This window comes from Collinsella sp. OF02-10 (assembly GCF_003463445.1).
In the GTDB taxonomy this organism is placed as follows: domain Bacteria; phylum Actinomycetota; class Coriobacteriia; order Coriobacteriales; family Coriobacteriaceae; genus Collinsella.
Genome location: NZ_QSCW01000013.1, coordinates 1 through 55309, shown reverse-complemented (window position 1 = coordinate 55309; position 55309 = coordinate 1). Strand labels below are relative to the sequence as shown.

General features: G+C 61.9%; 42 protein-coding genes and 1 tRNA gene. 30 read left to right on the top strand and 13 right to left on the bottom strand.

The annotated features are described in order from the left end of the window. Positions 1–177 precede the first annotated feature (177 nt). The 3 genes from DXA43_RS07375 (at position 178) to DXA43_RS07365 (ending at position 11335) form a co-directional block, all read left to right on the top strand. The gene (locus tag DXA43_RS07375) at positions 178–1779 is read left to right on the top strand and encodes an LPXTG cell wall anchor domain-containing protein (RefSeq protein WP_117806716.1); all 1602 of its coding nucleotides are present in this window, start codon (positions 178–180) and stop codon (positions 1777–1779) included. Between the two features lie 205 nt (positions 1780–1984). After that, a complete protein-coding gene (locus DXA43_RS07370; protein WP_117806715.1) occupies positions 1985–4378 on the top strand; it encodes a hypothetical protein in 2394 nt (797 codons plus the stop codon). 336 nt (positions 4379–4714) lie between these two features. Continuing rightward, positions 4715–11335 carry a leucine-rich repeat protein gene (locus DXA43_RS07365; RefSeq protein WP_117806714.1) on the top strand — a complete coding sequence of 2207 codons (6621 nt, stop codon included), beginning with the start codon at positions 4715–4717 and terminating at the stop codon, positions 11333–11335. A gap of 406 nt (positions 11336–11741) precedes the next feature. Here DXA43_RS07365 and gltA read toward each other — a convergent pair whose 3' ends face one another. The 5 genes from gltA to glmU all read right to left on the bottom strand — a co-directional run bounded on the left by gltA (position 11742) and on the right by glmU (position 17816). Continuing rightward, complete coding sequence (gene gltA / locus DXA43_RS07360) at positions 11742–13151, bottom strand: NADPH-dependent glutamate synthase (protein ID WP_006235794.1); 1410 nt, start codon at positions 13149–13151, stop codon at positions 11742–11744. Further along, on the bottom strand, positions 13142–13981 hold the full coding sequence (locus DXA43_RS07355) for a sulfide/dihydroorotate dehydrogenase-like FAD/NAD-binding protein (RefSeq protein WP_117806713.1): 840 nt from the start codon (positions 13979–13981) through the stop codon (positions 13142–13144). Before DXA43_RS07355 ends, gltA begins: the two co-directional genes overlap by 10 nt. A gap of 374 nt (positions 13982–14355) precedes the next feature. Further along, positions 14356–14985 (bottom strand): aminoacyl-tRNA hydrolase, encoded by a 630-nt coding sequence (pth, locus tag DXA43_RS07350; protein WP_187364989.1) that lies wholly within the window; start codon positions 14983–14985, stop codon positions 14356–14358. 239 nt (positions 14986–15224) lie between these two features. Next, complete coding sequence (locus DXA43_RS07345) at positions 15225–16211, bottom strand: ribose-phosphate pyrophosphokinase (RefSeq protein WP_022094252.1); 987 nt, start codon at positions 16209–16211, stop codon at positions 15225–15227. A 192-nt stretch (positions 16212–16403) separates the two neighbouring features. Continuing rightward, a complete protein-coding gene (gene glmU, locus DXA43_RS07340) occupies positions 16404–17816 on the bottom strand; it encodes a bifunctional UDP-N-acetylglucosamine diphosphorylase/glucosamine-1-phosphate N-acetyltransferase GlmU (protein WP_117806712.1) in 1413 nt (470 codons plus the stop codon). A gap of 199 nt (positions 17817–18015) precedes the next feature. Between glmU and DXA43_RS07335 the strand changes: the two genes are divergently transcribed. Genes DXA43_RS07335 through DXA43_RS10465 form a run of 4 tightly spaced genes read left to right on the top strand, consistent with a single transcriptional unit; the run spans position 18016 to position 21263 of the window. Then, complete coding sequence (locus DXA43_RS07335; RefSeq protein ID WP_233540040.1) at positions 18016–18903, top strand: energy-coupling factor transporter transmembrane component T; 888 nt, start codon at positions 18016–18018, stop codon at positions 18901–18903. Then, positions 18903–20546 (top strand): ABC transporter ATP-binding protein, encoded by a 1644-nt coding sequence (locus DXA43_RS07330; protein ID WP_117806711.1) that lies wholly within the window; start codon positions 18903–18905, stop codon positions 20544–20546. The genes DXA43_RS07335 and DXA43_RS07330 overlap by 1 nt, the downstream gene beginning before the upstream one ends. A 4-nt stretch (positions 20547–20550) precedes the next feature. Then, positions 20551–21042: a DUF6580 family putative transport protein gene (locus DXA43_RS07325; protein WP_233540039.1), complete on the top strand. Its 492-nt coding sequence runs from the start codon at positions 20551–20553 to the stop codon at positions 21040–21042. Continuing rightward, a complete protein-coding gene (locus tag DXA43_RS10465; protein ID WP_233540038.1) occupies positions 21027–21263 on the top strand; it encodes a hypothetical protein in 237 nt (78 codons plus the stop codon). Before DXA43_RS07325 ends, DXA43_RS10465 begins: the two co-directional genes overlap by 16 nt. 535 nt (positions 21264–21798) lie before the next feature. Here DXA43_RS10465 and DXA43_RS07320 read toward each other — a convergent pair. Then, on the bottom strand, positions 21799–22617 hold the full coding sequence (locus DXA43_RS07320; RefSeq protein ID WP_117806710.1) for an exodeoxyribonuclease III: 819 nt from the start codon (positions 22615–22617) through the stop codon (positions 21799–21801). A gap of 114 nt (positions 22618–22731) precedes the next feature. Between DXA43_RS07320 and DXA43_RS07315 the strand changes: the two genes are divergently transcribed. From DXA43_RS07315 to DXA43_RS07300, 4 genes are all read left to right on the top strand, one after another. Further along, positions 22732–23484 (top strand): NAD-dependent protein deacylase, encoded by a 753-nt coding sequence (locus tag DXA43_RS07315; protein WP_117806709.1) that lies wholly within the window; start codon positions 22732–22734, stop codon positions 23482–23484. Between the two features lie 95 nt (positions 23485–23579). Beyond that, positions 23580–25301, top strand: a complete 1722-nt coding sequence (folP, locus tag DXA43_RS07310; protein WP_117806708.1) for a dihydropteroate synthase — start codon at positions 23580–23582, stop codon at positions 25299–25301. Continuing rightward, positions 25302–26003, top strand: coding sequence for a hypothetical protein (locus tag DXA43_RS07305; RefSeq protein WP_117806707.1), 702 nt, complete (start codon positions 25302–25304; stop codon positions 26001–26003). Positions 26004–26253: 250 nt separating this feature from the next. Further along, positions 26254–27450, top strand: a complete 1197-nt coding sequence (locus DXA43_RS07300; RefSeq protein ID WP_117806706.1) for an ATP-binding protein — start codon at positions 26254–26256, stop codon at positions 27448–27450. Between the two features lie 84 nt (positions 27451–27534). Here the strand turns inward: DXA43_RS07300 and DXA43_RS07295 are convergent, their stop codons facing one another. Beyond that, positions 27535–28308 (bottom strand): type III pantothenate kinase, encoded by a 774-nt coding sequence (locus DXA43_RS07295; RefSeq protein ID WP_117806705.1) that lies wholly within the window; start codon positions 28306–28308, stop codon positions 27535–27537. Positions 28309–28576: 268 nt separating this feature from the next. On the opposite strand from DXA43_RS07295, the gene DXA43_RS07290 reads away from it, so the two are divergent. The 17 genes from DXA43_RS07290 to DXA43_RS07210 all read left to right on the top strand — a co-directional run bounded on the left by DXA43_RS07290 (position 28577) and on the right by DXA43_RS07210 (position 46799). After that, a tRNA-Met gene (locus tag DXA43_RS07290) sits at positions 28577–28653 on the top strand. A 474-nt stretch (positions 28654–29127) separates the two neighbouring features. After that, positions 29128–29445: a helix-turn-helix domain-containing protein gene (locus DXA43_RS07285; RefSeq protein ID WP_103265163.1), complete on the top strand. Its 318-nt coding sequence runs from the start codon at positions 29128–29130 to the stop codon at positions 29443–29445. A 134-nt stretch (positions 29446–29579) separates the two neighbouring features. Then, on the top strand, positions 29580–29870 hold the full coding sequence (locus tag DXA43_RS07280; protein WP_158564958.1) for a helix-turn-helix domain-containing protein: 291 nt from the start codon (positions 29580–29582) through the stop codon (positions 29868–29870). A 14-nt stretch (positions 29871–29884) separates the two neighbouring features. Beyond that, positions 29885–30361 (top strand): helix-turn-helix domain-containing protein, encoded by a 477-nt coding sequence (locus tag DXA43_RS07275; RefSeq protein ID WP_103265161.1) that lies wholly within the window; start codon positions 29885–29887, stop codon positions 30359–30361. Beyond that, positions 30336–31169 (top strand): ATP-binding protein, encoded by an 834-nt coding sequence (locus DXA43_RS07270; protein WP_117806703.1) that lies wholly within the window; start codon positions 30336–30338, stop codon positions 31167–31169. The genes DXA43_RS07275 and DXA43_RS07270 overlap by 26 nt, the downstream gene beginning before the upstream one ends. Before the next feature lie 120 nt (positions 31170–31289). Further along, the gene (locus DXA43_RS07265) at positions 31290–32138 is read left to right on the top strand and encodes a hypothetical protein (RefSeq protein WP_117806702.1); all 849 of its coding nucleotides are present in this window, start codon (positions 31290–31292) and stop codon (positions 32136–32138) included. Between the two features lie 84 nt (positions 32139–32222). Further along, positions 32223–32771, top strand: coding sequence for a hypothetical protein (locus tag DXA43_RS07260; protein WP_117806701.1), 549 nt, complete (start codon positions 32223–32225; stop codon positions 32769–32771). Continuing rightward, positions 32768–34603 carry a VirD4-like conjugal transfer protein, CD1115 family gene (locus DXA43_RS07255; RefSeq protein ID WP_117806700.1) on the top strand — a complete coding sequence of 612 codons (1836 nt, stop codon included), beginning with the start codon at positions 32768–32770 and terminating at the stop codon, positions 34601–34603. The genes DXA43_RS07260 and DXA43_RS07255 overlap by 4 nt, the downstream gene beginning before the upstream one ends. A gap of 146 nt (positions 34604–34749) precedes the next feature. Further along, positions 34750–34965 carry a hypothetical protein gene (locus DXA43_RS07250; RefSeq protein WP_103265156.1) on the top strand — a complete coding sequence of 72 codons (216 nt, stop codon included), beginning with the start codon at positions 34750–34752 and terminating at the stop codon, positions 34963–34965. A 9-nt stretch (positions 34966–34974) separates the two neighbouring features. Further along, complete coding sequence (locus DXA43_RS07245) at positions 34975–35391, top strand: PrgI family protein (RefSeq protein ID WP_117806699.1); 417 nt, start codon at positions 34975–34977, stop codon at positions 35389–35391. Positions 35392–35422: 31 nt separating this feature from the next. Further along, entirely contained in the window at positions 35423–37891 is a 2469-nt protein-coding gene (locus tag DXA43_RS07240; protein ID WP_233540037.1) for a VirB4-like conjugal transfer ATPase, CD1110 family, read from the top strand. Further along, the gene (locus DXA43_RS07235; RefSeq protein WP_199580547.1) at positions 37888–39552 is read left to right on the top strand and encodes an NlpC/P60 family protein; all 1665 of its coding nucleotides are present in this window, start codon (positions 37888–37890) and stop codon (positions 39550–39552) included. Before DXA43_RS07240 ends, DXA43_RS07235 begins: the two co-directional genes overlap by 4 nt. A gap of 12 nt (positions 39553–39564) precedes the next feature. Continuing rightward, a complete protein-coding gene (locus DXA43_RS07230; RefSeq protein ID WP_117806697.1) occupies positions 39565–40314 on the top strand; it encodes a hypothetical protein in 750 nt (249 codons plus the stop codon). After that, the gene (locus tag DXA43_RS07225) at positions 40311–41321 is read left to right on the top strand and encodes a conjugal transfer protein TrbL (RefSeq protein WP_233540036.1); all 1011 of its coding nucleotides are present in this window, start codon (positions 40311–40313) and stop codon (positions 41319–41321) included. The genes DXA43_RS07230 and DXA43_RS07225 overlap by 4 nt, the downstream gene beginning before the upstream one ends. 127 nt (positions 41322–41448) lie before the next feature. Then, positions 41449–41940 carry a DNA gyrase gene (locus DXA43_RS07220; RefSeq protein ID WP_117806696.1) on the top strand — a complete coding sequence of 164 codons (492 nt, stop codon included), beginning with the start codon at positions 41449–41451 and terminating at the stop codon, positions 41938–41940. A gap of 10 nt (positions 41941–41950) precedes the next feature. After that, on the top strand, positions 41951–46042 hold the full coding sequence (locus tag DXA43_RS07215) for a VaFE repeat-containing surface-anchored protein (protein ID WP_117806695.1): 4092 nt from the start codon (positions 41951–41953) through the stop codon (positions 46040–46042). After that, the gene (locus DXA43_RS07210; RefSeq protein WP_117806694.1) at positions 46020–46799 is read left to right on the top strand and encodes a class B sortase; all 780 of its coding nucleotides are present in this window, start codon (positions 46020–46022) and stop codon (positions 46797–46799) included. Before DXA43_RS07215 ends, DXA43_RS07210 begins: the two co-directional genes overlap by 23 nt. Positions 46800–46925: 126 nt before the next feature. On the opposite strand, the gene DXA43_RS07205 is transcribed toward DXA43_RS07210, so the two are convergent. Beyond that, the gene (locus DXA43_RS07205; protein WP_117806693.1) at positions 46926–48737 is read right to left on the bottom strand and encodes a P-loop NTPase fold protein; all 1812 of its coding nucleotides are present in this window, start codon (positions 48735–48737) and stop codon (positions 46926–46928) included. Positions 48738–49120: 383 nt separating this feature from the next. Between DXA43_RS07205 and DXA43_RS07200 the strand changes: the two genes are divergently transcribed. Further along, positions 49121–50008 carry a hypothetical protein gene (locus DXA43_RS07200; RefSeq protein ID WP_117806692.1) on the top strand — a complete coding sequence of 296 codons (888 nt, stop codon included), beginning with the start codon at positions 49121–49123 and terminating at the stop codon, positions 50006–50008. After that, the gene (locus DXA43_RS07195) at positions 50008–51165 is read left to right on the top strand and encodes an AAA family ATPase (protein WP_117806691.1); all 1158 of its coding nucleotides are present in this window, start codon (positions 50008–50010) and stop codon (positions 51163–51165) included. The genes DXA43_RS07200 and DXA43_RS07195 overlap by 1 nt, the downstream gene beginning before the upstream one ends. A gap of 42 nt (positions 51166–51207) precedes the next feature. On the opposite strand, the gene DXA43_RS07190 is transcribed toward DXA43_RS07195, so the two are convergent. The 5 genes from DXA43_RS07190 to DXA43_RS07175 all read right to left on the bottom strand — a co-directional run bounded on the left by DXA43_RS07190 (position 51208) and on the right by DXA43_RS07175 (position 55239). Further along, positions 51208–51918, bottom strand: a complete 711-nt coding sequence (locus DXA43_RS07190) for a hypothetical protein (RefSeq protein WP_117806690.1) — start codon at positions 51916–51918, stop codon at positions 51208–51210. A gap of 66 nt (positions 51919–51984) precedes the next feature. Further along, entirely contained in the window at positions 51985–52614 is a 630-nt protein-coding gene (locus tag DXA43_RS07185) for a hypothetical protein (RefSeq protein WP_114568149.1), read from the bottom strand. Further along, on the bottom strand, positions 52611–53903 hold the full coding sequence (locus DXA43_RS07180) for a relaxase/mobilization nuclease domain-containing protein (RefSeq protein WP_158564957.1): 1293 nt from the start codon (positions 53901–53903) through the stop codon (positions 52611–52613). Before DXA43_RS07180 ends, DXA43_RS07185 begins: the two co-directional genes overlap by 4 nt. Positions 53904–53905: 2 nt before the next feature. Continuing rightward, complete coding sequence (locus tag DXA43_RS10275) at positions 53906–54322, bottom strand: hypothetical protein (protein ID WP_158564956.1); 417 nt, start codon at positions 54320–54322, stop codon at positions 53906–53908. Between the two features lie 269 nt (positions 54323–54591). Then, complete coding sequence (locus tag DXA43_RS07175) at positions 54592–55239, bottom strand: chromosome partitioning protein ParB (protein ID WP_147344737.1); 648 nt, start codon at positions 55237–55239, stop codon at positions 54592–54594. Positions 55240–55309: the final 70 nt, after the last annotated feature.

The window sequence follows — 55309 nt, the reverse complement described above, 5'->3', positions numbered from 1 at the left end:
CTCGCCATCGAAATTTATCGATGGCCTATTTCAGACTGTAATGGGCGCGCTTGGCAATAGCGTGCTCGTTGCCTTTTGCGCTGGCAGGTGCGCCACATGAGAATTTGTGCCCCAGGATCCGGATATCTTCCCGTAACATGGTGTTATAGAAGCACCCCTTACGACAAGGAGGCTCACATGCGAACGCAAATCCATGACAACCCAATCGACCACGGCCGCGCGTGCTCGCTCTCCCACGGAACATGGCGCCGCGTGGGCGCAAAACTCGCCTGCGCGGGGGCCTGCGCGCTCATGGCCGGCCAGCTGCTGCTGCCGAGCGTGGCGCTCGCCGCCGACTGGGTCAACGTGGGCGGCACGCAGTACGACGCGGGCACCGCTGCCGGCGACGAGGCAGGAACCTGGTCCTGGGACGGCGCCGACGACATGAAGCTTAACGGCTACGACGGCGGCTCCATCGGCGCCAAGGGCAACCTCACCATCGGCGTGACGGGCACCAACACCGTCACGGCCGACGCCGGGCAGAGCGCCATCGCTGTTAAGAACGGTAACCTTGCCATTACCGGCGACGGCACCCTGAATGCGACGGCCCAGAACGATGTGATTACGGCGATAGGCGACGGCAGGACCGGCGGCGATGTGACCATCAGCGGCGTCAGCGTCAACGCGACGGCTTCGGGTGCAGCGGAAAATGTGGCGGGCATTCGCGCGACGGCCGGCAGCGTGACAATCGATAAGGGCGCTGATGTCAAAATCGAGGCGAAATCGGCTGAAGGATCTTGGCGTCCAATGGAGGTCATCTGCGGTATCCATGCTGATAACATTCCAAACAGACACGCTGCCCAGGAAGGCGAGCAGGAAGAGTCGGATTCCGCTTATGAGCACGGCGGCGATGTCACCGTCGATGGCGCCAGTCTGTCGATTAAGACTGGCGATGCCTCGTGGGCTTCCATGTGCATCAATACGTTTGGTATCAAGAAGAATACCCTCATGAAAATCGTCAACGGAGCCGATGTCACGCTTTCGGCTGGTAGTGCGGCTTCGCTCTCGGCTGGTATCAGCGCGCGCTCGCAAGACGGTGCGGTGTGGATGCTTGTCGAGAAGTCGAACCTCACGTCTCGAAGCCTGTCTGCCGCAAGCGGCATCGACGCCGATCGCAATCAAAGTTTTGGAATCATGGCAGAGGCAAATACCAGGTTTGAAACGCCTCGTATCCAGATTTTCAAATCGAAGATTGAGGCTTCGGGCGCGACTGCGGGGATTTATGCGATCAACCGCAACGTCGTGAATACGACCATGTACCATGCCGCGATGATCGATTTACGAGGGAACGCGACGATTACGATTCCGATGGACGGCGCCGTGCGCGATGTGAAAAAGGATGTCGATACGGGGCAATGGCCTAGTTCCCAGAGCGGGCAGGTCATCGGTGTTGCCGGTTCGTCTACGATTTCGGATATCGTCGGTTCTGCCGAGGTCGCCCATGATGTGGTGATTGATTTTGGAGACGGGCAGGAGCCGGACCCAACGCCGGACCCCGAGCCGGCTCCGGAGCCCGATCCCATGCCCAATCCCGAGCAGAAGCCTGACCTCAAGCCCGTAGACAAGGATGCAAAGACCACCAAGACCGTTACGACCAAAACTGCAGCTGGGGCCAAAAACGCTTCCGGCGCCCTGGCCGCCACGGGCGATAGCGCCGCGATGGCGGCGGCAGCCCTCGGCATCGCCGGTGCGTCCGTCATCGGCGCCGGTTTCGTTGCGTCCAAGCGCCGCAACCGCTAGCGTAATCTTTCATAGCCATTTTCAGCCGCCGCGCGGGCATAAATGCTCTTGCGGCGGCTCTTTGTATTTCCGCAGGTAGATGCCTAGGTTCGCATCTACGAACCTAGGCGTACGGAGTCATTTGACACATCTTGGTTGTACAGGACCACCACAAAGGGGACAGGCACCTTTGTGGTGGTATGCCCCTACGACCAAGGAGGCCGTTATGTGCGGAAGCCACTTTGGAAAGCAAACCCAGCGCGAGCGTACCTGCTCGCTGGTTCACGGTACCTGGCGTTGTGTGGGTGCCAAAATAGCTTGCGCCGGCGCGTGCGCGCTTATGGTCGGTCAGCTGCTGCTGCCGAGCGTGGCGCTGGCGACGGAATGCGCCGATCCCGCCGCTGGGACGGATGAGGTTGCCGCAGCTCCGGTGACGCCGACGGTTGCGGGGGATACGGCTGCAACGACCGCACCAGCTGCTTCGACCGCGCCTGCAACCGATGCTGCTCCGGCGGCGCAAGCCACCGTTGAGCCTCAGCAGACGGCCCCGACTGGCGCCACCGATGAATCCAACGATGCGGCACCCGCTGAACAAAATACTCCCAGCGACAACGCCGCCACGCCGGCGAATGACGCCATCATGCCCTGCGGTGTGACCGATGTTGTTGGCGGCAGCGGCGTTAGGGTCAATATTACGGTGCGGAACAATTACACCGACATCAAGAAAGAAGAAACGATTGAGTATGTGGAGGGGATTGCCCTTGTAGATGGAGACCAGTCTGCTCTCGATGGTAGCGCTTTGACTTTTATCGGCCTGGGGGACTTGATCGTCCATGCGGCGTATGACAGTGCGAGCAATAAAACAACGCTTACCCTGGATATCAGCAAGATTCAGAGACAGAAGGAGGAGCAGAAGTACTTTACGGAGTACAAGGAGAATAAGTCCAAGATGACGACCACCTATGATGGATCCAAGCTTACGTATACGGGTACAGAGCCCGGGAATATCATCATCGGTGATCCGGACGACGCCTTTAAAGGAGACACCGAGGCGACCGGGAAACCCACTATTAACGAGATTCGGGATGACTACTACACCCGCACCCATGTCTACGAGAGGGCGTGCCTTGTTATCCCGGCAGCGGAATCAGAATCGGAATCCATCTCCTTTGCCAATGTTCAGAATACGAACTTCAATTGGCAGCTGGATACTGGTCCGCAGGCGACGGCAGGTGTCCCTAACTACGATGCAGATAAATACGAAATCGCTTATGAATGCTGGCAGGAATTTGAAAACAACGAACCCGTTGCTGCCTGGTATTCCGATAACGGCTCACATGGTTCCCTGCCGACTATTACAAAGTTTAAAAGCGGGAAAGAGTACGTGTATTCTCTTATGCTGAAGCCAAAAGACGGATATTCCTTCAGCGATGAAACCGTTGTTACCGTAAACGGGGAAACCGTAAAGTCGAGTCTAAGCGGAGAATTCCTGTATGTCCCTGCTATTAAAACAGTTACGACGCCTGCTTCGTCGGAAAACGAAGCTCTTGAGAATCTAAACGTCAACGATGTGAAAATCGACTACGCGCCCGGCGAGGCGCCGCGTGCGACCGCGACGATTCCTGCCGCCGATGCCGATAAGTATGAGATCGCCTATGAGTGCTGGGAAGAGATGGATGGCAGCGACCCTGCGGAGCTCAAGCCCGTTGCCTTCTGGTATTCCGACCCCGCAAAGTACACGCCGGGCATGAAGAAGATTGACCACTTCGAGGAGGGCAAGTTCTACATGTACTCCGTTGAGCTGAGGCTCAAGGGCGACAATACCGTGGGCAATGACTGCATGATGTACGTCAACGGCCATTGGGCGCACCACATCAAGACCGTCGACGGCGTCTTCGCACCAAACGCCGACAATATGCTGTGCGAGCAGCCGATCGACGAATGGCGGGCCATCGACGTTGTCGAGATCAACGGCGCCACGACCACCTTCAAGGCAGGCGATAAGCCGATCTTTACGGCGAATGTTCCGACGGGTTCCAACTCCCTTCCTCAGTGTGAGTTCTGGACGGGCAGCGATGGCAGCGAAGTGAACTCTCAGAAGTTCTGGGATCAGAACATCACGAATCACATCGACGTCTTTAAGCCCGGCGTGACCTATCGCTACGGTATCTACCTCAAGTCCGCGCGCGGCTTCTACTTCACGTCCGACACCAAGCTGGTGATCAACGGCCAGGAGTGCGGCTACCAGGTCGCGGATAGCGTATCCGATGAGGACAGCAGTTGGATCTACACCCTGTGGCTCAACACCGATTTGACCTTTACGCCCGAGGCCACGCCGACTCCCGATCCGCAGCCTACGCCGGATCCCAAGCCAACGCCGCAGCCTGGGGTGAAGCCTGAGACCGAGCCCGAGGTGAAGCCCGAGACCAAGCCCGCGGCCAAGCCGGCCACGACAACCGCCACGACCAAGACGGTTGAGAAAACCACGCACGCCAAGAAGGGCGATGCTGTCCTGGCTACCACGGGGGATACCACCGCGATGACGGTCGCCGCCCTAGGCATCGCCGGCGCAACCGTAGCCGCCGCCGGCCTCGCCGCGACCAAGTGCCGCAAGCGTTAGAGCTGGGTGACGGCTCTCGTTCTCGGCCTCAGCAAAATCTCAATCTGTAACACCAAACTGCCCAAAACGGCTCTAGATGTTACAGATTGAGATGAACTGCTCGGCTGCCAACCTAACGTCTCGATCTGTAACACGTAGCGAGGAATTTGGCCTCTAGCTGTTACAGATTGAGACTAACTGGCCGGCCAAGTCCAGAACCGCCACAAAGGTGCCTGTCCCCTTTGTGGCGGTTTGCGCAGGTAGAACGGTAGGTTCGTATATATGAACCTACCGTTCGCTTTGTTTTTGGACAACGATTACGCTGGATGACTTTTGGTTTGCAGGAAAGGAACGACCATGAGGTGGACTACTGTTCGAGCGCTTTGCCGCCGCCTGACCATTGCCGCGGTGACCCTCACCATGGTGACGGGCTCGTTGCCCGCGGGCGCGTTTGCCGAGACCCTCACCACCGACGGCACTTTTGTGCAGACGGATAACGGCCAAGCAGCCAACGCTGCTCCCGCCGATTCGGCTGACGCCCAAATGTCAGACTCTGCTTCCGCCGACCCCGCGCCCGATGCCGGCGCTGCCGACCCCACAGCGCTCGATGCCGGTGACGCCCCTGCGCCCCCGGACTCCGAGATTGCATCGGCGGCGGGCCTGACGGGCGCCGGACAGACCGAGAGCACACCTGCGGGTACGCTTGCCACCGATCTTGTCGAGGGCAAGGAGCTCGCCGAGCAGCAAAAGCAAGAGGAGGCTTCCGGCACCGAGGCGACCTGGAACGAGGAACTTGAACTCTGGGCAACCTCGAAGGGCGCCACGGGCGTAAAGGACGAATACGACGATGGCTACGTGGCCGACGAGCAGACCCCCGCGCAGTACTACTTCTCGATTGATAGCCTCACCAACGAAATTTCTATCGAGTATGGCGACGCGGGCATTACCACGTTGGAGGTGCCCTCGACCATCGACGACAAAAATGTCGTAAGCCTTACGGGTATGGGAAGCGCTGCGCTCACATCGATCACCTTCGCCCCTAATTCGCATGTCCGCTCGGTTGGAGGCTTGGGCGGCAGCAGCATCAAAGAAATCGCACTGCCCGATTCGGTCGAGGAGCTCAAGAGCTATGCATTCTACAAAAGCAAGACGCTCCAAACGGTAACCTGGCCCAACAACGCGGCCTTTACCACGATTCCCGAGCAGGCCTTTAAGGAATGTGAACAACTTGACGACAATGTGGTGGCAACGCTGCCGCCTTCGGTCAAAACTATCGACTATCTTGCATTCGCCTATTGCGGCGTGCCACAGTTCTATGTCTCGGACACAACGGTACTCACCTTTACGCAGATCGATGTGCCGGGCACGGTGGAGCGGATTGAGCAACTTGCCTTTGACGGGTGCTCCTTTGTGTCGTCGGTGACGATTGGCGATGGTGTCAAATCTATCGGGGCGCTCGCGTTCGCCTCTCTTGATCCTGCGATTGCCGGCAAAGAGATTGTGCTACCCAAAAGCGTGGAAATGATAGAGTGGGGAGCTTTTGAGAACACGAGATACGGAAACGAGACGAACCATAATGCCGTTGTCCTGCGCGTGATGAACCCCGATCTTCAGTTTGGTGAGGCGGGATATCCGGGCGACTATAATGAGCGCGTGACAATCGATGGCGTAACGTATGCGATTCCCTTTAGTGAAGGCCAGATCATCTATGCCTATGCGACCGATTCGGCTGGCAACCCCTCGATGGTCAAAAAGCTTGCCGATGCCGTGGCCGATCGCAAGGACTCCGTCGATTCCTCGAAGCCTGCTTACACGTTTGAGTGGATGGGCGAGGCGGCCCAGGTGACGGGCAAACTTCCCCAGAGCGCGACGGCTACACTCGTGCAGGCGGGGCAGTCCACGCCGCTGGCGGTTGGCGATGACGGCAGCTTTGCAGCGGACGCTCTCTCCAAGACAGCAGTCACCCTGCGCATTTCGCTCAGCGGTTACTATGACATGGTGCTGGCGCGCCCGGGCGACCAGATGACGGGCACGTGGAATATCGGAGAGATTAAGGCGGAGGACTTTACCAAGATTCCGACTTCGCGCGCGATTGAACTCAATGTGGCCTATCTCGAACCGGTCGCAGGCCAGGATAAGACCGAACGCATTGAGCTCGATAGTCTCGATAACATCGATCTGACGGTGAAGAGCGGCGGCAAGACGCTCAAACCTGCCAAGGGCGACAAGGAAAACGACTACCGTATCCAGGGTACAGCGCTCGTGGTGTCGCAGGCCATTGCCGACGCGGACCAGGATCTGGAGATAACGCTCGTGCCCAAAGACAGCCTCAAGCTGGGTGGGGCGACGGCGACGGTGAAGCCTTCGGCCGGCAAGGTCGATATCGACTTGAAGCCTTGGGGTACGGCGACGGTCACGACCAAGGGCGACTACCAGGGAGCCAACCGCGTGCTGGTGTTTCGTACGTCCGACGGCAAGTTAGTCGCCGACGGCGTCACCTATCTGATGGGTTACGAAGACGATGGCACCACGCCTATCATGAAGGCCGAGACGCCGCGCCTTAAGGCCGGTTCGTACACCATCGTCGCCTTTAACAAGACGAGCTACGACATTCAAGCGACGAGCTATTCCACGTTTAGCCGGCTAGGGCTGACCGTGGGTAAGCATATCGCGCAAAAGCAGGTGAAGATTGAGGACGGCAAACAGCTCGACGTGACGCTCGACGTGCCGACGTTTGACGTGGAGGCCTATCGTGCCGAGCGCGGGCTGACGGCGGGCTCGGTTATTGCTGATTCGTCCGCGGTCGTTGGCGTGGAGACCGAGCTGCGCATTCATTACGAGCTCAAGGACAGCCAGGCTGCCAAGATTGAGATTCCGCTGGCCAAGGATGCCGTCGAGGATGTGTCCGCAGGCTCTCGCGATCCTGGTGATAGCTCCCGTACATGGTGGACTGACGCGACGTGGGAGGGCGACAACCTCGTTCTCGATATGAAGAAGGGCATGGGCGCCGATGTGTTTGTGCGCTTTAAGCCTAAGGCCGCGGGCATCTATGCCGTTTCGCCGCTTATTACGCTGGGCGAGGTGACATTGCCGCTGGGAAGCACCACGCTCGAGGTTAGCGGATCGCGCATCGAGGTCGACAACACCGACGTTCACAGCCTGCTGGGCAATGTGGCCTACGTTTATGCGGCGCCCGGCAAAAGCGTGCAGCTTACCGTGGGCGCGGGCGCCTCGGCCGCAAAGTACACTGGCAAGACCAATAAACTCGGCCGTGCCAAGATTGAATACGACCTGCCGCAGGATACGCTTGCCGCCGAGCGCGTGACGCTCGAGGCGCGCGTGGGCTCGACCGATGTTGCCGCCGCTGCCGCAGAGGTGACGGCTCGCAATTATGTGCGCTATGTTCCGGGCGCTTCGGTCTGGAACTTTGATGTGACGTATCGTGGCGGTACGCAAAGCCTGGTCAAGGACGGCAAGGACACCGGCAAGAGTCTGTGGACCTTCCATCATCTGCCGCAAAAGAAGAACGCCTACTGGACGTTCGATATCACGCTCGAGGTGGGAAACGAAGAGGCCGCCGACACGCTCGACCTGTACGTGGACTGCGTGGATGGCAAGACGGTGACGATTCCTCTGACTCAAAAGTCGCGCGAGGGCACCCATGTGCGCTATGTAGCGGAGTATGTGGACGAGGGTTACCTTAAGCTGCTCGACGAGTTTAACAAGGCGAATGACTCGACCTATGTGAACTGCGGCAACTTTGAGCAGATCTTTATGCCGCAGACCTACCGCATCTCCAATGCTCAGCTTATGACCATGCTGAGTTTTGACGCCAACGCTTCGGCCAAAAAGCATTCCGCCGCGGCCGAGGAGCGCCAGCAGGAGTTCTCGAATGCCGTGCAGCAGTGGCACGAGTATATGATGGATAACTCGTTTAATGATGTCGACCAGGCGTTTAACGACGCGATTGATCAGATGGTCGCCGATGCGTTTGCCGAGGAAGAGAAGGGCGGTAAAGAGGACGAAGCCCAAGGTGGAGCTGCCCGCAAGGCTCGTCGCGCCCCCGCCGTCAGCGACGGCGAGGGTGATGATGCTGGCAACGACGAGGCCGCGCAGTTTGCCGCCGAGCTTAAGGCTGCGGTTGGGGGCTCGTCGGCGCTGCTGACCAAGCAGGGCGACAGCTATGGCGTCAACGTGGACAAGATGATCTTTGAGGACGCGTATGGCACCGGCGAGGATTGGTACCAGGAGCTCGCGTCGGCTCAGGGTGCAAATGCGGCGGACGCGGCGGCCATCAAGGAACTTGTCGACCATGCGTCGCGAGCGGAGTTTATTGCCCAGCAGGCCGAGGATCTGGTGGGTCAGTCGATGGGTATCGGTCGGCTCAACCAATACGGAAGCTGGAATGACGCAAGCGCTGCGGCGCTCAACAAGTGTGCGGGCATTAAGGCCAGCGAGTACAACGGCCAGTCGACGAGCGGGTTTAACGATTTGGGCCAGGCGCTCGGCAGCTCGCTGAGCTACAAGGCGGCTGACGACGATACCGTCAAGGGCTTTAAGGTCGCCGCGCCCGATGGCGAGCAGACGGCCTATATAGAGTCGGAGTTTATCGAGAGCTCCAATAACAACAAGAACCAGGCGCTTCTGTTTAACTCGATCGCCATGCAGTGCGACATTCTGGACAACCTGTACGACAACTGGAATGTGGTCCATAGCCTCAATAACTCTACGATTCGTGGCTGGCTTATGGCTTGGAAGCGCAACGGCGACGTGAGCGCCCATATGAAGCTCATCCGCACGATCCGTTCGCTCAAGAGCTATAAGATCGAGTGCGAGATGTTCGGCCAGGTCTTTAAGACCGATGCGTGGAAGGCAGCCGGACAGGCGTTTCCCGCGGCAGCTCAGGGTATCGGCATCTTTACCGGCATTTACGGCGTGAACGATGCCAGCAAGAACTGGGAGAACGTGAACGTCCGCATGCAGAAGGTGAAGGGCGAGCGCGAGGGCTATGAGCTTCAGCATACGCGCTTGCTTGCCAAGCCCGAGAAGACCGAGGATGACTGGAAGTGCATTTACGCGCTGCGCGACGCCATGGAGAAGGCGCGTGCGTTTGAGGATCTGCTGTATCGCCAGCTCTGCCACGACAGCACCGATGTGGCAGTGGGCTCCATTATGACAATCGCCGGCGTGCTGACGGCCGGTTCGGCGGGTACCGTGGTGGGCGCTGCCTATGACGCGGCTTCGACCAGCGTAGGTTCGGAGCGCGCGATTAAGCTGACCAATGCCGAATGCGCCTACGATGTTGCTTGCGAGCAGGTGGAGCGCGCATGCCAGAATCGTATTACGGTCAACTGGGGCGAGCTGACCGATGCCGAGGTCTATAACGCCAACAAGGACGGCTTGATCTCGGACGAGAAGATGCAGTCGATCTTCGAGGCACGTTATCGCAATGTGGCCGCCAAGGCCGCACCCGATCCTGCGGGCGTGGTGTACGAGGGCCTGCTGTCCAATACGGTCGAGGGCGCAACGGTCGAGCTGTGGAGCGCCGACGATGCGGCCGGTACAAATGCCGTGCGTTGGGATGCCGAGGAGTATGAGCAGGACAATCCGCTTGCGACGGGTGCGGACGGTGCTTACAACTGGAATACGCCGACCGGCTGGTATCAGGTGCGCGTGACCAAGGACGGGTATGAGGAGGCGCACTCCGCCTGGCTGCGCGTGCCGCCGATTCAGACTGAGGTGAACATTGGCTTGGTGTCGACGGCGGTGCCCGAGGTGGCTTCGGCCCATGCCTATACCGATTGCATCGAGGTTGAGTTTGCGCAGTATATGGATGCGAGCGACGATGCCCTGGTCGCATTGTGCGCGCAGGGCTTGGGCGACGTGACGTATACGTGGCTCGACAAGCAGGACGATCCCAATGGCAAGCCGCTGTCGCGCGTGCTGCGTATTCGCTATGCCGATGCGCGTGAGGCGGGCTCGACGGTGGCGTTTGAGCTCGACGGTGCTCGCAACTACGCCGGCACGGCCATGGCGCGCTGGGCAAGTGGTGAGCTTGTCGTGGGCGTTCGTGCCGACAAGCTCAAGCTCAACGTGGAGCAGGCCGTGACCATGCTTGAGGGCAGTGACTTTGAGCTGGTGGCGCATGTGACCGATAAGGCGGGCAAGCCGTTTGCGGGCGCCAAGGTTAGTGTTGGGCTGGAGTCCTCGGCTATCTGCTCTGTCGATGCCACCCAGGCCGTGACGGGCGAGGACGGCGCGGCGACGTTTGTGCTGCATGGTGCTTTGCCCGGTTTGACGACGTTGACGGCGACGGTGGACGGCACGGCGCTGTCCAAGCAGGTCGACGTTCGCGTGTCTGCCGAGGCAGTGCGACCGGCGCGACCGGTGGCGACGATTGGTGCGACGACGTTTGGTGCATGGTCGCCCAAGGAGAATTACATTACGGTGCCCAAGGGTACGAAGCTGGAGCTTTCGGCCGAGGATGGCGCGACGATTTGGTACACCACCAACGACACCTGCCCCTGCCGCGACGAAGGCCGCGTAAAGTACACCGAGCCTATTGCGCTCGATAGCAATATGTACGTGCGCATTGCGGCACAGCGCCCTGGCATGTCGTACAGCGAGTATTCCGAGCGTCTGAACATTACGATTACGGTGACCGATGAGGCGGTGCCTGAGCCCAAGCCGGAGCCCGGGCCGGAGCCGGAACCCAAGCCGACGCCTGGCGGCGGCGAGCAGGGTGGCGGTGCGGATGGCTCTGGTGGCGCCGGGGCTCCTGCGGGTGGTTCGACTTCGACGACGACCACAGTGACGACGGACAAGTCCAAGGGTAAGGGCGAGAACGGCAAGAAGTCCGGCGGCACGGAGCTCGCCAGCACGGGTGACTCCGCCGCGATGACGGTCGCTGCCCTGGGCATCGCCGGCGCAACCGTCGCCGCGGCCGGTGTCGCCGCAACCAAGCGTCGCAAGCGCTAGGTCTTGGTGGCGGCTCTCGTTCTCGGCTTTTACAAAATCTCAATCTGTAACACCAAGCCAGATATTTGGACCTAGGTGTTACAGATTGAGATGAACTGTTCGGTCGCCAACCTAACGTCTCGATCTGTAACACGTAGCGAGGAATTTGGCCTCTAGCTGTTACAGATCGAGACAAAGCGGGGGCGGCTGGCGCAATATCTCGATCTGTAACAACTACGAGGCTCAACAGGGTCTGGCTGTTACAGATTGAGACAAACGTCGGAATTGGTTCGCCGGCCAAGTCCCCGACCACCACAAAGGTGCCTGTCCCCTTTGTGGTGGTTGAGGCGGCCGGCATAGAAAAAAGTCCCCGCCGGGCGTGTGCTCGACGGGGACTTTGCCGTTTGATGGCTAGCGCTGCGGGTGATTACTCGCCCAGCAGGCTCTTGGTGATGGAAGCGGCGGCCTTCTTGCCGGCGCCCATCGCCAGAATGACCGTAGCGGCACCGGTGACGATGTCGCCGCCAGCCCAGATGCGGGGATCGGTGGTCTGGCCGGTCTCCTCGTCGGCAACGATGTAGCCCCACTTGTTGAGCTCCATCTTGCCGCCGATCTTCTTTGCGAAGGGGTTGGCGTTGGTGCCGATAGCCGAGATCGCGACGTCGCAGGGGATCTCCTCGATGGCGCCCTCGATGGGCACCGGGCGGCGACGGCCGGACTCGTCAGGCTCGCCGAGCTCCATCTTCTGGACCTTGACGGCGCACACGGAGCCGTCCTCGCCAGCGACAAACTCGAGCGGGGAAACGAGCGGCAGAACCTCGACGCCCTCGGCCTTAGCATGGTGCAGCTCGGCGCGACGGCAGGGCATCTCGTCCTCGGTACGACGGTAGGCGATGATGGCGTGCTCGGCGCCCAGACGCTTGGCGGTACGGACGGCGTCCATAGCCACGTTGCCGCCACCAAAGACAACGACGTTCTTGCCGTGCTTGGTGGGGGTGTCGTACTCGGGGAACTTGTTGGCCTTCATCAGGTTCACGCGGGTGAGGTACTCGTTGGCGAAGAAGACGTTGGGCAGGTTCTCGCCGGGAACGTTGAGGAACTTGGGCAGGCCAGCGCCGGTCGCCACGTAGATGGCGTCGAAGCCCTGCTCGAACAGCTCCTCGGCCGTGGCCATATTGCCCACGACGGAGTTGTACTCAAACTTGACGCCCATGTCCTCCAGGCCGTCAATCTCGCGCTTGACGACTGCCTTGGGCAGACGGAACTCGGGGATGCCGTAGACCAGCACGCCGCCGCCGGTGAAGAATGCCTCGAAGACGGTAACGTCAAAGCCGTTGCGGGCGAGCTCGCCGGCGCAGGTGATGCCGGACGGGCCGGAGCCGACGACAGCGACCTTCTTGCCGTTCTTGGGGGCCATCTTGGGCGTGGAGGCGAGCTCGGGGCGATCACCCAGGAAGCGCTCGAGCTGGCCGATGGCCACGGGCTCGGACTTCTTACCACGGATGCACTTGCCCTCGCACTGGTTCTCCTGCGGGCAGACGCGGCCGCAGATGGCGGGAAGCATAGAGTCCTCGCGGATGGTATCGAGGGCGCCGCCGAAGTCCTTCTCGCGGATCTGCTCGATAAAGCGGGGAATGTTGATGTTGACGGGGCAGCCCTCAACACAGAACGGCTTCTTGCAGTTGAGGCAGCGCTCGGCCTCGGCCAGCGCCATCTCTTCGGTGAAGCCCTTGTCGACGGGGCGGAAGTCGCAGGCGCGCTCGGCAGCCGGCTCCTCGTTATCGGGGGTGCGGGGCGACTTCATATCGGCAACGAAACGACCGTTAACTAGTGGCATGCGCAGCTCTTTTCCTCATAGGCCTTGAGGGACTCGCCCTCTTCGGAACGGTAAGCGGCCTGGCGGGCACGAAGGTCATCCCAGTCGACCAGGGTGGCATCGAAGTCGGGGCCGTCGACGCAAGCGAACTTGGTCACGCCGCCCACCTCGACGCGGCAGCAGCCGCACATGCCGGTGCCGTCAACCATGATGGGGTTGAGGGACGCGGTGATGGGGGTGTCGTACTTCTGGGCGGTGAGGGTCGAGAACTTCATCATCGGAACGGGGCCGACGCAGAAGACCTGGCTCACGGCCTTGTCCTGCAGCAGGCGCTCCAGCGGAGCGGTGACAACGCCCTGCTCGCCGTAGGAACCGTCATCGGTGGTGATGTGGATGTGGTCCTCGTCGAGGAGCTCGCGGAACTGGTCCTCCATGAGCAGGAGGTCCTTGGTGCGGGCGCCCATGATGGCGTGCACCTCGTGACCGGTCTCGACCAGGTGCTTGGCGACCGGGAAGGCAATTGCCAGGCCGACGCCGCCGCCAATGACGGCGCAGGGGCCCTCGGCCATCTCGGTGGGAACGCCCAGCGGGCCCACGACGTCGCGCAGCGACTCGCCGGCCTCGTAGGTGGACAGCATCTCGGTGGTCTTGCCGATCACCATGAAGATGAACTCGACCCAGCCCTCGTCACCGTTCCAGCCGGCCAGGGTAAACGGGACGCGCTCGCCCGTCTCGTTGGCGCGAACCATGAGGAACTGTCCAGCGTGCGCATGCTTGGAGATAGCGGGCGCCTCGATGCGGAACTTGAACACCTTCTCAGAGAACTGCGTCTTCTCCAGGATCTTATACATAGAACCCCTCTCTTGTTAGGGCGACCGAACCGTGCCTCCACGGAAATAGACGGCAGCCCGATTAGAACCGTACGCGCACAGGCGATGTGCAGACATACGGTGCAAATTATACCCTCATGGGCATGCTGTTTACGTGTGTCTTCGGCGGTTGGGAAAAGGGTTTATCCACTTCGACCTACCAAATAGGGATAGGTTTATTTTGGTCGGTTTTATCAGGCAAAACGGCAAAGGGGGCCGGCCTCGGGTTGTGATGAGGCCGGCCCCCTTTGGGGTGTTATGCGTGTATGGCGGCGCGGGGTTTATTGCGATGCGGCCACCGGGGCGTTTCTGTAGATAGAACCTGCCAAAATAAACCTGTCCCTAAACGGTAGGTTTTAGTGCTTGCCGTTGGCGGAGGCGGCGCCGTTGACGTGGTCGCGGGCATAGATCACGCCGTGCACGATGGCGAGACCCGCGGCGTCGGCGGCGCGGGCGCAGGTGTCCTGGAAGTCATCGGCCTCGCGGGCGCGCAGCTGTTTGAGCACATAGTCTGCCACGGCCATCTTGCCGGGAGGGTTGCCGATGCCGGTGCGGATACGGCTAAAGTCGCGGCTGCCCATCTTGTCGATGATGGAGCGCAGGCCGTTGTGCCCGGCGTGGCCACCGCCCACCTTGACGCGTACGTCGCCGGCGGGGATGTCGAGCTCGTCGTGAATCACGAGTAGCTCCTCGGCCTTGATCTTGTACTCGCGGCAGAGCTTGGAGATGGGGCCACCCGAGGTATTCATATACGACTGCGGCTTGACCAGCACGATCTGGCGCTTGCCACCCTCTTCCTCGGGATCGTTGATGTTGATGAGTGCGACCTCGGCGCCGGCCTGGTTTTTCCAGTACGTGACACCGGCCTGACGGGCCAGCTCATCGATCGCCTTAAAGCCGGCGTTGTGGCGGGTCTCGGCATATTCCTCACCCGGGTTGCCGAGTCCGGCAACCATGCGAATCTTAAGCGGCTGTGCAGCTGCCATATTTATCCTTCCGTTAAACAAATAGTTCAATCAACGACAAAGGCTACCACGCCCGCCGAAGGCGAGGAAAGGGTACGGCAAAGTCATTTCAGAAAACAGCTGCCCCGAGACAGCAGGAAGCCCGGTAGGCCGGGAGGGGTTATCTAAGCCGACATCCCGCAGCCGCGAAGCGGCGAGGACGTCGGCGTGATAACCCCGCAGGCCTACCGGGCTTCCGGTGAGATGCGAGGGTCAAGCGACTACAGCGCGAAGTCGCCGCCGACGAGCGTGGAGACGGGCTCCTCGTGGTAAACGGCGGAGATGGCCTGAGCGAACTCCTCGGCGACCGAGATGGTCTTGATCTTGCCGCCGACCTCGACGGGAATGGCGTCGGTGACGAGGCACTCGACGATCGGGGCGTCGTTCAGACGCTCGATGGCCGGACCGGAGAAGATGCCGTGGGTGGCGCAGACGTAGATGTCACCAGCGCCCATAGCCTTGAGCTCCTTGACGTTGGCGCACAGGGTGCCAGCGGTGTCGATCATGTCGTCGTTGATGATGCAGGTCTTGCCCTTGATGTCACCGATGATGCCCATGACCTCGGCGGCGTTGTGGCGCGGACGGCCCTTGTGGGCGATGGCCAGGTCGCAGCCGAGCATGTCGGACAGCTTCTTGGCGGCCTTGGCGCGACCCACGTCGGGGGAGACGACAACCAGGTTGTCGGTGTCGAAGTGCATGTCGTTGTAGTACTGGCCAAACAGCGGCAGTGCGGACAGGTGGTTAACCGGGATATCGAAGAAGCCCTGGATCTGGCCCTGGTGCAGGTCGAGGGTGATGATGCGGTTGACGCCGGCACGCTCGAGCAGGTTGGCGACGAGGCGGGCGGTGATGGGCTCGCGCGGGCCGGCCTTGCGGTCCTGGCGGGCATAGCCGTAGTGGGTGATAACGGCGGTGATGGAGCGGGCGGATGCGCGCTTGGCAGCGTCGGTGGCGATGAGCAGCTCCATGAGCATGTCGTTGACGTTGCCGCCGGCCACGGACTGAATCAGGAAGACGTCGGCGCCGCGGACGGTCTCGTCGTAGCGGGCGTAAATCTCACCATTGGCGAACTGCTTTAGCGTAAGGCCCGAAAGCTCGACCCCAAGGTACTCAGCAATCTTCTGAGCGAGGGGACGGTTGGAGGAACCGGAATACACGCGGATGGACTTGCGCATATTCTCCGACTTCTCGGGATCATTAATCGGCATTACCCTTCTCCTTTATACATCGAATGCCATATAGATGCCTTGTTGCATTGTAACCGCGCGGCGGGGTTTATCGGGTCCTGATAACGTCTTTACCGCCAACGGACACGAACCGACCACTCATCCGGTTGCGCAGGTCACGATAGAAAAAGGAGCCGCCCCCATGGAGCAGCTCCTTTTGTGCTTGGTAAAACGTTATACCTCGTCGTCCTCGTGCAGACGGCGGCGATAATCGGCGGCCCAGCCCTCAATATTTACCTGACGGGCGCGGCCCAGGCCGAGTGCGTCAGCCGGGACCGGATCGGTGATGACGGAGCCGGCGGCCACGAGCGCGCCGTCGCCGATCTGGGCGGGCGCGACCATCATGGTGTCGGAGCCAATGAAGGCGTCCTTGCCGATGACGGTCTTGTGCTTGTGGACGCCGTCGTAGTTGCAGGTGATGGAGCCCGCGCCCACGTTGACGCCGGGGCCCATGGTGGTGTCGCCGATGTAGGACAGGTGCGGCACCTTGGAACCCTCGCCGATCGTGGACTTCTTGATCTCCACGTGCGTGCCGGCCTTGGATCCGTCGAGCATGTGGGTGCCCGGGCGCAGGTAGGCGCGCGGGCCGCAGTCGACGCCATTCTCGATGACGGCCTCGATGGCGATGGTCTCATCGATGGTGCAGCCGCTGCCGACGGTGGTGTCGGTGAGGCGGCTGTTGGGGCCGAGCTGGCACTCCTCGCCCACGGTGACGTGGCCGATCAGGTGCGTCTGCGGCCACACGACGGTGTCGCGGCCGATGGTGGCGTCGGGGCCGATCCAAGCCTGCGTGGGGTCGATGAACGTGACGCCCTCGGCCATCCAGTGCTCGTTGATGCGGTCGCGCGCGATGGCGGTAAGCTGCGCGAGCTGGATGCGGCTGTTGACGCCCAGGCCGTCGCGGTAGTCGTCGCAGTGGAAGATGGAGACTGCCTGGCCGTGACCCTTGAGGATTTCGAGCATGTCGGGCAGGTAGTACTCGGACTGCGCGTTGTCGTTGCCGATCTCGTTAATGTGGGCGGCGAGCTGCGCGCCGTCGAAGGCGTAGCAGCCGGCGTTGCACTCGAGTAGCTCGGCGGCCTGCTCGGGCGTGCAGTCCTTCTGCTCGATGATGCGCTCGATCTGACCATCGGCGCCCAGCTTGATGCGGCCGTAGCCAAAAGGATCGGGCGGGGTCATGGTCATGACGGTGCAGGCGAGCTCGCCGGTGGCGACGGTCTGTGCGAACTTGGCGACGGTGTCGGCGGTGATGAGCGGCAGGTCGCCGTTGAGCACGACGACGGGGCCTTGCGTGATGCCGCAGGCCTCGAGCGCGACCTTTACGGCGTGGCCGGTGCCCAGGCGCTCGGTCTGCTCGACGCACTCGACTTTGGTGGCGCTGTTGGCGTAGGCGCCGTCGATGAGGGCGCGCATCTCGTCGGCGTGGCTGCCGATGACGACCACGACGCGGCTGCAGCCGGCCTTGATGGTGGCGTCGACGATCCACTGGACCATGGGCTTACCCAGGATCTTGTGCGAAACCTTGCAGTGGTTCGACTTCATGCGGGTGCCCTCGCCGGCAGCGAGGATAATTGCGGTTGCGTCCATGTGATCTCCTGTTACGTTATAGAGACGTGTGTTTGGAAACGATACACGGCGCAATATGATACCGCAGGCATATGACGAGCGCGTAACGATTGGTTTGCGGCGGTTGAGGCTTGCGCCGCCGGCGTGGCGTTTGCACTGCTTGCGTGCGGCGTTGGCGGTGCTGCGGAGCTGTTGTTTGAGCGAGGGGACGGGGGTGCCCGTGGACAACATACGAGAGGAGTTTGGCGGCGAGCCCGTCGCGGCATTCTCGATGTCGCATCCGGCTGTGCCGGCACTCTATATAGTGCTGACGCTGGGGCTCACTATGTTCTCGATGCAGCCGGTACTGATTGCGCTGTCACTTGCGGGCGGGCTGGCGTATGGATTTGCGACGCGTGGGGCTGCCCGCACGCTGGGCGCGCTCCGCTGGCAGCTGCCGGTGATTTTGATCGTCGCGGTGCTCAATCCGCTGTTTAGCGCCTCGGGCTCGACGGAGCTGTTCCGTATTGGCATGCGCGCGGTGTATCTGGAGAGCATGGTATACGGCCTGTGCATGGGCGGGCTGTTTGTGGCGAGCGTGCTGTGGTTTGAGGCGGCGGCGTCGATGCTCGAATACGACAAGGTGCTCGCGCTGCTGGGCAATGCCGCACCGGTGATTGCGCTCATGATCTCGATGTGCATGAGGCTTATCCCGCAGTTTTTGCGCCGCGGCCGCACGGTGCTGGCGGTGCAGGACGCGATCGATGTGCCGGGCCGCGCGCCGGCCGACCCCGTGCGCTCGCGCCTGCGGGCGTCGAGCGTGTTGATGGGCTGGGGCATGGAAGATTCGCTGGAGCGCGCGGACTCGATGCGCTCGCGCGGGTGGGGTGCCGCGACGCGTCGTACGACGTATACGCGGTATCGACTGGGGCGCAGCGACGTTGCCGCGCTGGCCGGGCTCGCACTGTTTGGTGCTGTCGCGGTGGCGGTGGCGTGGACCGCGACGACGCAGTATTCGTTTTATCCGCAGCTCTCGGTGCCGGCGCCGTGGCTGGGCTATGTCGTGTACGCTGCCTGGATGATGCTGCCTTGCGCGTTGCACGCGATTGATGAGAAGAGGTTTGGCTGATGGCTCGGTTGGATAGGGGCCCGGTGTCGGGCGCGGCGTGCGGCCCGGATATTCCGGCGATTGAGGTGCAGGGCCTTAGTTTTGCCTATCCCGGGGCCGAGGCACCGGTGCTCGAGGGGCTTGATTGGCGTGTTCCCCAAGGTGCATTTGCGCTGCTTGTTGGCGGTACCGGATCGGGTAAGTCGACGCTGCTGTCGCTGCTCAAGCCCGAGATCGCGCCGGCGGGCGAGCGCACTGGTGATGCGCGCGTGCTGGGCGAGAACGTTGCCGACATGGACGTGCGGGCATCGGCGGAGCGCGTGGGCTATGTGTTCCAGGATCCCGAGAACCAGATCGTGTGCGAAACCGTGTGGCACGAGATGGCGTTTGGCCTGGAAAACTTGGGGCTAGCACGTGATGAGATGCGCCGTCGCGTAGCTGAGACCAGCTATTTCTTTGGTCTGGAGGACTGGCTTCATCGCGATACTGACACGCTTTCGGGCGGCCGCAAGCAGCTGCTGTCGTTGGCGGCCGTCCTGGCGCTGCGTCCGCGTGTGCTGCTGCTCGACGAGCCCACGTCTCAGCTCGATCCCGTTGCCGAGAAGAATTTTCTGCACGCGCTGTTTCGCGTGAACCGTGAGTTGGGCTGCACGGTTGTTGTGGCTACGCATCAACCGCGCCCAATGCTCGAGTATGCGACGTGTGCGTACCGGATTGAGGACGGTCGCGTGCGCGAGGTGGCGGATATGGCTTCTTTGGGACGCCGAGAATCGTTGTTTTCCGACGACATGTTGGGGTGGGGTGCCGTCCGATGTGCAAAAAACGGAGTATTCAGCAGGCGTGAGGACAATTTGGGCTCTCTGGAGCCGCCCGGGGACGTATCGAGCGCGAAAAAAAGTTCGGAATTGGACAAATCGTCCGAATTTGTGGCGCAAACGTCGCTCGAGAACGGCTCGGAAGCCTTCCCGCGCACGGATGGGAGCAGAATACTCCAAAAAATGCACGGCGGGTCGGCTACCACCCTGGCAGGGAGCTGGTTTCGCTACGATCGAGCGTCCGGCTGGGTGCTGCGCGGACTCGATGTGGCGTTTTCGACTGGCGCGGTGCATGCGATTGTGGGCGGAAACGGCTGCGGCAAGTCGACGATGCTCTCGGTGCTGGCCAAAACGGTCAAGTTGCAGCGTGGTCGCATGGTGCGTGGGGCGGTATCGGCGGCGCTGCTGCCCCAGAATCCCAAGGCGTTGCTGGTTGCCGAGACGGTGCGCGACGAGCTGATGGAATGGGCTTCGACCTGCGGGTACGGCGAGGATATGGCGCGGGAGCGCGCGGTGAGTCTGGGGCTCGCGGGCTTAGGGGAACGCCACCCCTATGACCTTTCGGGCGGACAGCGCCAACTGCTTGCGTTGGCAAAGCTACTGCTAATCGGCCCCGAACTGCTATTGCTTGATGAGCCTACCAAGGGTCTGGACCTGGCCAGCCGCCGCATCATCGCCCGCGCCCTGCGCGACCATGCGCGGGCTGGCGGCACCGTCATCATGGCAACGCACGACCTGGATTTTGCCGAGCAGGTAGCCGATGACATTTCCATGATGTTTGACGGCGAGATCGCCTGCATGGAGCCGCCGACCGACTTCTTTGCCGACAACGTGTTTTATAGGGCGTGATGGGATGACGGATTATCGCGTCGCGCGCCTGCTCGCAAAACTGGAGATCCCGCTGCTGCTGGCGGTGCCAGCCGTGATGGCTGCGGCGTTGCTGGCGGGCGTTGAGCAGGCGGCACTCGCCATGCTTGTCGTGGTGGCGCTGGTGCTTGCGCTGTTCTTTGCAGGCTACGAGGCGTCGCGACCGGGCCTGCGCCAGATTATGCCAACGCTGGTTCTGGCGGCGTTGGCCGCGGCGGGGCGCATCTTGTTTGGCCCCATTCCCGACTTTAAACCCGTGAGTGCCATCGCCATTATCGCGGGGGCGACGCTTGGCCGCCGCAATGGTTTTATGGTTGGCGCGCTGGCGGCGCTGAGCAGCAATTTCTTTTTTGGACAGGGCATGTGGACGCCGTGGCAGATGTATGCCTGGGGCTCGTGGGATACGTTGGCGGTGCGCTGGCGCATGCCGGCGCTTTTGATCGCGCCGATGGCACCGTGCGTATGCCGGCGCTGCTGACCTACGGCTTTGCTTCGGGTTTGCTGTACGGCGTTGTGATCAACGCCTACGACATTATCGGTTTTGTTCAACCGCTCACGTGGGCGGGTGCCATGGCGCGTCTTGCCACGGCGGTGCCGTTCGATATCACGCACGGCCTTGCGACCTGCGTGTTTTTGGTCGCCCTGTACAAGCCTTGGTGTCGCCGCATCAACCGAGTCGTCGTGAAGTGCGGACTGTAGGGCTGGTTGCGCCGGGGCGGGAATCAATACTGCCGAAGTGCCATTTTAAAACTATGCCGGTTTACGGGGCCAGATTGGCACAAGCAGACCATGCCGGCTATTTTTGAAATAGAGCAAGCCGTTTACCTGCGGTTTTATTATTTCGGAATTGTGTATGGTTGGGGGTTCGCGATTCGGCCCCGTAAACCGGCATAGTTTTGAAATAGCCGGCTGATACGACGGGCATCGTGGCCCTCAGAGAGCCAAATTGATCCGTTTTCTTTCGCCTCCAGACGTTCCCAGGGAATCAGCTGAACCCGCCCGCCACGGAATCGGCCTATCTACTACGTTTGGCCCGACACCCCCAAACACAACCGCGTTTTATGAAAAACCGCAGGCTTTCTACCTGCGGTTTTCTTTTTGCGTTGTTCGCTGTGGTTGAGGGTGGTGGCTTAAACGTAGTAGATGGGCCAGTTTCGTGACAAGCGGGCCGCGTGGATGCCCTCGCGAGGTGAAAATGATCCCTTTTCCTCCGTCCCCAGGGGATTAGTTGGGGCTAGAGCTCTAGGGTGAGGGTGACGGGGCAGTGGTCACTGCCAAAGATGTCGCCGCGGATGCCGGTGTCGCGTACGTTGTCGGCGATTGCGTCGCTTACCAGGAAGTAGTCGATGCGCCAGCCGGCGTTGTTCTTGCGGGCATTAAAGCGATAGCTCCACCAGCTGTAGACGCCCTCGACGTCGGGGTTTGCCGCGCGCCAGGTATCGGTAAAACCGGCGTCGAGCAGCTCGGTAAACTTGCCGCGCTCTTCGTCCGAAAAGCCCGCGTTGCCGCGGTTGGACTTGGGGTTCTTAAGGTCGATCTCCTCGTGCGCCACGTTAAAGTCGCCGCAGGTTACGACGGGCTTGCCGCGCTCGTGCTCAAGCGCGTTCAAAAAGCCGCGGTAGGCGTCGTCCCACGCCATGCGCACATCGATGCGCGCGAGCTCGTTTTGGGCGTTGGGCGTATAGACGTCGACAAACCAAAACTTATCGAACTCCAGCGCGCAGACGCGGCCCTCGGTTGCGGCCTGCGCCACGAGCTCGGCCGCCTCGCCTTCGCCGGCGTAGGGCAGCAACGCATCGGCGCGCAGCACGCGCAGCGGTTCCTGGCGGCTAAAGACCGCGGTGCCCGAATAGCCTTTGCGCTCGGCGTAGCTCCAGGTTTGGTGATAGCCGGGCAGGTCGATATCGACCTGGCCCTCCTGCAGCTTGGTCTCTTGCAGCGCCAGGATGTCGACATCGAGCTCCTGCACGATTTGGATAAAGCTCGGGTCCTTTTTGAGCACGGCGCGCAGGCCGTTGACGTTCCACGAGGCGAAAGTGTAAGTCTGAGGCATGGTGTCCTTTCGACGGGGTTGGCAGGCTTAAGATTAGCGCAACAGGGGCGGGGTGGGCTCCGTGGGCGACGGCGCAATCGCAGCCGCCCCGACCAACATGGACGGAGGACAAACATGACGCAAGCGATAACAGATCCCAAGCAGGCCTCCACCGCGCTGGCGGAGCTGTTCAATACCCACGGGCGTGTGGTGTTCTTTGGCGGCGCTGGTGTTTCCACGGCAAGCGGCATTCCCGATTTCCGCAGCGTGGACGGCCTGTATCATCAGCAGTTTGCCTACCCGCCCGAGACTATGCTCTCGCATAGCTTTTACGAGACACATCCGGCGGAGTTCTTCGACTTTTACCGAACCAAGATGATCGCGCTTAACGCTAAGCCCAACCGCTGCCACACCAAGCTGGCCGAGCTGGAGCGAGCTGGCAAGCTCGATGCCGTGGTGACGCAAAACATCGACGGCTTGCATCAGATGGCGGGCTCGCAGCGCGTGTTTGAGTTGCACGGATCGGTCCATCGCAACATTTGCCAGTCGTGCGGCGCGGTCTATAGCGCCGAGTGGATTTGCTCGCGCGAGCACGAGGACGCCGCGGGCGTGCCCGTGTGCCCCGCGTGCGGTGGTCGCATCAAGCCCGATGTGGTGCTCTACGAAGAGCCGCTCGACGAGCGTGTGTTGACCGGTGCCGTTGCCGCCATCGCCGCGGCCGATGCCCTCATTGTGGGCGGGACCTCGCTCGTGGTGTATCCGGCGGCAGGCCTTACGCGTTACTTTACTGGCGATACGCTGGCCATTTGCAATTTGGCGCCTACCGATCAGGATGCAAATGCCGACCTGCTGATTTCTTGCGACATCGCGGCCGCGTTTGCGTTCTAGCCCGTGTGCGCGGATACAATAGAAAGACTGAGTGCAAAGCGACCCCGCCGCCAGCTCCCCAAGCTCGGCGGCGTGGGCATTTTAGGAGGATGTTCATGGCGAACGACAGCAAGACATGGCGGTGCGGAAAGTATGAGCTCAGCTTTGACCGTCCGCGCATCATGGGCGTCCTCAACGTGACGCCCGATTCGTTTAGCGATGGCGGGGAGCACTTCGACCCGGATGCCGCCATCGAGTACGGTCTGGCGATGCTCGACGCCGGCGCCGACATCATCGACGTAGGCGGCGAGTCCACGCGCCCTGGTTTTACCCCGGTCAACCCCGACGAGGAGGCTCGCCGCGTGCTGCCCGTGGTGCGCGCGCTGGCCAAGGAGGGCGCCATCGTCTCGATTGACACGCGTCACGTGGCGGTTGCCAAGGCGGCCGTGCGCTGCGGCGCCTCGATCGTCAACGACGTGACCGGCTTCACTGACCCCAAGATGGTCGAGTTTGTTAAGACGAGCACCTGCGGTGTCATCGTGATGCATGCCGGCGAGGTCGCCGCGCCTACTCGCACGCACGCAACGGTGCAGCTCGATACCTCGGCGGCGGCGTTTGTTGCCGAGAAGGCGCGCGAGGCGGCTGCCGAGGCCGCGCGTGAGGCCGAGAAGCCGGCTCGCCGCCGTCGCGGCAAGTTGCTGGGTGAGCCTAAGCCGGAGGCCAAGCTTCCGGGTGGCGTGGTGCAGCCCTCGTTGCCGTTTGGCGAACCTGAGCCCGCGACCGAGCCTGCAAGCGAGCAGGAGACGCCGGCCGCCGAGCAGGCTGCTGCCGCCGAGACCGTCGCGCCCGCGCCCGAGGCCGCATCGGAGCCCAATGACCACCTGGCCGCCATGATGCGCCGCAGCGTCCGCCGCGAGGAAGCCTACGTGCCCACCTCGCAGCTCCGCCGCTTCACCCTGCCCGATTCGGCGCCCATCATGCGCCGCGTCATGGGCTTTCTGTCCGACCAGGCCCGCGCGCTCATCCACGCCGGCGTGTCGCGCGACCGCATCTGCATCGATCCCGGTCCGGGCTTTGGCAAGACGGCCAACGAGGACATCGTCATCCAGCGCGAGACTGCCAAGATGGCGTCACTGGGCTATCCGCTCATGTGCGCCGTATCGCGCAAGCGCTTTGTGGGCGCCGTCTCGGGCGTGACCGAGGCCGCCGAGCGCGATGCCGCTACGTTTGGCGTGTGCCTGGGCGCCATCCAGGCCGGTGCCAACATCGTGCGCGTGCACGACGCCGCGGGCTTTGCGCAGTTCCTGAACGGCTACTGGGCGGTTGCCAAGCCGCAGCCGCGCCGCGCGTTTGTGGCCGTGGGATCCAACTTGGGGCATCGCTGCGACAACATCCGCGCCGCACGCGACATGATCGCCGAGATTCCACTTACCTGCGTGTCCAACTCCTCCAAGATCTACGAGAGCGAGCCGGCCTACGAGACGCGCCAGGACGCGTTTGCCAACGCCGTCATCGAGATCAAGACCGAGTTGGCGCCGCTGGTGCTGCTCGACGAGCTCATGAAGATCGAGGCCGAGCTGGGCCGCGACCGCTCCAAAAAGGCCAAGGCCAACGGTCCGCGCACCATCGACCTGGACCTGCTGTGGATGGACGGCGAGACCCACGGCGGCAAAAAGCTGCGCCTGCCGCATCCACTGATCGGCGAGCGCGACTTTGTGCTGGTGCCGCTTGAGGACCTGATGCACGACCCGGCGCGGTTCTTCCGCTACAACGGCGTCGAGGTCAAGGAGCCCGAGGATCGTGTGGGCCATATCGTGGGTGAATTGGGGCGTATGTAGATGATCGAGATGAACGCTGTAGTCGCTGCCACTGAGCTTGACGCGGCGCGTGACGCGGGTCGCGAGGGCGTGTCCGCGGGCTGGTGCGCGTGGAGCGTGGGCGATGCTTCGCTGACGTTTTCGCTGGTCGTGCGTCCGGATGTGAACATGCATGCCTTCCACGGCCTGCCGTTTGTGGCCGCGATGGGCATGATGGACGCGCTCGTGGGCACGGCTTCGACGCCGGGGTTGGGCCTTGCCGGCAAGGTGGGCATTGAGTGGCCGAGCAATATCGTGTGCGGTGCGCCTGCGTTTGAGACGTCGCTCGCGCGTGTTGCCGTGAACGGCGGTGCCGGTGCTGCGGGCATGTTTGCCGCGGTGACGGTTGATATTGAACGTGCGGCGCTGGGCGAGCTTGGCGTGGATATGGCCGACGAGGTGCTGGTTGAGGCATTGGCCACCGCCGTGCTGACCCGCGTGGACACCTGGGCGGTTGCCGCCAACACACCACAGGGCGCTGCCGGCCCGCTGGCTCCGGTGCTGGGCGAGTACTTCGATATGGTGCCGCTGCTGGGTCGTCAGGTCGCGGCGGTGTCGCCCAACGGTTTGCCGCTTGCGGTCGGTGTGTTTGCGGGCCTGGACATCTGGGGTCGCGCGACCATCAAGACCGATGCCGGCGAGCAGGAGTTTCCGCCAGAGGCTGTACGGATTCGCGGGCTGTAACGCGAGGCGCCCGCGCTCAAAGATAGCGATGACAACAAGACCCTCCTCGGCTGTGCCGGGGAGGGTCTTGTTGTCTGGGGAATGGGTTGTCAGCATCCTATTCCTCAAAACTGAAAATCTTTCGATTTTGAGGAATAGAATTAAGCCAGCTCGGCCTTTAACGAGGTATATTCGTTGCAGAGTCTATTCCTCAAAACTGAATAATTTTCGCTTTTGAGGAATAGCGATAAAAGACCGCAGGGAGGCACCAATGAAACTCATCAATAGAACGTCATATATGGACACGTTGACGAGCCTTATTGGCGTACCGGACATCAAGGTCATAACGGGCATTCGCCGTAGCGGTAAGTCAAAATTGCTCGAGGCCCTCCGCGATTACGTGGAGGCAAATCTGTCCAATTCGAATGTCATCCATATCAATTACAACCTCGACGAGTTCGAGGGCCTGCTCGAATATCATGCCCTGCTCGCCTATGTGAAAGAGCATCGAGTGTCCGACAAGCAAAACTTCTTGCTTATCGACGAGGTTCAGATGTGCGACGGCTTTGAACGCGCGATCAACAGCCTCCATGCATCCGAGCAGTACGACATCTTCATCACCGGATCGAACGCCTTTTTGCTCTCGAGCGATCTGTCGACGCTCTTTACGGGGCGCACGTTCGAGATCGAGGTTTTCCCATTCTCGTTTGAGGAGTATCGCCTCTATAGTGACGAGGGCGAGGTCGATCGCGACTTCGATGAGTACGCGAGAACCGGCGGTATGTCCGGCTCTTACCCTTATCCACTGCAGGAGCAGCGCTACCAATATTTCTCCAATGTCTTCAAAACGCTCATCGTGAGGGATATCGTGCAGCGGCATAACGTGAGAAACGAATCGGCACTGCTGCGCATTGCCGATTACATGATGGACAACGTCTCCAACATAACGTCGGCACGCAACATTACAGATGTTTTGAATGCGGATGGGCTAAAGATTACGAACAAGACGGTCGGCACGTACATGGGGTACCTGTGCGATGCGTTTGCCTTCTATAAAGTTCGTCGGTACGACATTCGCGGCAAAAAATACCTTAAGAGCGGCGAGAAGTATTACCTGGCAGACCACGCGTTCAAATACGCACTGCTTGGTACACGTGATATGGATTGGGGACGCGTATACGAGAACATGGTGGCCATCGAGCTGCTGCGCCGCGGATACGAGGTATACGTCGGTGTGCTCTATAAAAAGGAAATAAACTTTGTAGCAATCAAGCGAAGCGAGAAGCTCTACATTCAGGTGAGCGACGACATCAGCTCGGATAAGACGTTTGAACGCGAGATTTCGCCACTGCTGAGCATTGGCGATGCGTATCCCAAGATGATTCTTGCCCGCACGCATCACGAGGCCACGGATCGCGATGGGGTGCAGATCGTGGACCTGGCGAGGTGGTTGTGCGGCGAGGCTTAGCAAAAATCCTATTCCTCAAAACTGAAAAATTTTCGATTTTGAGGAATAGGATTGGCGGCTGGTTGCTGCGACCTGGCGTTTACTCTATCCCAGCTCCTGCATGCGGCGGTAGATTTCGCAGATGCCCTTGATGGTGAGTTGGCCGTCTACCACGTCGAAGGCATCGGTCGAATCGGCGACGATGCCGGCGAGACCGCCCGTGGCGATAACGGTGGCATCCTCGCGGCCCAGCTCGCGCTTCATGCGCGCGACCAGGCCCTCGGCCATGGCGGCAGCGCCCACCACGGCGCCGACCTTAATGCACTCCTCGGTATCGCGGCCGATGGCGTGCTCGGGCGCCTCGAGCGGCACGCTGGCGAGCTTGGCGGCTCGGGCGGCAAGCGCGTCCATGGAGATGCGGATGCCCGGCGCGATCGCCCCACCAATGTAATAACCGTCCTCATCGATGACGTCGATATTGGTTGCGGTGCCAAAGTCCACCACGATTGCCGGCGCGCCGTAGAAGGTCTCGGCCGCAACGGCGTTGGCGATGCGATCGGCACCTACGGCCTGGGGGCGCGCCGCGCGCAGCTTGGTCACGGCGGCCGTCTGCGGCCCAATGACGATGGCGTCCGCCGCGATGCGGTCGGCCACGGCGTGCCATTCGCGCGAGAGCTGCGGCACCACGCCCGCAAAGGCGATCGCGTCGACCGCGTCGAGCGAGAGGCCGTACATCTTAAAGAAACCCATCAGGCGCACATGGATCTCGTCGGCGGTATAGGAGCGGTCGGTGGGCATGCGCCACGACTGCACCAGCTCGTCTCCGTCAAACAGACCCATGGCCGTCTGCGTGTTTCCCATATCGATAGCGAGCAGCATGTCTACTCCCGGTGTCGGCATAAAAGGACGCGCACCATTGTATACGTGCCGTCGACGGCGCTCGGCTGCGATTCGTTTACGGTGATAGGGGTCGAGGGGTTTAAATATGAAGGAATTATGCTCTACGAGATTTTCCTTGCCGTTTACCGAACTCCCACGTAATATTCTTTCTTGCGCACATGAGGCGCCCAGACATTGCGGGGTGGAGCAGTCTGGTAGCTCGCCGGGCTCATAACCCAGCAACATTGACAACTTAGTTTCTAGAAATTGCGGGGTGGAGCAGTCTGGTAGCTCGTCGGGCTCATAACCCGAAGGTCGTTGGTTCGAATCCAGCCCCCGCGACCATAAAACACCAGGTCAGAGGCTAAATCCTCTGGCCTTTTTTATTGCCCAAATCAGGCTGTTTTTGGGCTAATTTGGGCTAAAATGCCCTCCTTTGGCCCTTGCCCGAACCTCTACGTCGACACTTTTTTCCGCCGTCGAAGCGCCCTTCGAGATGAGGTTATGGGCTAATTTTGGGCTAAAATACAATGAAACAATCTGCAACCTGGGGAAACCCCATGAAACGCCAGGGCCATTAGCCCAAAAACGGGCCGATCGGCGATCCAGCGATTCCACATTGCGAACACAAAGTTTCACGTCCTCCTTCTTTCGCGGAGAAATTCTCCCGTGCCCCTCCGATGGGGCGAATAGAACCGAATAGAACTGAAAAACGCCCCTCTCGTTTGCCGCTCACCTGCCCATTCCCAATAATCTAGCCAGGCATCGATTAGGAGATGTCTCTTTTCGGAAAGCACGAAGACAGAGAAATGAGCAGGCATGGAGACAAGAAAGACCGGCAGCACCAACGATCGGCAGGACCTGCTTGCCGAGATGCTCGGCGTCATGGCGCGACTCCGGGCCGCCGAGGAGCCGTCCCCCGCCGATGCCGAGCCGCGCCGCGATGCGGGTTCCAAAGGGCCCGCGGGCGAGGAGTGGCTCTCTGTACAGGCGGCGTGCGACTACGTGCACGTCTCGCGCACGACCATGTACAGGCTCGTCAGGGAGGGCAAGCTACCGTCCCACCGCGTAAGGGGGCGAATCCTGATCTGCAGGGAGACGCTCGACCGGTGCATCAAGGACGGCTTGCTTGCTTAAGCGAACGTCTTAGCGTTTTACAGGATCCGCGACTGCTGCCCCTCGTCCGTTCAGCCGCCTTCCGCCGTTGAATGTGCATATGCCCATACGGTCGCGTTCGCTTCAGCAGAAGCGTGTCGGAAAGGAGTGCGTGCATGTCGGACGCTGGAGTGAAGAAGATAAAGGCCAAAGAGGAAGGCGCCGGGAGAAGGCAGGTCGCGGAGATCAAGCTCATCTGCACCGAGAAGGACATCTACACGATAGAAGAGGTCGCCGAGATGCTCCACATCAACAAGCATCTGGCGTACAAGCTGATCAAGCTGCCTGAGGACCCGCTGCCCGTCCGCCAGCTCAGGTTCAGGACGAGGGGCTACCTCGTCACGAGGCGGGAGCTGAACGAGTGGGTGGAGCGCAACGCTCCTCTGCTCGGAAGCCCCGAGAGATAAGGGCGAGGCTGGCCATGGCGGGCGGCGAGGAAGGCTTCATCGTGATCCGGAGGTTCATGATAAAGCAGTTGAAGCTGCAAGGGGTCCCCCTGCTGCTGTACGCAAGGATATACGGCTTCACGGTCGGAGGGGGCGCGGGCTGCTACGAATCCCAGAGGTCCATGGCCGAGAGCCTCGGCGTGAGCGAGAGGGCGATCGGCAAGGCCCTCAGAATCCTCAGGGAGAAGGGGCTGGTCGTCGAGGTCGGCTCGCATCGCCTGCGAAACGGGCGCTCGACCAAGGTCTTCCGCGCCGTGAACCCGCTCAAGGGCGCTGGTGGGACAATCTGTCCCACCGGAACGGACTTCGCCGAACAAAGTTCCGAAGGGCAGCGCCCCCTGCCCGAACGGCCACGACGACGCCCTCCGAATCGAGTTCCGCCAGAGAGTATAGAGATGAAAAACCCCAGGGAGAGGAAAGCCGAGGATGGCTTCGACAGATACAGCTTCTGAGCCAAGCCGCTTCACCGAAGCGCAGCTTGCCGAAATGGGGATGGAGTACCCTCCCCCTCCCGAGGTCCGATGCCTGCATTGCGGGAGGCGGAAGGCCCCTTTCGCCCTTCTGATCGCCGGAAAGGTCGTCTGGATCAGCGGAGAGTGCGGTTGCGACCAGGAGAGGGCGGCGAAGGAAGAGGAGGAGGCCAGGAGGGCTGCCGAGAAAGACCGGCGCTACACGGAAAAGCTCCGCGCGGTCGGTATACCTCCGCGCTACCAGAATGCGGTCATCGACAGCAACGAGGCCGCCATGTTCCTCGCCGACTTCGACTCCCGTCCCGGCAGCGGGCTCTACATCCAAGGCACGTGCGGATCGGGGAAGACGTCCCTTGCCTGCGCGCTGGCGCGCAGGCTCTTCGACGCGAAGAAGCGCGTGCTCGTTACCACGGCGATAGACATGCTCGGGGAGATCCAGCGGACGTTCGACGACTCGAGCCCAACCCTCGACGTCGTGAGGAGGTACGTCGAATGCGACCTCCTCGTCATCGACGACATGGGTAAGGAGAGCGCGGGGGATTGGGCCGTCCGCACCCTGTTCCAGATCCTGAACGCGAGGTATGGGGAGATGCGCTCGACGATCGTCACGAGCGAATACGACCCCCCGAACCTCGGGAGGCGAATGAGCCGGCAGGGGTTCGGCGATCCGGCGACCGCCATCCTGTCCCGCCTGAAGGAGACCTGCACGCGCATCGAGCGTCCCGACGTCGACTTCAGGAGCCTTCCCGGAGGGTATCCGGGAGGCCGAGCGACCAGCGGAACCGAATAGAACCGAGCGCGCCGTCCACCGACCTCGACCGCTCCCGCCCGATGGTTCAATGGGCGCGAACCGTCCTCCCGCCGACGCCGACGGCGCCGATCCGGGGGGCAGCGAAAGGGGGCGAGGTCGTTGGCGCACGCTGCGACGCATATCGGGGCCGACCGGGCCGACGCATCCGTCCAGGAATCCTTGGCGGCGAAATGCCAGGAGAACGGCTGGCTGAGAGCCGGCGGATACGCCTGGCAAGACGACCCCTACCTCGAAGACTATCCTTACGACATCCGCGAAGCATCCTCGATGGAGGAGCTTCGCTCTTTTTTCCGGCGCGGAAACTGGGCGATACGGCAGGGCGTGGTCTACCGCGATCTGGCCTTCGTCCAGCAGGTCGACGGCGGCGACGAGTGGTGGACCCTCAAGAAGATCGGCGACGAGGGCGAGCCCGGCGATTGGCTGGCGTTCGAGAACTGCTCGTTCGGCGGCCTGAGCCGGGACCGGCACGGCTTCAACGATCTCATCGTGGGCATGAGCGCGGCTTCCGCGAGCGAATGCGAGAGGCTCGAATACAGGCTTCCCATGCTCGACGGGCCCTGGAGCCTCATGACCGCCTGCTCCGAGAACCGGGCGGGCGATCAGGTTGAATGCAAGATCCTCGAGAGCCGTTGCGGCGACTACGCGGTGAAAGCGTACGAGCGCCCGAGCTTCGACGGCGCGATGCTCGAGATATCCGACCGCGCCTCCCGCGCCCTCGTGTTCCATGACGGGGCATGCGACAGCATCGTCTCCGCTTCGGGCAGAGCCCGCGATGCATTGTCCTCCCTGATCGAGGGGTCGCGGGAAAGCGATGGAAGATCGAGGTCGGAGGCGGCGAGAAGCAGGCTCAGGAGCCTCAGAGACGCTTCGTCGGAAGCCCGCGAATCGTCGTCGGCGATCAACCCCCCTTCAAACGCAACGGGAAGAAACGGCAAAGCACGTTCCTAGCAAGGCATTCGATGCCGCTGGAGCGTGCTTTGTCGTTTTGCGAAGTGGGACAGATTGTCCCAGCGAGAAACGGAGGTAGAACCGATGGCCACTGATTTCGGGGACGAGAGCGGCGAGAAGCTGTTCGACTGGGTGCTGAGGATCGGCCAGGACGCAAGCGAGCAGGCGATGCTTGCGAGCGCCGAGAAGCTGAAGAACGCATTGCGAAACGCCCGCGGGGAGATAGGGGGAAAGGGCCCGGAGGATGCCGCGGAGCAGCCTTCCGAGTGGGCGAAGCTCAGCATGGAGCAGTTCGCATCCCTCCCCGAATACCGGAGCATCAAGGAGATCATCGACGGGAAGCTTACGGGCGAGGGCATCGAGCACGCCTTCTTCGAGGACAAAGGGAAGGAGTACCTTCTCTTCAAGGTGGAGGACGCCCCTAGCGTCTCCCGCACGTTCGGCGATCTGGAGAAGCAGGCGGACATCGCCCTCGACAGGGCGCTCGAGGAGCGCGGAAAGACCCGCGAGCAGATAAGGGACGCCCAGCCGCTCGAGGAGCGCGCGGCATCCGCCCGCGAGAGCGCGAAGGCGATAGAGGCGGCGCGCGGCAAGGCCCATGAGGTCGAGATCGCGGCGGTGAGGTCCAAATGAGCCCTTCCCTCATCGCGGCCCTGATGGCGACGCCGATCGCGTTCGCGGCCGGGAACCTCTACGCGTCGAACCTGACGTCGCTTCCAGGAGAGCCGATCGCGAACCTGGCGACCGCCGCCGTCACGCTGCCGGGCTTCGTCGCGAAAGGCGGCGGTTTCACCGGAGAGCCTGCGGGAATCTGCGTCGGCGTCCTGCTCGTCTGCGCGGTGTGGATCGCCTGGTCGTACCGCCTGATGGCCAAGGGGACCAGGAACGGCGAGGAGCACGGCAGCGCCCGCTGGGCGACCAGGGCCGAGATGAGGGCGTTCGGGGACGCGAAAGCGCCCGACAACAACATCATCCTCGCGAAGAACGCGCGGCTCGCGCTCGACCGCGGGAGGTTCGACCTCAAGACCGACCGCAACCACAACGTCGTGGTCGTGGGCGGCTCGGGCTCCGGCAAGACGCGCTACTACGTGAAGCCCAACCTCATGCAGCTCAACTCCAGCTACTTCGTGACGGACCCCAAGGGGACCCTCATCGGCGAGACGGGGCATCTCTTCGCGGAGGCGGGATACGAGATCCGCTCATTCAACACCATCGACTTCGCCGAATCGAACCGCTACAACCCGCTTCGCTACGTGAGGAGCGAGGCCGACGTCCTCACCTTCGTCGAATGCCTCATCAAGAACACCACAGGCGACAAGGACCATGCCGGAGACCCGTTCTGGGAGAACGCGGAGCGCCTGCTCTACACCGCGCTCGTCTCCTACCTGCTCGCGCACTGCCCCGAGGAGGACCGCAACCTCCCCGGGCTGCTCGTCCTGCTCGGGCTTGCGGAGGCGAAGGAGGAGGACGAATCGTACATGAGCCCGCTCGACATCCTCTTCGCCGAGCTCGAGACGGGAAAGAAGCTCGTGAAGACCGGCGAGGCAGCCGAGGAGGACTTCGAGAGCAGGGCGTTCTCGAGCGGTGCCGGAGGGTTTACGTGGGTGAGGACCGGCGAGCCGGTGCCGCCCGAGGACGACTTCTCGCTGTCGAACTACAAGGCGTTCAAGACCGCCGCAGGCAAGACGCTCAAGTCGATCATCATCAGCTGCAACGTGCGCCTGAAGCCCCTGTCCATCAAGGAGGTCTCGAAGCTCCTCGAGCGCGACGAGATGGGCCTCGACGAGCTCGGCGAGGAGGGCAAGAGGACGGTCGTCTTCGCGAGCATGCCGGACACCAACTCGACCTTCGACTTCCTCTTCGCGATCCTCATGTGGCAGACGCTCGACGTGCTCTGCAACGTCGCGCTGAGGCGGCATGCGGGCCATCTCCCCACGCACGTCCACTTCATCCTGGACGAGTTCGCCAACATCGGCCACGTCCCGGACTTCGAGCGGACCATCGCGGTCGTGCGCAGCCGCAACATATCCTGCTCGATCATCCTGCAGTCCCTCGCCCAGCTCAAGAGCCGCTACAAGGACGACGCGCAGACCATCCAGGACTGCTGCGACACGACGCTCTTCCTCGGCGGGAAGTCGGGCGAGACCAACAAGGAGATCTCGGAGGCGGTCGGCAAGCAGACCGTCTCCACGATCACCTTCAACGACTCCCGCGGCTCCAACTCGAGCCGGACCCGCAACTACAACAGGCAGGAGCGCGACCTCATCCAACCGTCCGAGGTCGGAAGGCTCCCCAGGGACGAGGCGATCGTGCTCATCACGGGAGCCTTCCCGTTCAAGGACAAGAAGTACCCGCTCGAGCGGCATCCCCGTTACAGGCATATCGATCCCGGCCGTCCAGGGGCAAGGCACGCCGAACGGTTCGGCTTCGCGTCCTATCGGATACGTCAAAAGGAGGAGGCATGAGGGAAAGAAGAGCCTAGGGGCGGCGGCGCCCGGAGACCCGGCCCATGCGCGGGCGACCGCGCATGGGGCCGCCGCCCGCATGCGCCTCTCAGGATCGACCAGGGCACATCGCCGCGATCGCGGCGAGAAGAAGAAAGGAAACCATGATGCTAACCCAGATAATCACGCTCGTATCGGGCTGCGTTACCTTCCTCGGCGGGTTCCTCGTCGTGTGGGGCGCGGTCTCGCTCGGCCTCGCCATCCGCGAGCAGCAGGGAGGCTCCCAGATCGCGAGCGCCATCTCGACCATCGCGGGCGGCGCGATCATCATCGCGGCCGCCGTCTACTTCGGCATGCTCGACACATCCTGGCTCCCAGCGTAGGTGGTCGGCATGTCATTGCAGATACCGATTCAGAAGGACATCGGCGAGTACCAGGAGAAGATCGTCGGCAAGATGAGCCTGCGCACGCTCGCGTGCGTGTCCCTCGGCTTCGCGTCCGCCATCGCGGCGGCGGCGATCGTCTACTTCGGGCTCGGAATCGAGGTCGGCAACGCGACGCTTCCCGTCATGGCCGCGGCGCTGCCGTTCTGGCTCGCCGGGTTCTGGCGCCCCTTCGGGATGAAGCTGGAGGAGTTCCTCCCCCTTCTCTGGGAGCACTCGATGAACAGCCAGACGATGCTCTACGACACCGGCGTCGCGCTCGCCGGCTGCGCATGCACGGGCCCCGTTGCAGGAAAGCCCTCCCGCAAGGCGCGCCGCAGGGCAAAGAGGAAGGGGGCCGAGGTCAATGGCCCGGAACAGCTCTAGGAAGAAGGCTCCCGCCAGGAGGTCGAGCCTCATGGGGCTCCTTCTCGGCGGCAGGAAGGCGACGGGCGCCGGGGCGAAGGCCCGCGAGGAGAAGGCCAGGCGCACGTCCAAGGCCCGCAACTCCGCGAAGCGCCAGCTCGACTACATCGGATACGACGCCATGTACAAAAACGGCATCGCCCAGGTGGAGGAAGGGCTCTTCAGCCAGACGGTCGAGTTCTCCGACATCAGCTACCAATCGGCGCGAAGGGACGCCCAGGAGAACATCTTCTCCGTCCTCTCGAGCCTCTACAACTACTTCAACGCGGACACCTCGGTGCAGCTCTCGATCGCCAACACGCCCATCCCCGCCGACGTGATCGGGTCCAAGCGCTTCTTCCGCCACGTCGCCGACGTCGACGACGGTCTCGTGGACGAGTACAACCGGATCCTCAACGACAAGCTGCGCGAGGGCGTGTCGAACCTGGAGCGCCACCGCTACCTCACCTACATGGTCGGCGCAGACGACGTGGACGCGGCGACGCCGAAGCTCGCGCGCATCCGCGCCGACGTGTGCCAGACGCTCGCGCGCATCCGGTGCGACGCGCGCCCGGTCAATGGCGAGGAGCGCCTGCGCGCGATGGACTCCATCGTCCGCCCCAAGAAGCGCTTCGAGTTCAGCTGGGACAAACTGTCCCAGTTCCGCGGCCTGCGCACGAAGAACCTCATCGCCCCGAACCTCATGGACTTCGCGCCCGGGGGACGGGCGGACTGCTTCGAGTCCGACGGGGTGTTCGGGAGCGTGCTGGCCATCCGCGACTTCGGGAGCATGCTCGAGGACTACTACCTCGCGAACATCATCGACCTGCCCATCCCGCTCGTCGTGACGCTGCACATCCAGCCCATCGCGCAAAGCGACGCGCTCGCGATGGTGAAGCGCCAGCTCGACTGGATGGACAAGGAGATCATCGACGAGCAGATGGCGGCGGTGAAGAAGGGCTACGACTACTCGATCCTCCCGCCCGAGCTGCGCTACTCGAAGGAGGAGGCGGAGGAGCTGCTCGACTTCCTGCGCAACAAGAACGAGCGCCTCTTCGTCTACACCGGGCTCGTCTACACCTACGCCGACAGCCTGGAGGAGCTCGACCGCCAGGTGGAGCAGGTGGTCTCCGTGGCCCAGGGGAACTCCCTCGGGATCGTCGGGCTCGACTACCGCCAGAAGCACGCGCTCAACTCCATGCTCCCCTTGGGGCGCAACCACGTGAACGTCTCGCGCCACCTCACCACCGGGCAGATCGCGATGCAGATGCCCTTCGCCTCCCAGGAGCTCAACCAGGAAGGCGGCGGCTACTACGGCCAGTCCAAGCAGTCGGGCAACCTCGTCATCTGCAACCGCAAACGGCTCGCGAGCCCCATGGGCTTCGTCTGCGGCAAGCCCGGCTCGGGCAAGTCGTTCAGCGTCAAGCGCGAGATCCTGAACACGGTGCTCGCCTTCCCCGAAGACGAGGTCGTCATCTTCGACCCCGCCGGCGAGTACTCCACCCTCGTCGGAAGCTGCAATGGCCAGAACATCCGTCTCGCGCCCGACTCGGACACGTCCATGAACCCCTTCGACCTCACGGACGTCGAAGGCAAGGCGGACGCCGCCCAGATGGCCTTCAAAATCGACGCGTTCCTGGCTCTCTCCTCCGCCATGATGGCGGAGGGCGCAGAGGGGCTTCCCGAAGCGGACAAGTCCATCATCACGCGCTGCGTCGAGGCCGCCTACGCCCAGGCGGGAGACCGCATCCCGACCCTCGAGGACTTCTACCGCGTGCTCGTCGAGCAGCCAGAGCGCGAGGCGCGCGACATCGCGCTTCGCTACGAGCGCTTCGTGAAGGGGGCGCTCTCGTTCTTCAACCGCCAGAGCAACGTGGCGTTCAAGAACCGCGTCACCAACGTCGATCTGCACGACCTCTCCAGCAACATGCGCGTCTTCGGCATGCTCACCGCGCTCGAGGCGGTGCGAAACCGCATGTACGAGAACTTCGAGCGGGGCGTCACCACCTGGCTCTACATCGACGAGGTGCAGAGCCTCTTCGGGCATCCCGCCATCATCGAGTACTTCTCCAAGTTCTGGGCCGAGGGGCGCAAGTTCAACCTCATCTGCACCGGCATCACGCAGAACTCGACCTACATGCTCACGCACGAGTCCGCCCGCAACATGGTCCTGAACTCGGATTTCTGCCTGCTGCACAAGCAGTCCGCGCTCGACCGCAAGAGCTGGGTGGACCTGCTTACCCTCTCCGACACCGAGGCGGGCTACATCGACGATTCCATCAAGGCCGGCGAGGGCCTGCTCGTCGCGGGCGGCGTGCGCGTGCCGATCATGGACGACTTCCCGAAGGGCGCGCTCTACGACCTGTTCAACACCAAGCCCGACGAGATAGCCGAGCTCAAGCGCAAGGCCGTCTTCGAGGCGAACAGGCGGGCGAGCTCCGAATCTCGGGATGCGGATGGCGAGGAGGGCCCTGAGCGATGAGCTGCCAGGGCCAGACATACCAGGATGCCGGGATGCGCGGGCTCGTGGCGGCCGAGAAGGAGACGGTCCTCAACTCGGGGACGGTCAAATCCGCCGACGAGCAGGCGCTCTCGACGCTCGCGGAAAGGTCCACGGCGGCACGGGAGGCAAGCCCGCTCGCCGTCGCCAAGGCGGGACGCGTCCCGAAGGGCGCATCGAGGGGGCGCGCGCGATCCTGCGGAGCCGCCGAAGGATCGGCCGTTTCGGATCAAGCCGCCGCGCAACCCGGGCGCCTCGGCGGGCATCGCGCCCCGATCGGAGCGAAGGCGGCGATCGGGAACGCGGCGGTGGACGAGCTCGACGACACCGAGGAGTTCTCGGGAGCCGCCGGCGTCCGCGACAAGGCCGTCCTGGCCAAGCGCCTCTCGGCAAAGGCCCGCGGAGCAGGCAAGGCGAACGGCCCCGTCCGGCAGGCGGGATCCGGCAAGCGCCCCGGCGCGTCCTCCAAGAAGGCGTCGCGCGCCGCGGGATCCGCCAAGGGGAAGGGAGCGGCCAAGGGCGCAAGCGCCTCGGCCGTCCGCGCCCAGGCTGCCGTCCAGGCGAAGGCGGCCGAGGCTGCAGGCGGCGCCAAGGCGGCGGCAGCGGCGAAGAGCACATCGGCGAAGGCGATAGGCGGCGCCATCGCGAGCGCAGCCGCCCCCTTGGGAGGCATCTTCGCGGGAGTGCTCGCGTTCATCCTCGTCGCGCTCGCCGCAAGCCAGCTCGTCGCTGCGCTGTTCGGCTTCTGGCAGAACGAGGCGGCGAAGCAGGGCCTCGCGGGCCTTCCCCCCTACATAACCTACGAGATGGTGGAGGAGGCAATCGAGTGCCAGGAGGACTACGGGCATCCGGCGGGCTGCACGATAGCCCAGATCATCTGCGAATCGGGCCAGGGCGACCACATGAGCCAGCTCGCGGAGCGCGACCACAACCTCTTCGGGATGAAATGGTCCTCGTCGTTCGCCGCCTGCCCAGAGGTGACCGGCAAGTCGGCCTGGGCGACCAACGAGGAGTACGGCGGCGAGACGGTGGCGATCACGGCGTACTTCACCTCGTTCGCCTCGGACGTGGACTGCATCCGCTTCAGGAGCCGCGTCTTCCTGCAGGCGGGCCACTACGCGAACAACCCGCTCATCCGCGAGGCGATCGAGAAACGCGACTCGGACAAGATGGCCGAAGGCCTCAAGGACGCGGGATGGGCGACGAGCTCGTCCTACGTCGAGAGCCTCAAGTCGGCCATGGACACCTACGGCCTGCGCCGCTTCGACGGCATGAGCCTGGAGGAGTTCCGGAGCCTGGACCAGGTGAGGTCGACCGTGGTCGCGGCGGCGCGCAGCCAGCTCGGCGTGCCCTACGTCTGGGGCGGGACCACGCCCGGCGTCGGGCTCGACTGCTCGGGGCTCACCCAGTACTGCTACGCCCAGGCGGGGATCTCCATCCCGCGAAACTCCGAGGACCAGTCCGCGTTCGGCACCAAGGTCCCCGTCTCGCTCGCGGAGCCCGGGGACATCCTGTGGCGCCCGGGGCACGTCGCCATCTTCATCGGGGACGACAAGTACATCCACGAGCCCTACTCGGGCGAGGTCTGCAGGGAAGCGTCGGGCGTCGGCTACTTCACCGCAGCGATCAAGGTTATCGGATAGGAGGAGGAAAGAATGGATAGGAAAACGAAGATCATCGCCGTCTTGGCGGCAGGGGCGCTGGCGATCCTCGTCGGATCGAGCGTAGCGCGCTGCACGCTCGCGCAGGACGGCGGCGAGGCGGGACCCGATCCCGTTTCGCAGGAGCAGGCGAGCCCGCAGGAGACCGGGCGAGGCGACGAGGAAGAGGATGCCGGAGCCGCCGACGGCGCGCCCAAGGGCTTCTCCGCGCTGGCCGGGTCGTCCTGGACGAGCGAGGACGGCGGGTCCTCGCTGTCCATCACCCCGACGAACCTCGTCGTGACGTCCCCGGAGGGCACGACGGTCCTCTACTACGCGCTCGACGAGGAGTCCTCCGCGGACGGGAGCCTCTCCGCGACGCTCTCCGTCTCCCAAACCGTAAACGGCCCGCAGCAGCTCGCGGTGCTCTTCGTCACCAGCGGCCCAGACGGTTCCCAGAGGATCGTATGCGACGAGCTGGGCGGCGCCTTCGTGCGCGATGTCGCCGAGGAAGCGCACGTGTCGATCGGGAACCCGGACGAGGCGCTGTTCGACGCGTTCGGGCACACCCGTGACGAGTTCGAGGCGGTCCTCGGCGAGTTCGCGAAGGGGGCATCCCCCCATGCGACCGAGGCGACCTGGGACGGCGAGGTCTGGCTCGACTTCAACGCGGGCACCAAGCTCACGAACTTCACCCTCGACGACGCGGCGAACACCCCCGTCACCGTGGTCGACGACGGGTCCGGGGAGCTGACGTTCCGATGATCGCGCGCATCGAGGCAAGGCCGAGCGGCAGGGAGCGCTTCGCGAGGGCGTCCCTGCTCTCCTTCATCGTCTGCGCGGCGATCTTCCTGCCGGCGCGGCCCGCCTGGGCGAGCATCGCCGACGACATCAACGGGTGGCTCTGCGACGTGCTGCGCGACTGCTGCAACTGGATCTTCTCCCAGCAGGCGAACGTCCTGGAGTCGATCGGCTACGAGGGGATCCTGGGCGCCGACTTCGGCAGCATGCTCACGACGGCAGGCGGGACCTCCATGTACGACATCGTGCACGCCGTGTGGCAGGTCGCGATCCTGCCCATCGGCTGCGGGGTGCTCTCGCTCGTGTTCACCATCAAGCTCATCCAGATCTCCCAGCGCATGGACGGCAGCCAGTCGCTGCCGGGCGTGAAGGAGGTGGTGTTCCTGCTCGTGTTCTTCGCCGTGTTCCTCTTCCTGATCCAGAACAGCTTCGAGCTCATGCAGGCGATCTACGAGGTGGTGGGGCTGGCGATAGACAGGACGATCGCGCTGTTCGGCACGGGGGGCGCGCTCGACCTAGGCGAGGTCTCCATCGTCACGGGGGACGACGACCTGCCCTCGCTCATCGCGATGCTCCTCGTCTCGCTCGTCAGCTGGCTCGTCGTGCTGGTGGCCTACATCGTGAGCCTCGTGGTCTGCTGGGCGCGGGCCCTGCAGCTCTACATCATGGCGGCGTTCAGCCCGATACCGCTGTCCCTCATGGCGCTCGACGACATGCGCCAGATCGGCGTCGGCTACATCAAGAACTTCGCCGCGGTCTGCATCGCGGGGCTGATCATCCTCATCCTGCTCGTCTCGTTCCCCCTCATCCTGGGCGGGCTCGTCGCCGTCAACCCCGGCACGGGGACGCCGATAGACAGCATCGCGAACGGCCTCACCTACGCGCTCCAGTACCTGGCCATGTGCGTCCTGCTCATCCTCTCGCTCGTGAAGAGCGGCACGTGGGCCCGCGACATCGTGAGCGGGTTCTGACCATGGAAGCGCGCAGGCACACCTCGTCCCTCGGGATGAGATCCTGCGGGCCTTGCCGCCGGCCCGGGCCCGGTCAACAAAGAGAAGGGCCGGCGCCATCCCGATACCAAGGAAAGGAGAAGAGACGATGGCCGAAGAGAAGAAGAACACCTACATCACCCTGCACAGGAACTTCGTCAAGGCCGATATCGAGTACGCCGACCCCAAGAGCGGCGAGAAGAGGACCTTCAACTCCGTGACGCTGCCGAAGGGGACGGTGATCGAAGGGCGCGACGTGAGCTACTACCAGTTCTCGCCCATGTTCGTGAACCCCTCGAAGTACCGAGGCGAGAACTTCGTCGACATACCGCTTCTGACGAACAGGGAGGTCTGGTTGCAGCGCTCCGTCCTCGACGCCGAGGGCAATCCCGTCATAGACGAGCGGACGGGGCGTGCGGCGAAGGACACGGTCAAGGTCATGCCGGCGCAGCTCAAGACCGCCCTCGACGAGGCCCGCAGGGAGTACCTCGCGCAGCGCGAATCCAGGGAGCAATCGCTCAGCTCGCGCGCCGAGCATGCCCGCGAGGGCGCTTCCGCCCTCTCCGAGGGCAAAGCCCCTTTTGAGAAACCAGCACGATAGGAGGTGCGTCATGAGCAAATCAAGCCCCATCGGCGCAGTCGACCGCTCCGCTCCGCTCAGGGCGATCCTCGCCGTCCTGCTCGCATTTTCCGGACTTCTCGCCACGCTGTCGCCGGCGTTCGCCGGGGAGGCCCATGCGGCGCAGACCGCGAAGCTGACCGTCGGGTCGAGCATCTACTACGGCGGCTACTCGACCACCTGGATGTGGGCAGACGGGGAGATGGCGTACTGCGCCGACCCGGCGTCGTCGACGCCCGCCCCGGGGACCTATTCGAGGACTTCCCTGGATGCGCCGTCCGGACGCACGGCGGAAGTCGCGGCTGACCTCTGGTTCGGATACGGCTCTCCGGGCTTCGATGCCTCGCTCTGGCCGAGCAGGTGGTACGACGGCTCGGCCATGAACGACAACCACTACGCCGCGCTCACCCATATCCTCGTCTCCGACACCTACACCTCCGACGGCAGCTACGCGCTCTACGGCTGCACCGAGGACTTCAAGCAGTGGGTGCGACAGAACGTCATCGGCTTCGGAACCTCCGGCCAGGAGATCAACCCGAACGCGACGGGACGCCTGATCGCCGCGCGCGCGGGCGAGGTGCCCCAGAACTTCGAGGCTTTCCAGCTCCATACGGGAGCAGGCACGCAGATCATCCTGTCCTTCGAGTACACCCCCTACGGCGAGATCGTGCTCCAGAAGAGCTCGGCGCTGCCCGAGGTCAGCGGGTCGAACCCCTGCTACAGCCTCGCCGGCGCGGTCTACGGGGTCTATTCGGACAGCGGCCTCGCCTCCAAAGTCGGATCCATCGAGACCGACGGCAGCGGGTCAGGCAAGCTGGGCGAGCTCATTCCCGGCACCTACTGGGTGAAGGAGACCGTCCCCGCCAAGGGCTACGCCCTCGACGAGACCGTCTACCAGGTGGAAGTCCATCCCGACATGGCGAGCGCCGTCAACGGCGCCGCGGGCGTCGCCGACTACCCCAAGTCCGACCCGGTCGGCATGCTCGTCATGAAGGTCGACGCGACGACCGGGGAGAGCGCTCCCCAGGGCTCGGCGTCGCTTGCGGGCGCGGAGTTCACCGTGCGCTTCTACGAGGGCCACTACGCCAGCGCCGAGGAGGCGGAGGCGTCCGGAGATCCCGCGCGAACCTGGGTGTTCGCAACCGACGCCGACGGCTTCGCGGACTACGCCGACGCCTACAAGGTGGCGGGCCCCGACCTCTACCATATGAGCAACGGGGATCCCGCGCTTCCTTTGGGCACGGCCGTCATACAGGAAACCAAGGCGCCCGCCGGCTACAACCTCGACGACGGGGCGGGCGGCGAGCCCAAGGCGTTCTGCATTCAGATAACCGACGGCGGCGCCATGGGCGAGGCCGTCTACACCTACAACGCGCCCAAGGCGCCCGACACGGTCGAGCGCGGCGACTTCCGCCTGGTCAAGGAAATCCCCATCGAGGTCGAGGACGAATCCGGCATAGTGCAGGAGGCCGAGCGCGTGCTGCTGCCCGGCGTGCAGTTCCAGCTGATCAACGCATCCGAGAATCCGATCGTCTCTCCCGAGACCGGCGAGAAGGCCGAGCCCGGCGAGGTGGTCTGCACCATCACCACCGACGAGAACGGCCTCGCATCGACCCGAGGCGGCCTCGCCGTCAACGGCTGGGACATCCCGCAAGGCTGGTCGGGCGCCCTGGCATACGGCACCTACACGGTGCACGAGGTCATCCCGGACTCCGTGGCCGAGGCCTTCAAGGCGGAGTACGGCCACGACATCATCCCGGTCCCCGACTGGAAGACGACCGTCTCCGCGGAAGGGCAGTACGACCCGCCGGCGCTCGTGAACAACCACATCCCGCAGACGCCGCTCAAGGTTGTCAAGACGGACGCCGAGACGGGGCGCCAGATCCCGCTTCCCTGCTCCTTCCAGCTGCTCGACTCTGACGGGGAGCTTGTCACCTACGAGAGCCACTACCCCGACACCCGCATCATGGACACCTGGACCACCAACGAGCGCGGCGAGGTGACGCTGCCGATGCTGCTCGAACAGGGCGACTACACGCTCGTCGAGGTGCAGGCGCCAGAGGGATACGTCAAGGCGCTCGAAGGCAAGACCATCACGGTCGGGGCGGTCTACAACGACTGGGACGACCTCATCGAGGTCGAGTTCGCCGACATGCCCCAGAAGGGCACCATCAGCGTCGTCAAGCACGACTCCGCGACGGGCGAGCCGGTTTCCGATTCCGTCTACGTCGTGAAGGCGGCATCCGACATCGTCACGGGCGCCGGCACGGTCCGCGCCCATGCCGGCGACATCGTGGCCACGCTCGAGACCGACGAGGCGGGCCGCGCCACGACCGGCGAGCTCTACCTCGGGACCTACACCGTCTACGAGGCGAAGGCCAAGGACGGCTACGCGCTCGACGTCGACGAGAAGACCGTGACGCTCGAATACCAAGGCCAGGACGTCGCCGTGTTCGACGAGGTGCTCGAAGCAGAGGATGCCCCCACCGAGCTCAAGGTCAAGAAGGTCGACGCCCTCGATTCTGACAAGCCCGTGGCAGGCGCCGTCTTCAGGCTCTGGAACGGCGAGGGAACCTACGACGAGGAGCTCGTCACGGGCGAGGACGGCGCCATCAGCGTCCCTTACCTCGAGCACGGCTCCTACCATCTGCAGGAGACCTCGGCCCCCGAGGGCTACGTCGTGAGCGACGTGGACGACGAGGGCAACGCCGCCGTCCACGACCTCCTCGTGAACGACCAGGGAATGTTCGAGCTTCCCGACGGCACCATGAGCGCGGTCTTCGAGCTCGAGATAGCCAACATGCCCAAGACCATGGGCACCACGGCAACCGATGCCGAAAGCGGAGCGCACGAGGGCCAGGCGCGCGAGAACCTGACGATAATCGACACGGTCGAGTACACCGGCTGCATCCCCGGAACCGAGTACACGCTCGAAGGGGTCCTGATGGACGCCGAGACGGGCGAGCCCGCGCTCGACGACGACGGCAACGAGATCACCGCCCAGGCGACCTTCACGGCCGAGGACTTCGCGGGAAGCGTCGAGATGGCCTTCGCCTTCAGCGGCGCCGGACTCGCGGGCAAGAGGCTCGTCGCCTTCGAGACCATGACGTGCGGGGGCGAGGAGTACATGGTGCACGCCGATATCGAAGACGAGGGCCAGACGGTTGCCGTCGTCGACATCGCCACGACCGCCGTGAACCCCGAGACCGGTGACGCCACCGGCGTCGCGGACGAGGGGCTCGAGCTCGTCGACACGGTCGAGTACACGGGGCTCACGCCAGGAAACACCTATACGATGACGGGCCATATCGCGGACGCCGAGACGGGCGAGATGCTCGTGGACGGGGACGGAAACGCCTACGTCCAGGAGGTCGCGTTCTCGCCCGAGGAGGCCGATGGAGCCGTCGAGGTCGCCTTCGAGATAGACGCGAGCGGGCTCTCCGGCAGGACGACCGTGTTCACGGAGACGCTCTCCGACTCCGAGGGGAACGTCATCGCGGTGCATGACGACATGGCAGACGCGAACCAGTCGATCTACTTCCCGGCGATCCGCACCAACGCGGTCGACGGGGCCGACGGGGACAAGAGCCTCGTCGCGGGCGAGTCCGCGGTCATCGTCGACACGGTGACGTACGAGAACCTCATCCCCGGCAAGGAGTACGTCGTGACGGGCGTGCTCATGGACAAGGCCACGGGAGAGCCTTTGAAGGACGCGCAGGGCAACGGCGTATCCGCCTCGGCCGCGTTCACGCCCGAGTCCCCCGACGGGGAGGTAGAGGTGGCCTTCGAGTTCGACGCCACCGGGCTCGCGGGCAAGAGCGCCGTCGCGTTCGAGTCGCTCGTGAAGGACGGCATCGAGGTCGCACCGCACGCCGACATCGACGACGAGGCCCAGACGGTGGCAATCGTCGAGCCGGATGAGGCGGCCCCCGGCAAGGGATATCCCAAGACCGGAGCCGCCGCGACCGCGGTGGCGGCAGGCGCCGGCGGAATCGCCTTGGCAGCGTACGGCATGGCGGGCGCTGCGAGCGCTCTCCTGAAGCGTCGCAAGGGAGCGAGCGATGGCCAGGACGAAGACGCCTAAGTGTCGCCGCATCCTCTTCGTGGCAGAGGGCGGGCGCAATGCCCGCCCTCTGGGCGCCGCTGTTCGCATCGCCCTAGCGCTCCTAGCTGCGGGGATGCTCGCCTTCGCGCTGCGGCAGACGCTGCAGCCTGGTGGCGGCATCCCCTCCGTGCTGGTGTCCGACTTTCCGGGAAACGCTCCTGTCGCCGTCTCCGACGAAGGAGATCGTGCGATCGACTGGGCGACGCTCCCCGAGGAGGTGGTCGCTTGGGTCGAGGTGCCGGGGACCTCCATTGACGAGCCGATCGCCCAGGCCACGGCGGACGCGCCCAATCGCTACCTTCATGCCGACGCCCTTGGGCGGGGCGCCTACGGCACCCCCTACCTGGATTGGGAGTGCTCGCCCGATTCCCCCTTCTCGATTGTCTACGGGCACCATATGGACGACGGCAGCGTGTTTGCTGATTTCGCGCGGTACTCCGACAGGGGCTACGCGGAAGGGCACAGGGGCATCCGGGTGAGCACCCGCGTCGACGACCGGGTCCACGAGCTGCGCGTCATGGCCGTGGATGTGGTGGACGCAGACGAAGAGAGGGTCCGCGCCTCCTTCGGAAGCGACGGGGAGCGCGCCGCCTACCTCAACGTGCGGATATCTAGTAGCGACCTCGTGCTCGAGGAGGCGGATCTGTCGGATTCCAAGGTCTGGGCCTTCGCGACGTGCAGCTACCAGACGTCCAACTCGCGGACGGTGGTCTATGCGATAGAAGATAGGAGATGAGAATGAAGGTGTTTCTTTTTGCGCTCGGGATGTTCCTCATGTGCAACGCGATCCTCGCATGGTGTTGCCTCAAGGTGGGATCTATGGGCGAGGACGATCATTCGTGAGGGGTTGCCCAAGAATCATTTAGTCTTTGTTGCCCAGGATGTTATTGATTGTCGAAATCGTCCATCTCTTTCGCATCGTGCCGGTTTTATCTGTGCTGGTGCTTCGGAGATTATCGACGAGTGATCGGAGCCATTTTATAATTTGCTCGTTGTCTTGGCATTGTAGATAAAGCCCGCATTGCTTGAATGACTCCTGGATTCGGGATTGCCCCATCGGCTTTGAAGCGCTGAAGATTCGGGCGAGGAATTCTGGATCGATGTCGGTGAGCCTTGCCGGGTTTGCTTTGGCGACGTTTTGAATCAATTCGCCTAGCTTTTCCCCGCACTCAGGGTCGTCGGGGCTGATCTGGCTGGTGTCCGCCATTTTCCTTTCTCGGGCGGTGAGGGCTTCCTCTCTAAGTCGGTCCATCGCATCTTTGCAAGGTCCCGACTGGCCGATCTTTAAAGCCCTGTCGAGGTCCTCATAAACCGAGCCTCCATCCTTGGAAATCACTTCCGAGCAGCAATCGACGAAGGCTCTATCGTCCAATGATCCTTCGAAGCCTATTTCCGCTAATGCGAAGTATGTTGTTAACGCTTTAGGGGTGTATTCTGCGGAGAAGTTCTTCTTAGCGACTAAGCTGCAAAGCTCTTCCATCATTGAACTAGCTTGCGAGTCGGTGAGGCTTTCGAAGAACGATAATTGATTGGTCAGTTCTGACATGCTGATGGTGTCATCGTTCTGCGGATACCATCTTTCCAGGTAGCTAATATATTCTTCTGGGAGCTGAGTCGATGAGGGGCCATTCGAATCACCGAAGTAGTCGTTAAAGCAACCGAACGAGGAAAATCGGGCATATCGTTCGTTTTGGTTCTGGAGCCGGAATATTCCGGGGATGTCGTCACTGGCGTAGTCAGGCTTTTCGGGTTTGGCGGGCTTTTTGCCTAGGCATATGAGAAGGGCGAAGCTGATCAGCTCTTGCAGTGCGGACTGCCTGTTTTTCCTTGCTGCGTCTCCAGGGTAGTTCTTATCGGCTGCCAGAAGATCCTCTATGAAACTCTTCGATTTTAGAAATGCTCTGACGTTGCCGCAGTTTGCCATTCGGGCAGCTTGCACGATGATGTCAATCCTGTCTTGTCCGTCGGCAGGATCTGCGAATACGCTTTTTGCGATGTCTTCGAGGCTCGGTTTGAAGCGCAGGCACCGCCAAACCAGTTTTTCTCTGACTTCGGAATCGAAACCTCTGGCGTCCGGTGACTTCTTCGGGCCATGAGCCCCGTCGGTCTCAGCGCATTTCGGGCTGAATGAATTGGAGACAAGTATCGTCTTTACCCCTTTATTCTCGACCAGATCGTTGACCGCTCCGAAGAGAGACAGATCATCGCAGTTCGCGCTTCTCCTTTCTGTGTCATCAAGGATTAAAAGGTGCTTGCGTGGTAGGAAAAGGGAGGTAAACAATTCGGGATCGATGCTGAAGTTCACTTTCGGGAAGATTCTGAAGAAAGCAAGACCTTCGGATGCAGCTCTGCTCAGTAGCTTGAGTATATATTGAAAGGCACGGCTTCTTTTGTTGCCATTTGGATCGTCGAGGGGCAGCATGGCAGCCATGATTCTTCGGTAGAGGTCGTTCGAATCAGATATTCCGAACAAGGAAACGTAGACAATTTTTAGATCTATGCCTTCCTTATGGAGTTCTTCTTCGAGCCTAGTCTTCAGGAACCTCGTCTTTCCGGATCCCCATTCGCCTTCTATCGCGATTGCGTAATGCAAATCGCTTTTACGCAGGTATTCCGTCGTAATTTGTTGGAGAATCCATTCGGTGTTGCCTTGTCCAACTGCTGTTTTGCGCATGTAAAGCCCCCTTGGGTTCCGGCTCTAATCAATATCGGTGAAACCTATTTTCATCGCACTCGCTCAGCTCCTGCTCTTTGCTTTCTCAGCGTTGCTTGCTCGGTAGGCGTGGCGATGATATGTCGATAGAATTAGAATATCACCAGGTAATTTAACGTGCTCAGCAGGAAATAGGGGAATCAGGCGTTGCGAAGCCGATCTGGCTGTATCGGGCTTCCTTGGGCACTGGCCGAACGCTACCGATTCTCTTTCTGGCGAATTATCTCAAAGGCTATGTCAAGGTCAGCGTAACGGCAAGCTTTCCTTTTGCAGTTGAAGCTGGTCGGTCGCAATTTGAGTTGAGATCTTCCGATAATTGTTGGAACAATGGATAGGGGGGCGGAATGCCGGCAGAAGATCATCCTGATTTTTTCACGGTCTATTACATGAACGAGGAAAAGGTCTTTGAGGCGACAATGCTTCTGGATAACGAAGTCGCAACTGGCAGCTCCAGGGAAAGCGGCAGCTCCTTTGGTGGAGAAGGAGATGTAGAAGCTAAGGGGGGCGCCAAAATACCGATACTTACGAGCTTCGACCTCGATGTGCAAGGTAATCTTCATGGCGAAAAGCAGAAAAAGGTTGTAGACACTCTTGTGTATGTCAACACGAAGAGCCGAATGCTTTCTCGACTCATAGAGCACTGTGTGACCAAAGATGGGAAAGGCAAATCTGACGGTAAATCGCTTGAGGTCGATTTGGCTGAAGGGGATTTGGTTTATATCAACGGGCTGTCTCTCGAGCTCATTAATGAGGAAGAGATTCGCAGCATCATGATGTTGACGAACGGATTCCTTGATGGGTTTACTATTCCAGAATCCGGAAATCTCGATTTGGGCCATATGGTGCAATCATTCCTGCACAATGGTGCGGCGTTCAAGCTTTTGGGACGATCTGGGCCTTGCAAGAAGCCACTGTATATGAAGATCCCCCTTGACGGGAAAGATATGTTCGAGAGCAAATACACCATTGACGACCTGCTCATAGGAAAAGTGGGAGTTGTAGGGGTTTGCAAAGGGGAAATAACTCCCGATAAGCTGAAGAGCCCGCTCGACTACTTTCAGAAGTCCGAGACGGCTAATCATATTACGGCGATTACGGCGAACGTTGTTGAATGCGGCGAAGAAGAGACATCTGCGGAAAATGTCGAGGGAAAAGATGGAGAAGAGGGAATCTACATCGATGTGTTTGCTCTTATCCAATCAATCTCGCTGAATAATGGTGGTGGGAAATAGTGCACGAGCTAGTAACCTATAAGCGTGCTCAATACCCGGCCTTTGTTGATGAGATCCAAAGAGAGGGCCGTGAGATAACATCTATTTTCGAGTATCAAAGCGAAGATGGCGCCGAGGCTCTTCTTTCTTCGTCAAGCGTCGTCGTGGACGTTACCCAGTTCATTGAGCTAAAAATAGGCGAACAACCTTTCGTTCCAATGTTTGAGCTGCTTCTTTTGCGTATGCCTTCCGATGTTCTGTTTATTGCGGATGAAGAGGTCGCAGAGAAAGGAAAGTATCTCCTAAGGAACACTTTCTCCAGCTTTAAGAACTGCGAAGCGGGCATGGAGGATAATCAGGATGGTGACGTAATGGAGAAAAAGACCCTTGTATCTCTTGAAGATGCGGAATATGAAGGGGTTGTAAATACTCTGGATAATGATCTTATTGGCCAAGGTCGCTTCAAAGACGCCTTCAAGGAGCATTCAAAGAGCTTCAGATTGTTTTACGCCCTCGGGGAACAAAGGGTATTCTCCCTTTTGCTCCTGGGTCCCTCTGGTGTCGGGAAGACAGAAGTGGCCAAGATTTTATGTAACGCCATTGCACCAGATGAGCCGCTTCCGAAGATCAATCTTGGGAATTATAGCAGCAAGGATTCTCTCAATTCTCTCATAGGCAGCCCGAGGGGTTACGTAGGAAGCGAAGAGGGGGAGTTGGGAAGAAAACTCGATTCCTCCAAAGCGGGTGTCCTACTTATTGACGAGTTCGAGAAGGCCGAGCCTTCCGTTTGGAACTTTTTCCTCGATCTTCTTGAGACGGGAACCTATACCGACTCGCAGAGCAGAGAACACGAGCTGGGCGGCTATGTCATCGTATTCACGACGAATTGCCCGAGGGCGCGATTGGAAACGACTTTTCCGGCAGAGTTGCTTTCCCGCTTCAGCTTGATGGCTCATTTCTTTCCCTTGAGCCATGCTGAAAAGGAAAAGTTCGTTGAAAGATATGTATCGAGCTTTTCGGATAAGTATCAAGGGCTGGATGAACGCCCCTTCCCTTCATTGCCGGACGATGTGACGGAGAGGGCGCTAAAGGAGATAAACGTCGACGCCTTTGACAACATTCGTATTCTGAAAAACGCAACTCGATTTTGGCTCGCTTCGCTCGTTGAAAGTTTATGAGCGAGAATGATCGAGGTATTGCGACCTTTTCCGGTTTGATCTCTATTCCCAATGCCCTCCAACAGCAACGGTCTCCCAATGTCCTTCCTCGCGGTGCTTGATGGTCTCTTCCCCGACCTTCACCTGCCGGACTTCGCTGTGGTAGCCGGAGCCTTCTCCGGCGAGCATGTGTTGCTTGTTGTGATCAGACGTGCTTCCCGTGATGTCGGCGCCGCAGATGTTGCAGATCGATCTCTCGAGGCTCTCGTAGATGGGGATCGTCTCAACCCATGCAGCTTTGTCGACGACCCATATTCTCTCGATCTCCTCGACCCAGGTCTTCTGGGAATCGCTAGTGCTACTCGATTGCAAATTAGCAGAGTCTTCATCCGAGCTTGAGGTACTCGCATTGACCTCATCGACGACGGTGGCGTTGCCACCCGCTGCTGCTTGATCGGCTGCTATGGATTCTTTCGTACTTTGGCTTTCCGATGGACGGACATCAGGCGCGCATGGTTCGGTATCGCTGAGTGTCATCCCGGTGTTTCCTTGATCGGCCGGGTTGTCGCCCGATACGCTCGCATCTTCGGCGGTCATTTGCTCTTCCGTCTTGCTGCTTTCAGAGGACAGGTTGATCTGGTGCGCGGCAATCGCGGGGAAGCATGCCGCGGCTATGAAGACCACCGCGGCGCAGCCTGCTATGATGGTCGTCTTCTTTTTGTTCTTGAAGACAGCAAGTATCTTCCCCCTGATTTTCTTGGGCTTGTCATTCATCCCGCACTCCTCTACATGAATCTGAACACGGCTCGGATCAACCAGCCGAAGAACCCTACCGTCGCTTTAATCAGGAACCTCATCGTCTAATCCTTTCATCCACTCGCACCCTACGTCCTGAGTTCCGTCTTCCTTACCGGGATGCCGCTCTCCAAAGGAGCCGGGGGGCGAGGCGCTTATGGCCAGCGCCTCGTCGTACGCTCCGAGTCCGAAGCCGAACCTCGAGCAGATCTCTTCGGGTGCCGCCACCGAAGCGCCGGGCATGCGGGACAGGATGCCGAAGAGCTCGACGGCGCACTGCGCCTTGCTCTTCTGAGAGGCGTCGCTGATGCACAGGTCGACCATCTGCTTGAACTTCGCCGCGTCCACGAGCTCTCCTCCCACGCGGAACGCGAGCTCTCTTTCATCGGCCTTTATTTGGACCACATGCGAAACCTCTTCCTTCTCCGCGAGCAGGAACTGCCATCCTCGGCTCCTTGAGGCTCTGGGCGTCCCCTCCTGGGAATCGAGCTGCGCCGCTCCCGGGGAGATGTCGTAATGATGGATGCAAAGCCACAAGCCCGTCTGCCCCAGACGGTCGAACCTCAGCTCGTAGTTCGCGAGCATCGCGTTGCTTCCGAAGGGCTGCGCGGCGGTGAACCGCCCGTCGTCGAAGACGTCGACCCTCCCGTTGTCGTATGTGATGACTACCTTCATCGCTGGCGCTCCTCCCTCCTTTCGCGCGGCTGCTCGCGCTGCGGGGTGTTTCGCTCGGAGCCCGATGGCTCGCCCGCCCAGCCTCCTTTGCCGCTGGCGCGACCGTCCCTTCGGCTGACGTCGTGGAGCGGAAGCGCTTTTCTCTCCTTCAGGAAGTCCCTCGCATGCTCCAGGGCCTCGATCTCCTTCCGGATGCGGGTTTCCCGGTTGGCGGGAACTCCGTTTCGCAGCCTGGCTCGCTGCGCCGCGATCGCGCTGTCGGCAGCGTCGAGGGACATGATGCGCCATTTGCCGCAGACCTCTAACGCATTGGAGAGCGAATCCAGCTCGTCGAGGTCCTTGAGTTCGACTGCCTTCCTGGCGAGGCGCAGGAGTTCCCGCGAGGATGCGTCCGGCAGGTGCTCTGCCCTCGCTCCGAGGAGCCGTCTTTCCAGCGCGGCCTTGCCGAAGGATGCGCCCAGGCGCTCCCCCGAGACGCGGCGGGCGGGCGCGTCGGCGAGCGAGAAGATCCAGTCTTGCCTGCGCGCGCGGGGGGAGTTGTCCTCGATCCCGACGCCCATCATTCCGAGGATGCTCCGGAACTCCTGCTCGTTTCTGGCAAGGCCCTTCGCGATGCCCACCCTGTTCCTGATGTCCGCCACCCACGAGTAGCCGCCCGCCGCCTCGGCCCTTCGCTCGGCTCGGCTGCGGTAGGTCTCCTGCAGGGTGCGCGCTTTCGCTCCGAGCTCGCCTCTGTTCGCCGCGAGTCGCTGGAAGCCCGTGCTGGGCTCGGGCCTTTCGTTGCTGAGCGCCCTGAGCCCCCGCTCGGCCGCCATCTCCTGGAGCGCCCGGTTGAGATCGAGGGGGTTGTCGGTATGCATCCTCCTGCCCGTGACCACGTTCGTGTTGTTCACGACGATGTGCGCATGGGGGATGCGGTTTTCGTTGTCGTCGTGGTAGACGATTGCGATGTGGTGCTCGGGGAAGAACCGGAGTGCCCATGCGTGCGCCAGCTCCCTGAGCTCATCGAGGCTCACTTCGTCTTCCGGGGAGGGAGACAGCACGAAATGCTTGAAGGTGCGGGCCCTCTTCCCGTTCCATGGATCGTCGTTGCCGCATTCGGCTCTGAAGGCGTCCATTTCCGCCGCCCAATCGAAGGGCTTCCCGAATTCGGGCTCGCGCATGAGGTCCGCGTCCGGCGTCTCGGAGAAATTGAAGAAGTCGCGCGCGAGCGCGCGCCCGTTCTTCTCGAGGTACCTTTGGACCGGGACGCAGCTTCCGTGTCCCGATATGGGCTTCAGCACTGGCATCCTCACCACCTCGCGAACATCGCGGTCTCGAGCCGTGACATCTCCTCGCACAGCTTTTCCTGCCGGGCGTTCACGGCATCCAGCTTCTCGCGGATCTCCGGGAGGGCGATGTCCAGGTACTCGTACCGGAGCTTTCCGTGCCGCAAGTAGTAAGAGATGGAGTTGAGCGCATGCGTCGCCTGGTTCAGGTTCGTGCCGAACCGGCGCATTTCCTTGTGGATGCGCGATATCTCCTTGGCGTCGACGACGACCAGGCGGACGTTGGGCCAGTGGATCTCGCTGGCGGGAAGCTGCGCCAAAAGGCGGATGAGGTCGGACCTCGTGAGGCCGCATTTCTCGGCGATCTCGTCGATGTGGGCCCGCTCTTCCGGGGTCATGCGGATGTGGAAGTCCGCGGTCTTGGGGTTCTTCTTGCTCATGGGCGAAACCTTTCGCTTAGGGGCCAGCGGGGGCTCCCCCGCGACGAGGGAGCCGGGACTGTCGGGCTTGCCCCGGCAGGCTGGGCGACCGAGCTGGTTCTCCGACCCGTTCGCGATGCGAAGGGAGGAGGCCGGCGCTTCCCGTGGCTCTGTATCCACGGGAAACCATCGGAAGGGATTTGTATCCCTTCCATGGGCTACTTGCTAAACCCGGGGCTCACGGCCGATGGAGGAGGCGTCCTTATCCGCCGCGAGCCCCTGCCGAACGCCTAGAGGAGCCTTCCCAGCTCCTCGGCATGCCTGGAGATGGCCTCGATCATGCCTCGGTCCGCCTGCGGGAGGGGCGTTCGGTGCCTGGAGAGGAACTTCTGGATCTCCCTGTCCGCCCGGCGCAGCCGGTCGTCCGCGTCGGCTCCCTTCGAGGTGTTCCTCCGGATGAAGTCGGTGGTGTCGCGCTTGCCGTATCCGCCTTCCTCGGCCCATTGGACGTGGAGTCTCATCTGCTCCTTTTGGGGCACTTTGGCGAGCATCTTGATCGCCTGGCTCGAAAGGGCCCCCTCGTCCGCCAGCTTCCTCCATCCGAGGGAGAGGTCGTTCTCGATCGTCGAGGCGAGCGCCTCCTGCCTCCGGATCGACTTGCCCGAGACCTTCCGCCCCGTCTGGCTGCTGATGATCTCCGCCTTGATGTCTTCGGTTCTCATGCCGGAAAGGCGCGGGTCGCTTCCTCTCATGCGCTCGACCTCGGCCCCGAGCGCCCGCGTCGCGGCGGCGCGCTCCGTGACGGTGAGCTCCCTCGTGAAGTAGTTGGCGGCATGGAGGAGCGCGATGGCCTGCTCGTCGGTGACGCCCTCGACGATCCGGCACGGCATCCTCGCGTAGCCCTCGTCGTGCGCGGAGAGGAGCCGGTACGCGGCCATGCGCCGGTGCCCGGATATCATCTGGTGTTAGCGTCAATATATTTTTCACCATTTTCACCAACGTATTTTC

What these genes read in the sequence shown, in the direction of transcription:
- DXA43_RS07375 (WP_117806716.1), top strand. Translation starts at nt 178, where the DNA reads ATGCGAACGCAAATCCATGACAACCCAATCGACCACGGCCGCGCGTGC.
- DXA43_RS07370 (WP_117806715.1), top strand. Translation starts at nt 1,985, where the DNA reads ATGTGCGGAAGCCACTTTGGAAAGCAAACCCAGCGCGAGCGTACCTGC.
- DXA43_RS07365 (WP_117806714.1), top strand. Translation starts at nt 4,715, where the DNA reads ATGAGGTGGACTACTGTTCGAGCGCTTTGCCGCCGCCTGACCATTGCC.
- gltA (WP_006235794.1), bottom strand. Translation starts at nt 13,151, where the DNA reads ATGCCACTAGTTAACGGTCGTTTCGTTGCCGATATGAAGTCGCCCCGC.
- DXA43_RS07355 (WP_117806713.1), bottom strand. Translation starts at nt 13,981, where the DNA reads ATGTATAAGATCCTGGAGAAGACGCAGTTCTCTGAGAAGGTGTTCAAG.
- pth (WP_187364989.1), bottom strand. Translation starts at nt 14,985, where the DNA reads ATGGCAGCTGCACAGCCGCTTAAGATTCGCATGGTTGCCGGACTCGGC.
- DXA43_RS07345 (WP_022094252.1), bottom strand. Translation starts at nt 16,211, where the DNA reads ATGCCGATTAATGATCCCGAGAAGTCGGAGAATATGCGCAAGTCCATC.
- glmU (WP_117806712.1), bottom strand. Translation starts at nt 17,816, where the DNA reads ATGGACGCAACCGCAATTATCCTCGCTGCCGGCGAGGGCACCCGCATG.
- DXA43_RS07330 (WP_117806711.1), top strand. Translation starts at nt 18,903, where the DNA reads ATGGCTCGGTTGGATAGGGGCCCGGTGTCGGGCGCGGCGTGCGGCCCG.
- DXA43_RS07325 (WP_233540039.1), top strand. Translation starts at nt 20,551, where the DNA reads ATGACGGATTATCGCGTCGCGCGCCTGCTCGCAAAACTGGAGATCCCG.
- DXA43_RS10465 (WP_233540038.1), top strand. Translation starts at nt 21,027, where the DNA reads ATGCCGGCGCTGCTGACCTACGGCTTTGCTTCGGGTTTGCTGTACGGC.
- DXA43_RS07320 (WP_117806710.1), bottom strand. Translation starts at nt 22,617, where the DNA reads ATGCCTCAGACTTACACTTTCGCCTCGTGGAACGTCAACGGCCTGCGC.
- DXA43_RS07315 (WP_117806709.1), top strand. Translation starts at nt 22,732, where the DNA reads ATGACGCAAGCGATAACAGATCCCAAGCAGGCCTCCACCGCGCTGGCG.
- folP (WP_117806708.1), top strand. Translation starts at nt 23,580, where the DNA reads ATGGCGAACGACAGCAAGACATGGCGGTGCGGAAAGTATGAGCTCAGC.
- DXA43_RS07305 (WP_117806707.1), top strand. Translation starts at nt 25,302, where the DNA reads ATGATCGAGATGAACGCTGTAGTCGCTGCCACTGAGCTTGACGCGGCG.
- DXA43_RS07300 (WP_117806706.1), top strand. Translation starts at nt 26,254, where the DNA reads ATGAAACTCATCAATAGAACGTCATATATGGACACGTTGACGAGCCTT.
- DXA43_RS07295 (WP_117806705.1), bottom strand. Translation starts at nt 28,308, where the DNA reads ATGCTGCTCGCTATCGATATGGGAAACACGCAGACGGCCATGGGTCTG.
- DXA43_RS07285 (WP_103265163.1), top strand. Translation starts at nt 29,128, where the DNA reads ATGGAGACAAGAAAGACCGGCAGCACCAACGATCGGCAGGACCTGCTT.
- DXA43_RS07280 (WP_158564958.1), top strand. Translation starts at nt 29,580, where the DNA reads ATGTCGGACGCTGGAGTGAAGAAGATAAAGGCCAAAGAGGAAGGCGCC.
- DXA43_RS07275 (WP_103265161.1), top strand. Translation starts at nt 29,885, where the DNA reads ATGGCGGGCGGCGAGGAAGGCTTCATCGTGATCCGGAGGTTCATGATA.
- DXA43_RS07270 (WP_117806703.1), top strand. Translation starts at nt 30,336, where the DNA reads ATGGCTTCGACAGATACAGCTTCTGAGCCAAGCCGCTTCACCGAAGCG.
- DXA43_RS07260 (WP_117806701.1), top strand. Translation starts at nt 32,223, where the DNA reads ATGGCCACTGATTTCGGGGACGAGAGCGGCGAGAAGCTGTTCGACTGG.
- DXA43_RS07255 (WP_117806700.1), top strand. Translation starts at nt 32,768, where the DNA reads ATGAGCCCTTCCCTCATCGCGGCCCTGATGGCGACGCCGATCGCGTTC.
- DXA43_RS07250 (WP_103265156.1), top strand. Translation starts at nt 34,750, where the DNA reads ATGCTAACCCAGATAATCACGCTCGTATCGGGCTGCGTTACCTTCCTC.
- DXA43_RS07245 (WP_117806699.1), top strand. Translation starts at nt 34,975, where the DNA reads ATGTCATTGCAGATACCGATTCAGAAGGACATCGGCGAGTACCAGGAG.
- DXA43_RS07240 (WP_233540037.1), top strand. Translation starts at nt 35,423, where the DNA reads ATGGGGCTCCTTCTCGGCGGCAGGAAGGCGACGGGCGCCGGGGCGAAG.
- DXA43_RS07235 (WP_199580547.1), top strand. Translation starts at nt 37,888, where the DNA reads ATGAGCTGCCAGGGCCAGACATACCAGGATGCCGGGATGCGCGGGCTC.
- DXA43_RS07230 (WP_117806697.1), top strand. Translation starts at nt 39,565, where the DNA reads ATGGATAGGAAAACGAAGATCATCGCCGTCTTGGCGGCAGGGGCGCTG.
- DXA43_RS07225 (WP_233540036.1), top strand. Translation starts at nt 40,311, where the DNA reads ATGATCGCGCGCATCGAGGCAAGGCCGAGCGGCAGGGAGCGCTTCGCG.
- DXA43_RS07220 (WP_117806696.1), top strand. Translation starts at nt 41,449, where the DNA reads ATGGCCGAAGAGAAGAAGAACACCTACATCACCCTGCACAGGAACTTC.
- DXA43_RS07215 (WP_117806695.1), top strand. Translation starts at nt 41,951, where the DNA reads ATGAGCAAATCAAGCCCCATCGGCGCAGTCGACCGCTCCGCTCCGCTC.
- DXA43_RS07210 (WP_117806694.1), top strand. Translation starts at nt 46,020, where the DNA reads ATGGCCAGGACGAAGACGCCTAAGTGTCGCCGCATCCTCTTCGTGGCA.
- DXA43_RS07205 (WP_117806693.1), bottom strand. Translation starts at nt 48,737, where the DNA reads ATGCGCAAAACAGCAGTTGGACAAGGCAACACCGAATGGATTCTCCAA.
- DXA43_RS07200 (WP_117806692.1), top strand. Translation starts at nt 49,121, where the DNA reads ATGCCGGCAGAAGATCATCCTGATTTTTTCACGGTCTATTACATGAAC.
- DXA43_RS07190 (WP_117806690.1), bottom strand. Translation starts at nt 51,918, where the DNA reads ATGAATGACAAGCCCAAGAAAATCAGGGGGAAGATACTTGCTGTCTTC.
- DXA43_RS07185 (WP_114568149.1), bottom strand. Translation starts at nt 52,614, where the DNA reads ATGAAGGTAGTCATCACATACGACAACGGGAGGGTCGACGTCTTCGAC.
- DXA43_RS07180 (WP_158564957.1), bottom strand. Translation starts at nt 53,903, where the DNA reads ATGCCAGTGCTGAAGCCCATATCGGGACACGGAAGCTGCGTCCCGGTC.
- DXA43_RS10275 (WP_158564956.1), bottom strand. Translation starts at nt 54,322, where the DNA reads ATGAGCAAGAAGAACCCCAAGACCGCGGACTTCCACATCCGCATGACC.
- DXA43_RS07175 (WP_147344737.1), bottom strand. Translation starts at nt 55,239, where the DNA reads ATGGCCGCGTACCGGCTCCTCTCCGCGCACGACGAGGGCTACGCGAGG.